General features: G+C 72.7%; 45 protein-coding genes (1 of these 45 running past the window's edge). 15 read left to right on the top strand and 30 right to left on the bottom strand.

Annotation, left to right across the window (positions count from 1 at the left end):
- Positions 1-79: 79 nt before the first annotated feature.
- The 3 genes from BIV01_RS07790 to BIV01_RS07780 all read right to left on the bottom strand — a co-directional run bounded on the left by BIV01_RS07790 (position 80) and on the right by BIV01_RS07780 (position 3,417).
- Positions 80-1,555 carry an amino acid permease gene (locus BIV01_RS07790; RefSeq protein ID WP_071302459.1) on the bottom strand — a complete coding sequence of 492 codons (1,476 nt, stop codon included), beginning with the start codon at positions 1,553-1,555 and terminating at the stop codon, positions 80-82.
- A gap of 144 nt (positions 1,556-1,699) precedes the next feature.
- Entirely contained in the window at positions 1,700-2,581 is an 882-nt protein-coding gene (locus BIV01_RS07785) for a hypothetical protein (protein ID WP_070417634.1), read from the bottom strand.
- Positions 2,582-2,598: 17 nt separating this feature from the next.
- On the bottom strand, positions 2,599-3,417 hold the full coding sequence (locus BIV01_RS07780) for an alpha/beta fold hydrolase (RefSeq protein ID WP_071302458.1): 819 nt from the start codon (positions 3,415-3,417) through the stop codon (positions 2,599-2,601).
- Positions 3,418-3,609: 192 nt separating this feature from the next.
- On the opposite strand from BIV01_RS07780, the gene BIV01_RS07775 reads away from it, so the two are divergent.
- From BIV01_RS07775 to BIV01_RS07765, 3 genes are read left to right on the top strand one after another with little or no spacing between them, the layout of a single operon-like run.
- Positions 3,610-4,500 carry an ABC transporter ATP-binding protein gene (locus BIV01_RS07775; protein WP_175473665.1) on the top strand — a complete coding sequence of 297 codons (891 nt, stop codon included), beginning with the start codon at positions 3,610-3,612 and terminating at the stop codon, positions 4,498-4,500.
- Positions 4,497-6,092 (top strand): ABC transporter permease, encoded by a 1,596-nt coding sequence (locus BIV01_RS07770; protein ID WP_071302457.1) that lies wholly within the window; start codon positions 4,497-4,499, stop codon positions 6,090-6,092. The genes BIV01_RS07775 and BIV01_RS07770 overlap by 4 nt, the downstream gene beginning before the upstream one ends.
- The gene (locus tag BIV01_RS07765; protein ID WP_071302456.1) at positions 6,089-6,526 is read left to right on the top strand and encodes a GbsR/MarR family transcriptional regulator; all 438 of its coding nucleotides are present in this window, start codon (positions 6,089-6,091) and stop codon (positions 6,524-6,526) included. Before BIV01_RS07770 ends, BIV01_RS07765 begins: the two co-directional genes overlap by 4 nt.
- 19 nt (positions 6,527-6,545) lie before the next feature.
- Here BIV01_RS07765 and BIV01_RS07760 read toward each other — a convergent pair whose 3' ends face one another.
- Genes BIV01_RS07760 through BIV01_RS07750 form a run of 3 tightly spaced genes read right to left on the bottom strand, consistent with a single transcriptional unit; the run spans position 6,546 to position 8,927 of the window.
- Positions 6,546-6,809 (bottom strand): type II toxin-antitoxin system RelE family toxin, encoded by a 264-nt coding sequence (locus BIV01_RS07760; protein ID WP_071302455.1) that lies wholly within the window; start codon positions 6,807-6,809, stop codon positions 6,546-6,548.
- A 49-nt stretch (positions 6,810-6,858) separates the two neighbouring features.
- Entirely contained in the window at positions 6,859-7,371 is a 513-nt protein-coding gene (locus BIV01_RS07755) for a methylated-DNA--[protein]-cysteine S-methyltransferase (protein ID WP_070417632.1), read from the bottom strand.
- Positions 7,368-8,927 (bottom strand): AlkA N-terminal domain-containing protein, encoded by a 1,560-nt coding sequence (locus tag BIV01_RS07750; protein ID WP_071302508.1) that lies wholly within the window; start codon positions 8,925-8,927, stop codon positions 7,368-7,370. The genes BIV01_RS07755 and BIV01_RS07750 overlap by 4 nt, the downstream gene beginning before the upstream one ends.
- Positions 8,928-9,037: 110 nt before the next feature.
- Between BIV01_RS07750 and BIV01_RS07745 the strand changes: the two genes are divergently transcribed.
- On the top strand, positions 9,038-9,607 hold the full coding sequence (locus BIV01_RS07745; RefSeq protein WP_254791800.1) for an MOSC domain-containing protein: 570 nt from the start codon (positions 9,038-9,040) through the stop codon (positions 9,605-9,607).
- Between the two features lie 15 nt (positions 9,608-9,622).
- On the opposite strand, the gene BIV01_RS07740 is transcribed toward BIV01_RS07745, so the two are convergent.
- The 5 genes from BIV01_RS07740 to folE all read right to left on the bottom strand — a co-directional run bounded on the left by BIV01_RS07740 (position 9,623) and on the right by folE (position 13,331).
- On the bottom strand, positions 9,623-10,165 hold the full coding sequence (locus BIV01_RS07740) for a type 1 glutamine amidotransferase domain-containing protein (RefSeq protein ID WP_070417631.1): 543 nt from the start codon (positions 10,163-10,165) through the stop codon (positions 9,623-9,625).
- Between the two features lie 100 nt (positions 10,166-10,265).
- Positions 10,266-10,919 (bottom strand): HAD-IA family hydrolase, encoded by a 654-nt coding sequence (locus BIV01_RS07735; protein WP_071302454.1) that lies wholly within the window; start codon positions 10,917-10,919, stop codon positions 10,266-10,268.
- Between the two features lie 89 nt (positions 10,920-11,008).
- The gene (locus BIV01_RS07730) at positions 11,009-11,776 is read right to left on the bottom strand and encodes a pyrimidine reductase family protein (RefSeq protein ID WP_071302453.1); all 768 of its coding nucleotides are present in this window, start codon (positions 11,774-11,776) and stop codon (positions 11,009-11,011) included.
- Positions 11,773-12,711 carry a dihydropteroate synthase gene (folP, locus tag BIV01_RS07725; protein ID WP_071302452.1) on the bottom strand — a complete coding sequence of 313 codons (939 nt, stop codon included), beginning with the start codon at positions 12,709-12,711 and terminating at the stop codon, positions 11,773-11,775. Before folP ends, BIV01_RS07730 begins: the two co-directional genes overlap by 4 nt.
- Entirely contained in the window at positions 12,708-13,331 is a 624-nt protein-coding gene (gene folE / locus BIV01_RS07720; protein ID WP_254791799.1) for a GTP cyclohydrolase I, read from the bottom strand. Before folE ends, folP begins: the two co-directional genes overlap by 4 nt.
- A gap of 145 nt (positions 13,332-13,476) precedes the next feature.
- Here folE and BIV01_RS07715 point away from each other — a divergent pair, with 145 nt between their 5' ends.
- The gene (locus BIV01_RS07715) at positions 13,477-14,949 is read left to right on the top strand and encodes an NCS2 family permease (protein WP_071302451.1); all 1,473 of its coding nucleotides are present in this window, start codon (positions 13,477-13,479) and stop codon (positions 14,947-14,949) included.
- Between the two features lie 141 nt (positions 14,950-15,090).
- Here the strand turns inward: BIV01_RS07715 and BIV01_RS07710 are convergent, their stop codons facing one another.
- On the bottom strand, positions 15,091-15,558 hold the full coding sequence (locus tag BIV01_RS07710) for a hypothetical protein (RefSeq protein WP_070417626.1): 468 nt from the start codon (positions 15,556-15,558) through the stop codon (positions 15,091-15,093).
- Between the two features lie 96 nt (positions 15,559-15,654).
- Here BIV01_RS07710 and BIV01_RS07705 point away from each other — a divergent pair, with 96 nt between their 5' ends.
- On the top strand, positions 15,655-16,170 hold the full coding sequence (locus BIV01_RS07705) for a DUF1697 domain-containing protein (protein ID WP_071302450.1): 516 nt from the start codon (positions 15,655-15,657) through the stop codon (positions 16,168-16,170).
- Positions 16,167-16,553: a VOC family protein gene (locus tag BIV01_RS07700; RefSeq protein ID WP_070417622.1), complete on the top strand. Its 387-nt coding sequence runs from the start codon at positions 16,167-16,169 to the stop codon at positions 16,551-16,553. The genes BIV01_RS07705 and BIV01_RS07700 overlap by 4 nt, the downstream gene beginning before the upstream one ends.
- A 30-nt stretch (positions 16,554-16,583) precedes the next feature.
- Here the strand turns inward: BIV01_RS07700 and BIV01_RS07695 are convergent, their stop codons facing one another.
- The 3 genes from BIV01_RS07695 to BIV01_RS07685 form a co-directional block, all read right to left on the bottom strand.
- Complete coding sequence (locus BIV01_RS07695; RefSeq protein WP_071302449.1) at positions 16,584-17,351, bottom strand: SDR family NAD(P)-dependent oxidoreductase; 768 nt, start codon at positions 17,349-17,351, stop codon at positions 16,584-16,586.
- 105 nt (positions 17,352-17,456) lie between these two features.
- Entirely contained in the window at positions 17,457-19,967 is a 2,511-nt protein-coding gene (locus BIV01_RS07690) for a glycoside hydrolase family 65 protein (protein ID WP_071295176.1), read from the bottom strand.
- A gap of 78 nt (positions 19,968-20,045) precedes the next feature.
- Positions 20,046-20,813, bottom strand: coding sequence for an HAD family hydrolase (locus BIV01_RS07685; RefSeq protein ID WP_071295175.1), 768 nt, complete (start codon positions 20,811-20,813; stop codon positions 20,046-20,048).
- Between the two features lie 178 nt (positions 20,814-20,991).
- On the opposite strand from BIV01_RS07685, the gene BIV01_RS07680 reads away from it, so the two are divergent.
- Positions 20,992-21,435, top strand: a complete 444-nt coding sequence (locus tag BIV01_RS07680) for an NUDIX domain-containing protein (RefSeq protein ID WP_071302448.1) — start codon at positions 20,992-20,994, stop codon at positions 21,433-21,435.
- Here BIV01_RS07680 and BIV01_RS07675 read toward each other — a convergent pair.
- The 4 genes from BIV01_RS07675 to hxlB all read right to left on the bottom strand — a co-directional run bounded on the left by BIV01_RS07675 (position 21,401) and on the right by hxlB (position 24,504).
- Positions 21,401-22,141, bottom strand: a complete 741-nt coding sequence (locus BIV01_RS07675) for an alpha/beta hydrolase (protein WP_071302447.1) — start codon at positions 22,139-22,141, stop codon at positions 21,401-21,403. The genes BIV01_RS07680 and BIV01_RS07675 overlap by 35 nt on opposite strands.
- Positions 22,138-23,226 (bottom strand): bifunctional GNAT family N-acetyltransferase/class I SAM-dependent methyltransferase, encoded by a 1,089-nt coding sequence (locus tag BIV01_RS20075; protein WP_217642541.1) that lies wholly within the window; start codon positions 23,224-23,226, stop codon positions 22,138-22,140. The genes BIV01_RS07675 and BIV01_RS20075 overlap by 4 nt, the downstream gene beginning before the upstream one ends.
- Before the next feature lie 67 nt (positions 23,227-23,293).
- Positions 23,294-23,932, bottom strand: coding sequence for a 3-hexulose-6-phosphate synthase (gene hxlA, locus BIV01_RS07665; protein ID WP_071302446.1), 639 nt, complete (start codon positions 23,930-23,932; stop codon positions 23,294-23,296).
- Between the two features lie 11 nt (positions 23,933-23,943).
- Complete coding sequence (gene hxlB / locus BIV01_RS07660) at positions 23,944-24,504, bottom strand: 6-phospho-3-hexuloisomerase (protein ID WP_070417616.1); 561 nt, start codon at positions 24,502-24,504, stop codon at positions 23,944-23,946.
- A gap of 110 nt (positions 24,505-24,614) precedes the next feature.
- Here hxlB and BIV01_RS07655 point away from each other — a divergent pair, with 110 nt between their 5' ends.
- Positions 24,615-25,487 (top strand): helix-turn-helix transcriptional regulator, encoded by an 873-nt coding sequence (locus BIV01_RS07655; RefSeq protein ID WP_254791798.1) that lies wholly within the window; start codon positions 24,615-24,617, stop codon positions 25,485-25,487.
- On the opposite strand, the gene BIV01_RS07650 is transcribed toward BIV01_RS07655, so the two are convergent.
- From BIV01_RS07650 to BIV01_RS07620, 7 genes are all read right to left on the bottom strand, one after another.
- Positions 25,471-26,178, bottom strand: coding sequence for a response regulator (locus BIV01_RS07650; protein WP_071302445.1), 708 nt, complete (start codon positions 26,176-26,178; stop codon positions 25,471-25,473). The genes BIV01_RS07655 and BIV01_RS07650 overlap by 17 nt on opposite strands.
- Before the next feature lie 13 nt (positions 26,179-26,191).
- A complete protein-coding gene (locus BIV01_RS07645; protein ID WP_071295171.1) occupies positions 26,192-28,684 on the bottom strand; it encodes an ATP-binding protein in 2,493 nt (830 codons plus the stop codon).
- 121 nt (positions 28,685-28,805) lie between these two features.
- Positions 28,806-29,414 (bottom strand): potassium-transporting ATPase subunit KdpC, encoded by a 609-nt coding sequence (gene kdpC, locus BIV01_RS07640; RefSeq protein WP_071302444.1) that lies wholly within the window; start codon positions 29,412-29,414, stop codon positions 28,806-28,808.
- Complete coding sequence (gene kdpB, locus BIV01_RS07635; RefSeq protein WP_139199260.1) at positions 29,411-31,525, bottom strand: potassium-transporting ATPase subunit KdpB; 2,115 nt, start codon at positions 31,523-31,525, stop codon at positions 29,411-29,413. Before kdpB ends, kdpC begins: the two co-directional genes overlap by 4 nt.
- An 11-nt stretch (positions 31,526-31,536) precedes the next feature.
- Entirely contained in the window at positions 31,537-33,222 is a 1,686-nt protein-coding gene (gene kdpA, locus BIV01_RS07630) for a potassium-transporting ATPase subunit KdpA (RefSeq protein ID WP_071302442.1), read from the bottom strand.
- Positions 33,222-33,311 carry a K(+)-transporting ATPase subunit F gene (gene kdpF, locus BIV01_RS07625; protein ID WP_071302441.1) on the bottom strand — a complete coding sequence of 30 codons (90 nt, stop codon included), beginning with the start codon at positions 33,309-33,311 and terminating at the stop codon, positions 33,222-33,224. The genes kdpA and kdpF overlap by 1 nt, the downstream gene beginning before the upstream one ends.
- Positions 33,312-33,537: 226 nt before the next feature.
- Entirely contained in the window at positions 33,538-34,482 is a 945-nt protein-coding gene (locus BIV01_RS07620; RefSeq protein WP_071302440.1) for a helix-turn-helix transcriptional regulator, read from the bottom strand.
- A 61-nt stretch (positions 34,483-34,543) separates the two neighbouring features.
- Here BIV01_RS07620 and BIV01_RS07615 point away from each other — a divergent pair, with 61 nt between their 5' ends.
- Both BIV01_RS07615 and BIV01_RS07610 read left to right on the top strand, forming a co-directional pair.
- On the top strand, positions 34,544-34,963 hold the full coding sequence (locus tag BIV01_RS07615; protein WP_071302439.1) for a VOC family protein: 420 nt from the start codon (positions 34,544-34,546) through the stop codon (positions 34,961-34,963).
- Positions 34,964-35,070: 107 nt separating this feature from the next.
- A complete protein-coding gene (locus tag BIV01_RS07610; RefSeq protein WP_071302438.1) occupies positions 35,071-35,574 on the top strand; it encodes a hypothetical protein in 504 nt (167 codons plus the stop codon).
- Between the two features lie 7 nt (positions 35,575-35,581).
- Here the strand turns inward: BIV01_RS07610 and BIV01_RS07605 are convergent, their stop codons facing one another.
- Entirely contained in the window at positions 35,582-36,391 is an 810-nt protein-coding gene (locus BIV01_RS07605; protein WP_139199259.1) for a putative RNA methyltransferase, read from the bottom strand.
- 35 nt (positions 36,392-36,426) lie between these two features.
- Here BIV01_RS07605 and BIV01_RS07600 point away from each other — a divergent pair, with 35 nt between their 5' ends.
- The 4 genes from BIV01_RS07600 to BIV01_RS07585 all read left to right on the top strand — a co-directional run bounded on the left by BIV01_RS07600 (position 36,427) and on the right by BIV01_RS07585 (position 39,413).
- Positions 36,427-37,182 (top strand): SDR family NAD(P)-dependent oxidoreductase, encoded by a 756-nt coding sequence (locus BIV01_RS07600; RefSeq protein ID WP_071302437.1) that lies wholly within the window; start codon positions 36,427-36,429, stop codon positions 37,180-37,182.
- Between the two features lie 18 nt (positions 37,183-37,200).
- The gene (locus tag BIV01_RS07595; RefSeq protein WP_071302436.1) at positions 37,201-37,812 is read left to right on the top strand and encodes a CG0192-related protein; all 612 of its coding nucleotides are present in this window, start codon (positions 37,201-37,203) and stop codon (positions 37,810-37,812) included.
- Positions 37,813-37,938: 126 nt separating this feature from the next.
- Positions 37,939-38,877 (top strand): aldo/keto reductase, encoded by a 939-nt coding sequence (locus tag BIV01_RS07590; protein ID WP_139199258.1) that lies wholly within the window; start codon positions 37,939-37,941, stop codon positions 38,875-38,877.
- Between the two features lie 23 nt (positions 38,878-38,900).
- Positions 38,901-39,413 (top strand): GNAT family N-acetyltransferase, encoded by a 513-nt coding sequence (locus BIV01_RS07585; RefSeq protein ID WP_071302502.1) that lies wholly within the window; start codon positions 38,901-38,903, stop codon positions 39,411-39,413.
- A 93-nt stretch (positions 39,414-39,506) separates the two neighbouring features.
- Here the strand turns inward: BIV01_RS07585 and BIV01_RS07580 are convergent, their stop codons facing one another.
- The 3 genes in view from BIV01_RS07580 to BIV01_RS07570 are tightly spaced (at most 46 nt apart) and all read right to left on the bottom strand, a layout consistent with a single transcriptional unit that may run on beyond the window.
- Complete coding sequence (locus BIV01_RS07580) at positions 39,507-39,728, bottom strand: hypothetical protein (RefSeq protein ID WP_139199257.1); 222 nt, start codon at positions 39,726-39,728, stop codon at positions 39,507-39,509.
- 46 nt (positions 39,729-39,774) lie between these two features.
- Positions 39,775-40,005, bottom strand: a complete 231-nt coding sequence (locus BIV01_RS07575) for a hypothetical protein (protein WP_071302434.1) — start codon at positions 40,003-40,005, stop codon at positions 39,775-39,777.
- Positions 40,006-40,039: 34 nt separating this feature from the next.
- Positions 40,040-42,132, bottom strand: the 3' portion of a protein-coding gene (locus tag BIV01_RS07570; RefSeq protein WP_254791797.1) for a GH92 family glycosyl hydrolase. Its footprint extends 1,072 nt past the window's final position; only the last 2,093 of its 3,165 coding nucleotides appear in the window; its start codon lies off the right edge, out of view; the stop codon is at positions 40,040-40,042.

Here is a 42,132-nt window from a genome sequence, read left to right as displayed (position 1 = left end):
TCGGTGTCGGAAACGTGGTTCGACCCGCCCGCCAGCGCCAGCGCCCCCGCCAGCGCCAGCGCCAGAGCGCGCGCACGCCCTACTGCAGGCCCTTGCCCACCCGGCTGTTGCGACGGCTGTACCCGAAGTAGATCGCGAACCCGACCACGAGCCAGATGACGAACCGGACCCACGTCTCGACCTCGAGGTTCAACATCAACCAGAAGCACAGCACCGCCGAGACGATCGGCAGCACCGGCGACCACGGCACCCGGAAGGCACGCGGCGCGTCGGGACGCGAACGACGGAGCACGATGATCCCGATCGACACGAGCACGAACGCGGACAGGGTGCCGATGTTGATCATGCCCTCGAGCTTGTCGACCGCGGTGAAGCCGGCGAGCAGCGCGACGACGACACCCGCGACGACCTGCACGCGCACCGGCGTCTGCGTCTTCTCGTTCGTCTTCGAGAACCAGCGCGGCAGCAGGCCGTCACGGCTCATCGCGAAGACGATGCGGGACAGGCCGAGCAGCAGCACCATGACGACCGTGGTCAGACCGATCAGGGAGCCGATCGCGATGATGCCGGCGGCCCACGGCAGTCCGACGATGTCGAAGGCCGATGCCAGCGACGGCGTCTTCTCCTCGGCCAGGCGCTGGTACGACACCATGCCCGTGATGACGACGCTGACGCCGACGTAGAGCAGCGTCACGATGCCGAGGCCGATGAAGATGCCGCGCGGCAGGGTCTTCTGCGGGTTCTCGGTCTCCTCGGCGCTGGTCGCGACGACGTCGAAGCCGATGAACGCGAAGAACACGAGGGAGGCCGCGGCGAGCAGGCCGAAGACGCCGTACTGGGCGGGCTCCGAGCCGGTGAACCAGGACACGAGCGACTGGGTCCAGACACTCCCCTCCGAACCGCGGGCGGGCGACGCCGGCGGGATGAAGGGGGTGAAGTTCGCGGCCTTGACGAAGAACGCACCGGCGACGATGACGAACACGACGATGGCGACCTTGATGACCGTGATGACGGCCGAGACCCGCGACGACAGGCGGGTGCCGAACGCGAGCAGCACCGTGAAGATGCCGACGATCAGGACCGGGCCCCAGGTGAACGGGATCGGCCCGAGCTGGATCGTGCTCGGCAGGTCGACGCCGAACACCTCGAACGCGGTGCTGAGGTAGATGCCCCAGTACTTCGCGATGACGGCGCTGGCGGTGAGGGTCTCGAGGATGAGGTCCCACCCGACGATCCAGGCGAGCAGCTCGCCCATCGTGGCGTAGGTGAACGTGTACGCGGAGCCGGCGACGGGGATCGTCGAGGCGAACTCGGCGTAGCACATGATCGCGAGGCCGCAGGTGACGGCGGCGAGCAGGAACGAGATGATGACGCCTGGTCCGGCGAAGTTCGCGGCGGCGTTCGCTCCGACCGAGAAGATGCCGGCGCCGACGGCGACCGCGATCCCCATCGCGGCGATGTCGAACGTCTTCAGGGAGCGTTTCAGGGACCGGCCCTGCTCCTCGGAGTCGGCCAGTGAGGCCTCGATCGACTTGATGCGGAGCTTCTGTGCCATGGGGTGGATCCCGTCATCGGCTGGCGGCGGACCCCGCGACATTACTGGTGTACCACCCCGACACGCAAACACCGCGGACGGGCGTGGCCCGGCAGCGCGGCCTGCGACTGCGCGTGGTCCGGGGCCCGGGAGGCGCGGCTCGGCTCAGACGGACCGGCGCCAGTCCGACAGGAACCGCGCTCCGGCGTCGTCGTGGATCACGCCGTCGGGTGCCGTGAGCACCGGGTAGGGCGTCGCCGGGACCCCGTCGGACGGGCGGACGTCGACGTGCGCCACCTCGTGGCCGTTCGCGTGCAGCCAGTCCGCCATCGCGTAGTCGCTCCGGGAGTCGCCCATCGTCCGCCACGCCAGGGGCAGCTCGCCGTCCTGCGCGAGGAGCTCGAGCGACCGCTCGGCGCCCATGTCCTTGCCGCTGCGGTCGGACTCGACGTCGGTCGAGATGATCGTCGGGTCGATCCGCCACTGCACGGCACCGTCGGCGTCGGGGCGGACGTCGTCGAGCCGGCGGACCCCGAGCCCGCGGCGCTGGAGCGCGGCCATGGCCTTCGCGTCGAACTCCGGCTGGCGGGCGAGGTAGGTGGCGTTCGGCACCTCGACGCGCTGCTCGATCGAGACCATCGCGCGCTTCGTCTCGTCGAAGAAGACCAGGTCGGCGTACTCGTCGCGGACGAGCTCGCGCATCTCGTCGGCGTAGTCCCGCGGCAGCGCCAGGTCCTCGGCGACGGTCAGCTCGCCCATGCCGCCCTCGTACTGCGGGCCGATCGAGCACCAGACGGCGCCCTTCTCGCACACGGCGTGCACGCGGCCGCCCGCGGCGAGACCGCCGGCGAGCAGGGGTCCGACGACCTCCTGCCGGATGAAGGCGTCGCTCCGCCCCGTGTTGAACACGACGGGGATGCCCTCGGCCGCGAGCGCGACGAGGTCCTCGATGATGCTCGGGATCGCGATGGTGCGCGAGACGGGGCTGGCGATGGGCCCGTCGACGTCGAGCAGGAGTCCGAGGCGAGGTGCGTTCACGACGACCATCCTTGCAGCCCCGGTGGTCAGCGCCGTGCGGCCGTCCGCGCGGTGAAGCGGTCGAGCAGTTGGCCGAGGGCCTCGGGCGCGGGCACGTGTCCCTGCCCCGGCACCTCGGCGTACTCCGACCCCGGGACGGCCTCGACGACCGCCCGGGCCGCCTGCCGCATCCACTCGAGGCCGTCGCCACCGGCCGCGACGAGGACGGGCACGCCCACGGCTGCAGCCACCCGCTCGGGGATCGCGAGACCGTTGAGGACCCGGACGTCACGGCTCAGCACGTGCGCGTCGACCACGAGGGACCGCCACAGCGCACCCTTCAGCCGGAGTGCGGTGATCTGGCCCATGGGGACGCCGAGGACGTGCGCGAGGAACGCCCGGACGGCCTGGGCGCGACGCCCGACCGCGACGTGCTCGTCGAGGACGTCCGCGAAGACGACGTCGTCGGCGTGCGGGTCGACGGTGGCGCGGTAGGGCGGTTCCCAGAGCACGGCGGCGTCGAGTCGGACCCCGCCCGCGAGGCCGTGCAGCACCACGCCCGCGCCCACGCAGAGGCCGACCGCCGTGACGGGACCCTCGACGTCGGCGACGACGGCCGCGAGGTCCTCGACCTCGCGCTCGATCGCCCACGGGTCGGTGTCGCCGCTCGCGCCGCGGCCGCGTCGGTCGTAGGTGATGACCCGGTAGCGGCCCTGCAGGGCCGCGGTCAGGCCGGTGACGAACGGGGTGCCGTGGTGGTCGAACGCCCCGCCGACGACGACGAGCGCGGGGCCGGTCCCGGCGTCGGACACGGCGAGCACCGTGCCGTCCGCGGAGACGACCGTGCGGTCGACGTGCTGGTCCATGGGGTCCTCGAAGGTGGGTCGACCGCGGTGCGCCGCTGGCGCGCGTGGGGTCCTTCGGGTCTGGTCCTTGGCGGGTCGGTTGTGTCGAGCATGACAGCCCCGTGCCCCCGCGTCGACACCCGCAACCAGGGGGAGAACACCGGGTCGATCACACGATTCACAACATCGTGAATCAGGTGTAGCGTTCGCGGCATGGACGACGTGATCGTGGCATCCGGGCTCGTGAAGACCTTCGGACGTGCCCGCGCGCTCGACGGCCTGGACCTCCGGGTCGCCGCCGGCGAGGTGCACGGGTTCCTCGGCCCGAACGGCGCCGGGAAGTCGACGACGGTACGGGTGCTGCTCGGGTTGCTCCGAGCGAGCGGCGGTTCGGTGCGCGTGTTCGGGCACGATCCGTGGCGCGACGCCGTACCCGTGCACGCGGACCTCGCCTCGGTGCCGGGTGACGTCGCACTCTGGCCGAACCTGACCGGCGGCGAGACGATCGACCTGCTCACGGGGCTGCGGGGCGGGGCGGTGCCGGAGCTCCGCGCGCGCCTGGTCCGCGACTTCGACCTCGACACCCGCAAGCACGCCCGGTCCTACTCGAAGGGCAACCGCCAGAAGGTCGCCCTCATCGCCGCGTTCGCCCGTCCGGCGCGGCTGTACGTGCTCGACGAGCCCACGAGCGGCCTCGATCCCGTCATGGAGGAGGTCTTCCGCGGCGAGGTCCGCCGCGTCCGGTCCGAGGGGGCGACCGTGCTGCTGTCGAGCCACATCCTCAGCGAGGTCGAGGCGCTCTGCGACCGGGTGACGATCATCCGTGCCGGGCAGGCCGTCGAGGAGGGCACCCTCGCCCAGATGCGACACCTCACCCAGAGCAGCGTGTCCGTCACCACGGACGCCCGGGCGGACGCGATCCGGGCGCTGCCGGGCGTCCACGACCTGGTCGCCGAGGACGGCACCCTGCGGTTCGGCGCCGAGCCGTCAGCGGTCGCGGGCGTGATCGCGGCGCTCGACGGCCACCGTGTCGAGGCGCTCACGGTGGAGCCGCCCTCGCTCGAGGAACTCTTCCTCCGCCACTACGGCCGGGAGGGACGGTGACCGTCATCGGGACCGCGTTCCGCCGCGAGCGTGTCCGGGTCCCGGTCTGGGCCGTCGTCGCCGGGCTGCTCGCCGCTGCCACCGCGGCCGCTGTGCCACAGGCGTTCGGCGACGCCGCCGAGCGGCGGACGCTGGTCGAGCTCATCACCGCGACCCCGAGCCTCCTGGCCATCCGCGGCGTCCCGGACGGCACCGACGAGGGTGCGTACGCGTTCTTCGAGATCTTCACGTACCTCGGGCTCGTCGCGGGCCTGATGTCGGTCTTCCTGGTGACCCGGCAGACCCGGCAGGACGAGGACTCCGGCCGAGCCGAGCTCCTGCTCGCCGGCCCGGTACACCGCCGGAGCCCGCTCGTCGCGGCCGTGTGGGTGGCCACGGCCGCGAACGTCCTGCTCGGCCTGCTCGCAACGCTCGGCTTCGCGGCCGGTGGCCTGCCGGCGTCGGGGTCCGCCCTCGCCGGCACCGCGGCCACCTGCGTCGGCCTCGCCTACACCGGCGTCGCCGTCGTCGTGGCGCAGGTCGCACCGACCGCCCGGTCGACGAACGCGATCGGCGTCGGGGTCGTCGCCGCCACGTACCTGCTCCGTGCGGCCGGGGACGCCGTCGGGACCCGGAGCACCGACGGCCTCACCGTGACGAGTGCCTGGCCGAGCTGGCTGAGCCCGATCGGGTGGGGCCAGCACGTCTTCCCCTTCACGCGACAGGACTGGGGACCGCTCGTGCCGTGCCTGGTCGTGGCGGTCGTCGGCGTCACGGCAGCCCTGGTGGTGCGCGGCCGGCGGGACCTCGGCGCGAGTCTCCTCCGGGAACGACCGGGTCGCGCGGACGGTCGACTCCGGACGTCGCTCGGGCTCGCCTGGCGGTTGCACCGGACCACCGTGCTCGCCTGGTCCGTCGGTGGGGCGGTCCTCGGAGCGTTCGCCGGGGGACTCGGCACCACGGCGATCGACGCGATCGGTGCCGATTCGTCGGTGACGAGGCTGCTCGAGACCCTGGTGCCCGGCGGCCGCGGAGCCCTGCTGGACGAGTTCGTCGCCGCGGTGGTCGGGATCACCTCGATCCTCGCGGCCGCCGCCGGGATCGGAGCGTTGAACCGGGCCGCCGAGGACGACCGCGCCGGCCGCTCGGAGCTCCTCCTCGCCACGCCGGTCGGACGGGTCCGGCGTCTCGGGGAGTGGCTCGGGATCGGCGTCGGCGCGGCGGTGGCGGTGTCGCTCACGACCGGTGTCGTGGGCGGACTGGCGTTCACCGCGACCGGGACGGACCGGTTCTGGTCGACCGTCGCGGCCGGGCTGGCGCAGATCCCGGCAGCGCTCGTGCTCATCGGCATCGCGGCCGTCGTCGCGGTCGCGCTCCCGAGGATCGCCGGGTGGCTCGTGTGGGTCGCCCTCGGGGTCGCGCTCCTGCTCGGCCAGTTCGGCGGCCTGTTGCGGGTGCCGGACTGGGCTCGGCAGATCAGCCCGTTCACCCACACGCCCGGTGTCCCCGCCGCGCACGTCGACTGGGCCGGGGCGTGGTGGCTGCTCGGTGTCGCGGTGTTCCTCGGTATCGTCGCTCTCGTGCTCGCTCGTCGCCAGGAGACCCGCCCGTGACGCCGGAGGCGAACCGTCTCGTCGAGGCGTTCGCGGACGCCGGGTTCCCCCGGATGCCCGCCGCCGCACTCGTCGCGGTACTGACCAGCGAGTCGTCGGCCCTCACCGCCGCGGAGCTCGCGACGGAGCTCGAGGTCAGCCCCGCAGCCGTGTCCGGAGCAGTCCGCTACCTGCAGACCGTCGGGATGATGACCCGGCAACGCGTCGCGGGCGACCGTCGGTACGTGTACGAGCTGCCCGAGCACGCCTGGTACGCGGCGTCGGTCAACAACCAGGCGCTGTACGAACGGCTCGCATCCGTCGCAGAGACCACGGCGGCGTCGCTCGACGTGCCGGCCGCCCGGGAGCGCGTGCTCGACATGGCCGGGTTCTTCCGGTTCGTCCAGCGCCGCATCCCGGACCTGCTCAACGAGTGGAACGCTCAGCGTTCCTGACCGTCAGCGCCCCCACCCGTCACCGCTCGGGGGAGATCGCTCGGCGGTTGCCGGCGTCGACCACGACCCCCAGCAGCCGGCCGTCGTCGATCGCGTCGATGAGGCGGGAGTCGCCCGAACGGACCCGCCAACCCGGTCGGTTCACGAGCTTCCGCGCGGCTGGGGGACGTGGGTGCTCGGTGAGGATCGTGCGGATGACACGTTGCGCGGACGGGATGACCTCGATGCATTCGTTCTCCGGGATGGCGGTGTCGCGTGAGGGAGACGGGCTCGCGACGGGCATCGTCGATGATCGACGCCAGGCGGGTCCGCGCTCGTGCGTTTCGTACAGGTCAGACCAGGGCCGTCGTGCCCACCGACTCCCGCTCGAGCAGGGACCGCTTCACGTCGAGCCCCCACGCGAAGCCGCCGAGCGTGCCGTCGGTCCGCAGCACGCGGTGGCACGGCACGAAGAGCGCCGGGGCGTTCCGCGCACACACGCTCGCCGCGGCCCGGACGGCGTCGGGTCGCCCCATCGCCGCGGCGAACCCGGTGTAGGTCAACGTCCCGCCGGCGGGGATCAGTCGGAGCTGCCGCCAGCCCTCGGCGAAGAGCTCGGTGCCGAACTGGCGCACCGGCACCTGCATCGCGTGCTCGACCTCGCCCGCGTAGAACGCGTCGACGGCGTCCGCCGAGGCCACCCGCCCGTCGACGACGCGTTCCGGCCGGTGCCGGTCCGCGAGGCGCGCGAGGATGCGCTCGGCATCGTCCGTCCAGCCCGAGGCGAGGACACGGCCCTCGGTGTCCTCGAGCACGGTGAAGGGGCCGTCGGGGGTGTCCAGCGTCTGGATCGTCGCATCGGTCATCGTTCGTCCTTCCGGGCGGCCGGAGCCGCGGTCGTGTGGGTCGCACCGGTCGTCGCCGTCGCGCGGTCGATGATCGGTCGCCAGCAGTGCATCGTGAGGTAGCTCCGCCACGGCGCCACCTGCTCCGACCATAGGGAGAGCTCGCGCGCCGAACCGGGCAGCCCGAGTTCCTGTGCACCGTTGCGCACGGCGAGGTCGCTGTGGAGGAAGACGTCCGGATGGTGGCGGACCCGGAGCGCCACGTAGTCGGCCGTCCAGGGCCCGATGCCCTTCACCGCGAGGAGTCCGGCGCGCAGCTCGTCGAGCGACTGCCCGCCGTCGACCACGAGCGACCCGTCGGCGAGCGCGGCGGCCACCCGGAGGATCGTGTCGACGCGGGCAGCCGGGCCACGGAGCACCTCGTGCCCGCGAGCCGCGATGACGGCGGCGGACGGGAACAGCAGGCCGTCCGGCGCGATCGCGGACGGCACGGGCGCACCGAGCGCCGCGACCAACCGTGTCTGCGCCGTCCGGGCCGCCGCGACGGACACCTGCTGGCCGATGAGGGTCCGGAACACGATCTCGTGCGGGTCCACGGCGCCGGGCAGCCGGATGCCGGGGACCCGGGCGACGGCGTCGGCCAGCTGGGGCACCGCGCCGAGCACGGCGTCGACGGCTTCCGGATCGGCGTCGAGGTCGAAGTACGAGCGCACCCGCGCCACGAGCGTCGGGAGGTCGGAGAGGTCCGTGACCCGCACGCGCAGGTCGATCCCGGTCCCCCGCCCGGCCACCCCGGGGACGGAAGCCGAGGCGCTGAACCAGGCCGCGCCTCCTGGCAGGTCGAGCACCCGTCCGTACGACGTGACCCGCCCGGTGTCGTCGACCTCCACCTGCTCCGTGCCCGCCAGGGCGTGCAGCGCGTGCCAGTCGAGGAGCCCCTGCGCGTCGAACGGCGCGCGCGCCGGCAGGTGCACGTGCAGTGCTCCGTCCGCGACCGGTCGGAGCGTGCGGCGTGCGCGGAGCTCGGTCGGCGTGACCGCGAAGACCTCGCGCACGGTCTCGTTGAACTGGCGGACGCTCGCGAACCCGGCGGCGAACGCGACGTCCGCGACGGGCAGGTCGGACGAGGTGAGCAGCGTCCGCGCGGTCTGCGCGCGGTGCGCCCGGCTGAGCGCCTTGGGCCCGGCACCGAGCTCGGCGGTCATGATGCGGTTGAGCTGCCGCTCGGAGTACCCGACGCGGGCGGCGAGGCCGGGCACGCCGTCGCGTTCGACGACGCCGTCGAGGACGAGGCGCATGGCACGTCCGGCGACGTCCTCGCGGAGGTCCCACTCGGGGCTGCCCGGTGTCGCCTCGGGCAGGCAGCGCTTGCAGGCGCGGAAGCCGGCGAGGTGCGCGGCGGCACTGGTGCGGTAGAAGGTGACGCCGGACTCCCGGGGCGTCCGGGCCGGGCACGAGGGGCGGCAGTAGATACCGGTGGAGTGCACGGCGGTGACGAACTGCCCGTCGAACCGGGCATCGCGGGAGGCGACGACCCGGTAGCGCTCGGCGTGCAGTGCGTCTGGTGCGGTGGACATGCCCACAGCCTGACACGGCTCACCGACATCGACTGGCGGAAATCAGACAGGGCAGCGGACGTCCGTCGTTGCGGGGACGGCGGCCTGGAGGCGCGGCTAGCGTGGGGTGGGTGACCGACGTGGACGACGTGGCCGGCTCCGGCGACCTGCCCTGCCGGACCGACGTCGAGATCGCGCTGCTGCTGGTGTCCCGGCGGCACCGGTACGAGGGGCGACCGGCGGACGGGGCGCTGCCCGCCCTGGACGGCGAGCCGGACGACCTGCGCGAGCGCGTCGAGCTGCGCGCGGGGCTCGGGATCGTCGGCGACCGGTACTTCGCGTCGCGGGCGCACGTGCACGCCTCGGTGACGATGATCGGACTCGAGGGGCTGGACGCCGTCGCCGCCGAACTCGGTGCGGCCGTCGACCCGGTCGCGACCCGGCGGAACGTGTTCCTCCGCGGGGTGGACGTCGAGGCGCTCCAAGGCCAGCCGTTCGCGCTCGACTCCGGTCAGGGGGTGGTCCGCTTCCGCGGGTACCGGCCGGCGAACCCGTGCGCCTGGATGGACCACGAGGTGGCCCCGGGGGCGTTCCGGGCGATGCGTGGGCGGGGCGGTGTGCGGTGCGACCCGGAGTCCGACGGCGTCCTCGCCCTCGGTCCCGCGGTGCTCCGCACGGCCCGCCCCGTCGCGCTCCCCTGACGCGCCGAGGACCAGCTAGGCGGTCAGTGCGGACTCGATGGCGTCGACGAACGCCGGCAGGTCGTCCGGGTTCCGCGAGGTGATGAGCCCGCCGTCGACCTGGACCTCCTGGTCGACCCACTCGGCCCCGGCGTTCCGCACGTCGGTCTGCAGCGACGGGAACGACGTGATCGTCTTCCCCGACACGACACCGGCCTCGATGAGGGTCCACGGCCCGTGGCAGATCGCGGCGACGGGCTTGCCGGCCTCCGCGAACGCCTGCACGAGGGAGACCGCCTGCTGGTCGGTGCGGAGGGTGTCGGCGTTGATCGTGCCCCCGGGGACGACGAGCGCGTCGAACGAGCCGGCGTTGACACCGGCGATGGTGGTGTCCGGATCGACGTGCTGGCCCGGGTCCTTGTCGCCGACGAGGGTCGCGATCGCCCCGGTCTCCTGCGCCGCCACCGTCACCGTCGCGCCGCGCTCGCGGAGCTGGTCGATCGGGACGACGATCTCGTCCTGCTCCACGCCGTAGTTCGTCGCGATGACGAGGATCTTCTTGCCGTCGAGTGCTGCCATGGTCGTTCCTTCCGCGGCCCGGTCGTTCCGGCCGCACGACCAGCGTCGTCGGGGAGCGCTGGAAGCGTCCGCAGGTGGACAGCCGTGGGCGGCGGTCGGGTCAGCCGCGGATGCGGAAGGCCGTTCCCTCGCGCTCCACGGAGATGCCGTCGTAGCCGCCCACCCGGTACAGCCCCGCGGTGACGTCCGCCTCGAGCGTCCCCACGACGACCGTGGTCGCCCCGGAGGCGATCGCGGCCTCGAGCCCGGCGGGTGCGTCCTCGAACGCGACACAGTCGGCGGCGTCGACACCGAGCAGCGCCGCACCGCGCAGGTACCCGTCCGGGTGCGGCTTGCCGTGCTCGACGTCCTCGGAGGCGACGAGCGCCTCGGGCACGTGCACCCCGGCGGCCTGCATCCGCTCCACCGCGAGGTCGCGGGGCGCACTCGTGACGATCGCGACCGGCACCCCGGCGTCGACCAGGCGGGACACGAACGCCCCGGCGCCCGGGACCTCCGAGATGCCCTCGGTGCTCTCGCGCTCCTCGGCGACGAGCCCGGCGGCGATCCGCAGCTGCTCGTCGTGGTCGAGGTCGGGCAGGAAGCGCTGGATCGTGCTGATCGCCTGGCGGCCGTGCGAGAAGGCGAGGATCTCCGCGGGGTCGATGCCGTGCTCGACGCCGAACCGGGTCCAGGTCGCCTCGACCACCGCGGTCGAGTCGACGAGCGTCCCGTCCATGTCGAAGAGGACCCCGGACGCCACGATGTCGATCACGCGCCCGACCCTAGCGTGCCGCCCCGGTCACTCGCCGGGGTCCGGCGCGCGGTGCCGGTCACTCCCCGGGGTCCGGCGCGCGGTGCCGGTCACTCCCCGGGGTCGGGTGCCCGCACGTACCGGGTGAGCAGCACACCGTCACGCCCGAGGAGCACGTGGGCCGGCCGGAAGCGCCGGAGGTCGGGCGAACCGCCGTGGGTGATGCGCGGGCCGGCGCCACCCTCGAGCGACGGGTCGACCGTCAGCGTGAGTTCGTCCACGAGGTCCGCCGCCACGAGCGCCCCGAAGAACGTCGGTCCGCCCTCGCAGTGCACCGTGCCGAGGCCGCGCGACACCAGGGCGCTCCGCAGGGCGACGGGGTCGACCGTGTCCGGGTCGTCGTCGGAACTGCACGGCACGACGTCCGCGACCGCCGCGAGCGCCGCGGCCCGGGGCGACGACGCTGCGGTCGTCGAGGTGAGGACGATCGGACGCACCGGCGCCTCGGTGAACACCCGGGACGCCGGGTCGAGGGACAGCGAGCCCGAGACGATCGCGAACACCGGGTGGTCGGGCAACCCGTGTGCCCGCCGCCAGGCCACGTCGGCGTCGTGCAGCACCATCGGTCCGTAGCCCTCGTCGCGGACGGTCCCGGCGGCGACCAGCACCGCGTCGGCCACCCGGCGCAGCAGGTCGAACACGCGCAGGTCGTCCGGCCCGCCGAGCGAACCCGAGACCCCGTCGCCCGCGGCCGTCGCCGAGCCGTCGAGCGTCGTCACGAAGTTCACGCGCAGCCAGGGTGCGACCGCCCCCGCCGTGTACAGCTCGAGCAGCTCGTCGTCGGACAGGTCGGCGATCGACGGCGGGAGGACGCTCACGTGTTGTGCCGCGCTTCCACCGGTGCCCGCCAGCCGAGCGTCGCCTCGACCATGCGCATCGCGTCCACGCTCTCGGCGACGTCGTGCATCCGGACGATCCGCGCGCCGAGCATCGCGCTCACGGTCGCGACCGCCAACGACCCCGCCAGTCGCTCACCGCGGGGACGCCCGAGCGACTCCCCCACGAAGTCCTTGTTCGAGACCGCCGCGAGCACCGGGTAGCCGAGCGCGACCACCTCGGGCAGGCGTCGGGTGAGCTCGAGCGTGTGCACCGTGTTCTTGTTGAGGTCGTGCCCCGGGTCGACGATGATCCGCGACTCCGGGATGCCTGCCGCGAGGGCCCGGTCGACCCGCTCGCGCAGGAACCCGACGACCTCGGTCGTCACGTCGCCGTACTGCGGCGGGGCCGGCAGCGGACGACGGGGCTCCGCCAGCGAGTGCGTGATCACGATCGTCGCGTCGGAGTCCGCCACGACGGCCGCCATCCGGGGGTCGGACAGCCCGGTCGTGTCGTTCACCACGCTCGCACCGGCCTCGATCGCCGCCGCGGCGACCTCGGGCCGGAAGGTGTCCACGCTGATCGTCACGTCGGACTCCTGCGCGAGCTGCCGGACGACGGGCACGACGCGGTCGATCTCGTCGGCGGCGGGCAGCTCCGGCCCCGGCGCGAACTTCACGCCGCCGATGTCGACCCAGTCCGCTCCCTGCTCGGCCGCGTGCACGGCGGCCTCGACGGCACGGTCGAGTGCGAACGTCGCGCCGCGGTCGTGGAACGAGTCGGGCGTGCGGTTCACGATCGCCATGACGGCGATGCGGTGGTCGAAGTCGACGGTCCGGCGGCCGATGGTGCGCACGGGCTCGCGCAGGTCGGGGACGACCCACCCGGGTGCGGTGGCAGCAGGGCCCTGGCGCGCCCCGTCTCGCTCGGTCGTCACGCGTCCGCCCCGCGGCCGGCTCCGACGTCCGCGCCGGCACCGGCACCGGCACCGATCAGGGCGATCGCCTCGGCCCGTCCGGCGGCCTCGGCCAGGGTGCCGGTCGCCGCCACGGTCACGGTCGTCGACCCGGTCTGCCGCTCCCCACGGGTCGTCACGCACTGGTGCTGCGCGTCGAGGACCACGAGGACGCCGGCGGCCCCGAGCCCCTCGGCGATGGTCGCCGCGACCTGCTCGCCGAGCCGCTCCTGCAGCTGCGGACGGGAGGCCACCGCGTCGAGCACGCGCGACAGCGTGCCGAGGCCGATGAGCCGCTCCCCCGGCGCGTACGCGAGGTGCGCCACACCGAGGAACGGGAGCAGGTGGTGCTCGCACACGGACCGGAACTTCACGTCGCGCACGATGACGAGCTGCCCGCGGTCGCCCGGTTCGGCGTGGACCGTGCCGTCGCGGGCGATCGCCACCGCATCCGTCCCGATGCCGGAGAAGAACTCGGCGTACGACTCGGCCACACGAGCGGGCGTGCGGGCGAGTTCCGCGCGGTCGGGATCCTCGCCGATCGCGAGCAGGAGCTCCCGCACGGCGGACTCGATGCGCGCACGGTCCAGACGTTGGTTCACCCGTCCATCCAACACCAGCCCTGGCCGCAGAACGCGACCGGCCACCGGGCGTGACGTACCCCGTCGATGCGAGCCGCGCCTCCAGGAAATCCCCTGGAAGGAAGCTGTGACGTGCCGGAAACCCAGCGCCCTTTAAGCTTGTTCGGTGAGCGCCCCGCAGACCGACACCACGCCCCGGAACCGCTTCGCGACCGGCCTCGACCGCTTCTTCTCCATCACGCACCGCGGATCGACGATCCCCCGCGAGATCCGGGGCGGCCTCGTCTCCTTCGTGACGATGGCCTACATCGTCATCCTCAACCCGCTCATCCTCGGCGGGTTCAGCCAGGACCAGGCGCCGCAGGACGTCCTCGGCGGCTGGCTGCAGAACGCCCAGGTCGCCGCGGCCACCGGACTCGTCGCCGGGCTCATGACGATCGCGATGGGCCTCATCGCGAACCTGCCGTTCGGCATCGCCGCGGGGCTCGGGATCAACTCGTTCCTCGCCGTCAGCGTCGTGCACCAGGTCACCTGGGCCGAGGCGATGGGCCTCGTCGTCATCAACGGCGTCGTGATCGTGATCCTGGCGTTGACGGGCATCCGGACGATGATCTTCACGGCCGTGCCGGCGCAGCTCAAGGCGGCCATCACCGTCGGCATCGGCCTGTTCATCGCGTTCATCGGCCTGGTCGACTCCGGGTTCGTCCGCACCACGAAGAACGCCTCGCCGCCGCTGCAGCTCGGCGAGGACGGCTCCATCGCAGCACTGCCGACCATCGTCTTCCTGATCGGCCTCGTCATCATCGGCACGCTGATGGCCCGCAAGGTCCGGGGTGCCCTGCTCATCGGCATCGTGGCGACCACGGTCATCGCGATCATCCTGCAGGCGATCTTCACGGTACCGACCTCGGTCGACTCGCCCACCGGCTGGAACCTCAACGCGCCGGGGCTGCCCTCCGCGCTGTTCGCGGTGCCCGACCTGTCGCTCGTCGGCCACGCGGACGTCTTCGGTGCCTTCACCCGCATCGGCCCCATCGCCGCGTCGATGCTCGTCTTCACCCTCGTCTTCACGAACTTCTTCGACGCCATGGGCACGATGACCGGCCTCGCGAAGGCCGCCGGGGTCGCGAACCCCGACGGCACCTTCCCGCGCCTGAAGTCGGCGCTCGTCGTCGAGGGTGCCGGTGCGATCGCCGGTGGTGGCGCCTCGGTGTCGTCGAACACCGTGTTCATCGACTCCGCCGCCGGCATCGGCGAGGGCGCCCGGACCGGCATGGCCTCCGTCGTCACCGGTCTGCTGTTCCTGGCGTCGATGTTCCTCACGCCGCTCACGCAGGTCGTCCCGCTCGAGGTCGCCGCCGCCGGGCTCGTGGTCGTCGGTGCGCTCATGGTGGCGCAGGTGAAGGACATCGACTGGACCGACTTCGGGGCGGCGCTGCCGGCGTTCCTGACGATCGTGATCATGCCGCTGACCTACTCGATCGCGAACGGCATCGGTGCGGGCTTCATCAGCTGGGTGCTCATCAAGCTGCTGTCCGGTCGCGGCCGTCAGGTGTCGTGGCTGCTGTACGTCGTGGCGGCGGGCTTCCTGCTGTACTTCGCGCGGGGGCCGCTCGAGGTGCTGCTCGGCGTCGGCTGAGGCGCGGCGCGCGCTGCGTTCGCGCTTGCATCCGCTCGCTGCGTTCGCGTTTCGCACAACGAAAGTCGCCCCGAACCACGGACAGTCGTGGTTCGGGGCGACTTGCGTTGTGCGCGGGCACCGGGCCCGGGAGGCGCGGCCTCAGTCCGCCAGGTCGGCCGGCGTCGCCTCGTGGTGGCGTCGGCCCCGGGAGCGCCGGTCCTCCTTCATGCCCGCCTCGAACAGGTGCTTGCGTCCCTGCACGAGCTCGTCCCGCGCGGTCCGTTCGAGCTCCTTCGCGAGGGCGTAGTACCCGTCGTCGTAGTCCTCGACGACCTGGAACGTCCACCGGCCGGCGATGACGTTGCGTCCGACGAGCTCCGAGTCGATGCGGTCCGCCAGCTCGGTGTGGCCGGCGTCCCGGAGCTGCTCGACGGCCTCGCCGAGGTTCAGGTCCGCCATCCCGGTCAGCCGGTGGAACCCGTAGAGCAGTCCGCGGGCGTGCTCGATCACTTCGACCGCTGCCGACAGGGTGCCGAGCGCCTCGACCGTGGCGTCCGAGACCCCCTCGGGCACGCGGTGCTGCTCGTCGGGGCCCTGTGCGTCGTCGTGCGGTGCGTCGTTCGTCATGGGTCCCGTCTACCGGACCGCTGCTCCCACCGCTCCGAGGTGCGCTGCGCAGCTCGTCACGGGCCGGGGGTCGGCCGGGGGCGGTACGGTTCGGGCATGACCAGGTGGGTCGCGCTGCTGCGCGGGGTGAACGTCAACGGGATCACGATCAGGAGCGCCGAACTCGCGGCGCTGTTCCGGGAACGCGGCTACCAGGACGTCCGGACCGTCCTCGCCTCCGGGAACGTGGTGTTCGGCTCGGACGGCACGGCCGCCGCCCTGAAGACCGACATCGAGCAGTCGCTCCGGGACCGCTTCGGATACGACGCCTGGATCGTGCTCGTCCCCCACGACGACCTCGCCGCCGTCGTGGACGGCTTCCCGTTCCCCGCCGCCGAGGACCACCACGACTACGTCGTGTTCGGCTCCGACGAGGACGCCCTCGACGACCTGCTGGCCGATCTCGAGGTCGACGAGTCCGTCGAGCGCGTTGCCCGGGGCGCGGGAGTCGTCTACTGGTCGTGCCCGAAGGGGTCGAGCACGGACACGGTGTTCGCCAAGCGGGCCGGTGCCGCACGCTTCAAGCGGACGACGACGACCCGCAACGCGAACACGCTCCGGAAGCTCCTGTGAGCCGGGGTGGTCTGCACCACGTCGAACTGCGCACCGCCGACCTCGACGCGTCCGGTCCCGCGTGGGACTGGCTCCTGACCGAGCTCGGCCACGAGCCCTTCCAGCGGTGGCCCGACGGGCGCAGCTGGCGGCTCGGCGACCTGTACGTCGTGCTCGAGACCGCTCCGCTGCCGGGCGAGCACGATCGACGACGCCCGGGCCTGAGCCACCTCGCGTTCCACGCCGGTGGCACCGACGACGTGGCCCGGATCTGGGCGGCCGCGCCCGCGCACGGATGGCGACGCCTCTACGAGGACCGCCATCCGCACGCCGGCGGGCCGGACCACCACGCGGCGTTCCTCGAAGACGCCGAACGGTTCAAGGTCGAACTCGTCGCCGACTGAGCGGCGACGACCGGCCGCGGACATCCACGGTCAGGACTGCGGCGGCTGCCCGTTGCTCGCGGTGGTGCCACCGTCGACCGGCAGGATCGCCCCGGTGATGAACGACGCCGCGTCACTCGCCAGGAACAGCACGGCCGCCGCGACCTCGTGCGCACGACCCGCGCGGCCGAGGGCGATCCGCTCCTCGAACTTCTCCTGCAGCTCCTCGTCCTCCGCCTGGTCCTGCGTGAGGTCCGTCCACACGAGCCCCGGCGCCACGGCGTTCACGCGGACGCCGAACTGCCCGTTGTCGAGCGCGGCGGCCTTGGTGAAGTTCGAGACCCCGCCCTTCGCCGCGTTGTAGGGGCTCATCCGCCAGTCCGCGTCCTCGCCGGACACCGACGAGGTGTTCACGATCGACCCCTTCGTGGCCCGGAGGAACGGCAGCGCCGCACGGGTGCCGTAGAACACGCTGGAGAGGTCGGTCTCGATCACGCGGTGCCACTCGTCCGGCGTGATGTCCGTGATGTCGCCGGAGCTGAAGGTGCCGGCGTTGTTCACGAGCACGTCGATGCGGTCGAACCGCTCGATGGCCGTGTCGACGACCCGCTGCCAGTCGGCCGGGCTCGCGACGTCCGCGTGGAGCGCCACGACCCGGTCGCTCGGCAGGCTGTCGCCGACCGCTCGCAGCTTCTCGTCGACGCTGTCGGTCAGGACGACGGACGCGCCCTCGTCGACGAACGCCCGCGCCGTCGCCTCGCCGATGCCGGACCCGGCACCCGTGACGATCGCCACCCTGCCCTCGAACCGGTTGCCCATGGTGTCTCCTCTCGTTGCACGATCCGTGCCCGGGGAGACGCCATCGGCCCAGCGGGGCACGGCGAGCCATGGTGCCCGCACCCGCCTGGGCGCGTTCGGAGGGTGTCAGGCGGTCGTGTCGTCCGGCTCCAGGTCGCGGTCGAGCGAGATCGTCGGGATCGACGCCGTGACGACCGATCCGTCGGCACGCAGGGTGCCCTGGATGTCGGCCGTCGTCGGCGCGCGCCCGGACATCCGCGGGCCCTGGTGCGGCAGCGGCACGACGGTCGGCTCGCCGGCGGTGACGTCCCACTGCTGGTTGTGCACCCACGCCGTGAACCCGGAGCCCGACTCGACCGTGAAGGTCATGGCGTCCTGCTCGAGGTCGACGCGCACACGCGATCCGCGCACCGTCAGGCGGTAGGTGATCCGCTCCCAGTCCTTCGGCAGCCGCGGGTTGAAGGTCATCCGGCCGCCGTGGTCCCGCATGCCGCCGAAGCCGTTCACGACCGCGCCCCAGATGCCGCCCGTCGAGGCGATGTGCACCCCGTCGGTCGTGTTGCCGTGCAGGTCGGCGAGGTCGACGTAGAGCGCCGTCTGGAAGTACTGCAACGCGAGGTCGTGGTACCCGACCTCGGCCGCCATGATCGACTGCACGACCGCCGACAGCGTGGAGTCGCCCGTCGTGAGGGCGTCGTAGTAGTCGAAGTCGCGACGCTTCTCGGCAGCGGTGAACTCGTGCCCCTGCAGGAACAGCGCGAGCACGACGTCGGCCTGCTTGAGCACCTGGAACCGGTAGATCACCAGCGGGTGGTAGTGGAGCAGCAGCGGGCGCTTGCTCTCGGGGGTGTTGTCGAGGTCCCAGAGTTCCTTGTCGAGGAACTGGGCGTCCTGCGGGTGGATGCCACGGTGCGGGTCGAACGGGATCTCCATCGACTCGGCCGCGTGCTCCCAGTCGGTGACCTCCTGCGCCTGCAGTCCGGTCCGCCGCACCATGCGCTCGTACTCTTCCGGGTCGTCGGCTGCGAGCTCGCGGCAGGCGTTCACGGCGAACCACAGGTTCGCCCGGGCCATCACGTTCGTGTAGAGGTTGTCGTCGACGACCGTCGTGTACTCGTCGGGACCGGTGACGCCGTCGATGTGGAACTTCTTGTCGCCGTTCGACCGCCAGAACCCGAGGTCCTCCCACAGGCGGGCGGTCTCGACGAGGATGTCGATCGCTCCGCGCTTGAGGAATTCGCGGTCGTCCGAGGCGCGGACGTACTGCATGAGCGCATGCGCGATGTCCGCGTCGATGTGGTACTGCGCGGTGCCGGCGGCGTAGTAGGCGCTGGACTCCTCGCCGTTGATCGTCCGCCAGGGGAACAGCGCGCCGTGCTGGTTCAGCTCGCGGGCGCGGGACCGAGCTGCGTCGAGCATGTTGTAGCGGAACCGCAGGGCGTTCCGGGCGACGATCGGCGCCGTGTACGACAGGAACGGCAGGACGTAGATCTCCATGTCCCAGAAGTAGTGGCCGCCGTACCCGGACCCCGTGACGCCCTTCGCCGCGATGCCGTGCCCGTCGGTCCGGGCCGTGGCCTGCGCGAGCATGAACAGGTTCCACCGGACGGCCTGCTGGAGCGCGGGCTGCCCGACGATCTCGACGTCGCTCCGCGCCCAGAAGTCGTCCATCCACTCGGCCTGCCGCGCGAACGCGGCGTCGACGGACTCGGCACGCGAGCGATCGAGGGTCCGCTCGCAGCGGTCGGCGAGTTCGCGCGCCGGGACCCCGCGGGACGTGTGGTAGACCACGTGCTTCGTCAGGCGGATCGGCTGCCCGGCGCGCGCCTGCACGCGGTAGACGTGCTTCGCCAGGTCGTCCTCGATCGACGAGGACTCGTCCCAGCTGTTCTCGGTCTCGAGGTGGTGCTCGACGCCGACGCAGATCGTCATGCCCGAGCTCGCCGCCTGGTACCCGAGCAGCGAACGGCCGCCGGTGCTGCGCTTGAGCTTCGGCTCGAGCACTCGCTCAGTGAACGCCTCGGCCTTGCGCGGGTCGAACGCGTTCGCCGCCGCACGCATCCCCGCGTGGTACTCGTCCTGCACGTCCTGCCGGTTGAGGATCTGGCTCGACAGCAGGATCGAGGCGTCCGCGTCGAGCACGGTCACCTCGTAGTCGATGACCGCCAGGTGTCGGTCGGTGAACGACACCAGCCGCCGCGACCGGATGAGCACGCGCTTGCCCGAGGGCGTCGACCACTCGGTCTCGCGGAACAGGTACCCGCCCCGGAAGTCGAGCCGCCGGGTGTGCCGGAGGATGTCCGCCTCGGCCAGGACGAGCGGTTCGTCGTCGACGTACAGGCGGATCACCTTGGCGTCGGGCGCGTTGATGATCGTCTGCCCGGTCTTCGCGAAGCCGAAGGCGTCCTCGGCGTGGCGGATCGGCCAGGTCTCGTGGAAACCGTTGATGTACGTGCCGTACTGCACGCCGCCACGACCCTCGTCGAGGTTGCCGCGCAGGCCCAGGTACCCGTTGCCGACGGCGAAGTTCGTCTCGGCGACGCCCTGCTCGTCGGGCGCGTACTCGGTCTCGACGAGGGCCCACTCGTCGATCGGGTAGCGGACGCGGTCCAGCGGGTCGGAGGTGATGGGGTTCATGGTGCTCCGTGGGGAAGGAGGGTGTTCGTGGGGAGGGTCGGGAGGGCCTGGAGGCGCGGATCGCCCCGGCCGCTTCGCCTACGTCGTGCTCGTGGCCGGTTCCGGCAGCTCGTCGACGAGTTCGTCGAGGTCGCCGACCACGACGTCGGCGCCGTGCGCCCGGAGCGCGTCGGCCCCGGCTCCGCGATCGACGCCGATGACGAGCCCGAAGGCACCGTTCCGTCCCGCCTCGACCCCGCTCGTGGCGTCCTCGACCACGACGCACTCGGCAGCGGTCAGGCCGAACCGGCTCGCGGCGTCGAGGTAGGTGTCGGGCGCGGGCTTGCCGGCCAGACCGTCTTCGCGGGCGACGAGGCCGTCGACCACCACGGGGAAGCGCTCGAGGATGCCGGCCGTGCGGAGCACCTGCACGGCGTTGGCGGAGCTCGACACGACGGCGACGGACAACCCGGCGTCGATGGCGGCGACGAGGAACCGGAGCGAACCGGGGTAGGGCTCCACCCCGTGCTCGGTCAGCTCGGCCGTGAACTCGGCGTTCTTCCGGTTGCCGAGCCCGCACACCGTGTCGGCGTCCGGCGGGTCGTCCGGGGTGCCCTGCGGCAGGTCGATGCCGCGGGACTCGAGCAGGGAACGCACCCCGTCGTACCGGGGCTTGCCGTCGACGTACGCGAAGTAGTCCTGTTCCGTGTACGGAGCGACGCCGTGCTGGGCGAGGTAGGGCGTGAACAGCCGGCTCCACGCACGCATGTGGACGTCGGCGGTGGGGGTGAGGACACCGTCCAGGTCGAACAGGAGCGCTCGCTGGTCAGCGAGTCGCGCGGGTGTGCGCCGGTCCGGCGTCGTCATGTGCTGCCCTCCGGGAGACGGGGTCGTCGACGTTGCTTCCGGACGAGTCTAGGACCGCTCCAGGACCGGCGTTCAGGCGCGCCGGGCCCCTGTGGAAAGAGTTCACACACTCGTTCGCTGTGGCGTCCGACCGCTCGGAGGCGCGGATCACCGCAGCGGGTCCGCGTACGGTGGGCGAATGGCGAGTACCGCTCCCCTCCGCGTCCGTGCCGCGGCCGTCGCGATCCGCGACGACGCCGTGCTGCTCGTCCTCCGCGAGCGGGACGGGCACCGGTACGCCGTCCTGCCGGGAGGCGGCGTGGAGGTCGGTGAGACGCCGCAGCAGGCCTGCGTCCGAGAACTCCGTGAGGAGACCGGCCTCGACGGCGAGGTTCTCGCACTGCTGCCGGTCGGGCTCGACCGCGAGGCGCCGACGGTGTACCTGCACGTTGCGGTCGGGGCAGGTTCCCCAGCAGTCGACCCGGCAGCACCCGAAGCAGCGCGCACCACGGACGAGAACCGCTACGACCCGGCCTGGGTGCCGCTCGACGGCCTCGACGACGTCGGGCTCGTGCCGGATCGCGCACTCGCAGCCGTCCGGTCCGCCGTCAGCGCAGGCTCGACCCGGCCGGCAGCGCGCTGACCCAGCGTTCCACCGCGGCGGTGATCTGCGACCGTGCCTCGGCCGGGGTGATCGTCGCCGTCCGGTCGCCGGGCTGCGCACCGTACGCACCGAAGTCGGCGTGGTTCGCGCCCTGCACCTCGACCGTCATCGCGTTCGACGGCAGCAGGTGCCGCGCGGCGTCGACCTTCTCGGGGGTGGAGAGCCCGTCACGCGACCCCGAGACGCTGAGCACGCTGATGTACGACTTGCTGATGTCGTTCGCGCAGTAGCTGCCGAGCAGGAGCAGCCCGTCGGCATCCGGCGCGAGCTGGCACGCGCGCACGCCACCGAGCGAGTGCCCGCCGACCGCCCAGGACCGGACGTCGGGGGCATGGGACTCGAACGTCGACAGCGGGCGGGTGTCGAAGAAGGCGAGGTGCAGCGTCGGCTTCGTGATGACGACGGTCGTCCCGCTGGCGACCACCTGCCGGAACGTCGCCATGTACGCGTACGGGTCGACCTTCGCGCCCGGGATGAACACGATGCCCGCGCCGTTCGCGGTGCCGGTCGGCGTCATCACCACGGCGTCCCCGGCGTCCCGGACGGCCACACGGTCGTCCCGCCAGACCTGCAGCGCCGCGCTCCGGGTGCCCTGCATGACGATGTTCGCCCAGACGAGGAACACCACCGCGATCAGCATGATCACGGCGAAGACCCACGCGGTCCAGCGGAGTGCTCGGTTCATGGTCTCCCTGCTTCCTGCGGGCGTCGGGCGGTGACGGTGAGCCAGCGCTCGTCGGCACCCGGGCGCGTGGTCTCACGGACGTCGACGTCGGTCCAGCCGGAACGGGTGACGACCTCGGCCAGGGGTCCTGGCGTCCAGTAGGTGAAGTGCCGGGCGAGGTCGAGCTTCCGCGTGCTCCACGCGTCGCCGTCGCCGAACTTCACGGTGGCGGCCAGCACACCGCCGGGGTGCACGGCGTCGCGGAGCCGCACGAGGACGCCCTCGAGCTCCGTCCGACCGACGTGCAGCAGCACGGCGTTCGCGAACACGGCGTCGTACGGGCCGCCGAACGCGTCCGAGCGCACGTCGACGAGGCGCGCCTCGTGCCCCGCGGACCGCAGCGCGTCCACGAACGACCGCGCTCCGTCGGTCCGGTCGGCGACGAGTCCGGCCGCCTCGAGCGCGAGGGCGTCACGCCCCGGGCCCGACCCGAGCTCGAGCACCCGCGCCCCGACCGGGACGAGTGCGAGCAGGTCGTCGACGAGCCCGGCACGGTGGTCGTCGGTGCGCTCGGCGTAGCGGTCGGCCGCACGCTCGTAGGCGTCCAGCGTGCGCTCGGCCGCGAGGTCACGACGCATCACGACCTCGTGCCGACCGTCGGGCAGCGGGTCACCGGGCTCGTCGGCCGCGGTGAAGCCACAGCGCTCGTACGTGCGACGGGCCGCGGCGTTGTCCGGCATGACCGACAGCTCGAGGGTGTCGTTCCCGGCGCTCGCGGCCCAGGTCGCGACCGCACGGATGAGCGCGGCCGCGATCCCTCGGCCGCGCTCGGCGGGGTCGACCCACATCGAGATGAGTTCGGCGGTGCCCGGGTCCTCACCCGGGACGCCGCTGGCCATGCCGACGACGGAGTCGTCCTCGGCGTGGGCGAGCAGGTCGAGCGCTCCGGGGATCGAGAGGCGGGTCCGCCACCGGTGCTCGGGCGCGTCGGCCCAGTCGGCCAGCGTGGACCCGAAGGCCTCGGGTGCGTCCGCGAGCGCCGCGAGCCGGACCGGACGCCAGGTCTCCCAGTCGTCTGCCGTCACCCGGCGCAGCGCGATCGTCACGCCCCGACGCTACCGCCCGCGGGTGCGAGCCGACCCTGCCGGGTCGACCCGCGCCTCCTGGACCGGATCAGACCGCCGCAGCCTCCGTGACGGCCGCACGCAGCTCCGCCGCCGCGGCTGCGACGTCGTCCGCGCTGTAGATGGCGCTCCCGGCGACGGCGATGATCGCTCCGGACGCCTGCACGGCCGCGATCGACGACGCGTTCACGCCGCCCGCGATCGAGAAGGGGACGCCGGAGGCCTCGCCGGCCTCGAGCAGGGTGGAGAAGGTGAAGCCCTCCTCGGCCTGCTCGTCGAGCCCCGCGTGCACCTCGACGAACTGCGCGCCGAGGGCGACGACCTCACGGGCCCGTGCGGGCTTGTCCGCGACGCCGATGAGGTCGACGACGACGCCCTTGCCGTGCTTGTCGGCAGCGGCGACGGCGCCCGCGATGGTGGAGTCCCCGGCGACGCCGAGGACGGTGACCAGGTCGGCGCCCGCGGCGAACGCGATGTCCGCCTCGAGCTCGCCGGCGTCCATGGTCTTGAGGTCGGCGAACACGGTCTTGTCCGGGTGAGCCTCCTTCATCGCGGTGATGACGGAGAGCCCGGCGCTCTTGATGAGCGGCGTGCCGAGCTCGAGGACGTCGACGCTCGGGGCGGCCTTCGCGGCGAGGTCGAGCGCGGCCTCGGTGGTGAGGGTGTCGATGGCGAACTGGATCTGCATGGGTGTGCCTTTCACTCGAGGTTGGCGTGGCTGGGCCACAGGTCGTCGGCGGAGCGTCCGCTCCGGGTCCAGAGGGCGTGGAAGAGTGCGTCGCCGAGCAGGACCACGGCCTGCTCGAAGCGGCTGCCCGCGTACTGCTCGGAGGCGCTGCCCGACCGGTCCGTCTTCGTCGCGGCGGGGACGACGAGGGTGACGGCGGCGAGCGCGCCGAGCGGCGAGTCGTCGGTCGTCGACACGGCGAGCACGTCAGCGCCGACGTCGACCGCGGTGCGCGCCGCCTGGACGATGCCGGTGGTCGTGCCGGAGCCGCTCGCGACAAGCAGGACGTCCCCCGTCCGGATGGCCGGGGTCGTCACCTCGCCGACGACGTGCACGTCGAGTCCGAGGTGCATGAGCCGCATGGCCGTCATCCGCAGCGCGAGGCCGGAGCGGCCGGCCCCGTGGACGAACACGCGCTCGGCACCGCTGAGCAGCTCGAGCGCGGCATCGGTGTCGCCCCGGACCGTCTCGGCGAGGTCGGCGGACTCGCGGACGATCAGGGCGAGGGCGTCGGTCACGGTGTCAGCGGGCATGCCGTCGATCGTGGTCGGGACGCGGGTCCGCCGCCGCTACCCGACACGGCGGGGTCCCCGTCCGATCGGGTGGCCCCACCCGCTCGGGTGGGAGTCGTACGGTTGGTCACGTGACCGACAACGTGCGCGACGACGGGACGGCGGCTCCGTCGGCCGTCCAGGAGGCGCGGCGCGACCCCGCAGGACGCCTCGCCGCCGCCGACCACGCGCGCACCGTCGCGGAGCAGGCGGACCGGCACGCACTCACCCTGGAGTCGGTGCTCGCCGTGCTCCGGTCGCCGCGCGTGGGCGACGCGGCCGCCCGTGCCGAGGCCGTCGAGATCGCGTCGGCAGCGCTCGTCGACCTCCGGACCGTGACGGACCGCCAGCGCGGAGCCCTGCTCGAACCGGTCACGGGGGCGTTCTCGCGGCTCCGGGCCGACCTCCGTCCGCTCGTCCGGTTCGGGGACCTCGACGTGCAGTTCGTGGAACCGCCGGCGACCGGTCGAGCACTCCCCGGCGACGTCGCCCACAGCGCCCGGGCGATCGTGCGGACGGCGGTGCTCGCCCTCGTCGACGAGGGCGCTGCGCGGCGCGTCCGGATCCAGTGGGACTGCGACGGCCGGAACCTGCTCATGCAGCTCCGCGACGACGGAGCCGGCACGCTCGACGTGCACGACGACACCGTCCGGCCGATCGCCGAGCGGGTCGCGACCCTCGACGGCGAACTGCACGTGGCGTCCACTGCGGGCTGGGGGTCCGTGCTCGACATCGCGATCCCGCTCGACCCGCCGGCGGGGACGCCGGTGTCGTCGGAGGCGTCCGACCTCACGCCGCGGGAGCAGGACGTGCTGCGGCTCGTCGCCACCGGGATCGGCAACCGGGAGATCGCCGACGGGCTCGGGATCAGCCCGAACACGGTGAAGTACCACGTGGCGAACCTGCTCCGGAAGCTCGGCGCGCGGACCCGGGCGGAGCTCGCCGCGGTCAGCTCCCGGACGTGATCCCGGCGGGGCTGAAGCGGTAGCCCATGCCCGACTCGGTCACCAGGTAGCGCGGGTGTCCCGGGTCCGGCTCGAGCTTCCGCCGCAGCTGCGCCATGTACAGCCGCAGGTACCCGGAGTCGTTGCCGTGCGACGGTCCCCACACGTCGGTGAGGAGCATCTCGCGCGTCATGAGCCGGTCGGGGTTCGTCACGAGGACCTCGAGCAACCGCCACTCGGTCGGGGTCAGTCGGATTGCCGGACCGGACGGCGGCGTGACCTGCTTCGCGACGAGGTCGACGACGAGGTCCCCGATCGACACCGAGGGCGTCGCACCCGCGGCCGACGCTGCCGCGACCTGCCGCCGGCCGAGCGCCCGGAGTCGGGCGAGCAGCTCGTCCATCTGGAAGGGCTTCGTGACGTAGTCGTCCGCGCCGGCGTCGAGCGCGTCGACCTTGTCCGACGAGTCGGTCCGACCGGAGAGCACGAGCACCGGGACCTGCGACCAGGCCCGGATGCCCTCGAGCACCCCGATGCCGTCGAGCCGGGGCATCCCGAGGTCGAGCAGCACGAGGTCGGGCCGCTCGGTGATGACCGCGTCGATCGCGGCCCGGCCGTCCCGGGCGGTGACGACGTCGTACCCGCGGGCGGCCAGCGTCACGGCGAGCGCCCGGACGAGCTGCACGTCGTCGTCGGCGATCAAGACCTTCATCGCGCACGGCCCTTCATCGGATCTCCACTCCCAGGTGTCCGGCGATCGGCAGCCGCACCACGACGGTGAGTCCGCCGCCGGGGGTGTCGTCGACCTCGATCGTGCCGCCCATGCCCTCGGTGAACCCGCGGGCGAGGGCCAGTCCGAGTCCGAGTCCGGTGTCGTTGTCGGTGTCGCCGAGGCGCTGGAACGGCTGGAACACCTCGTCGACGCGGTCCGACGGGATGCCGGGGCCGTGGTCGGCCACCCGGAGCTCGACGCCGCCGCCGAACGCGCTCGCGGCGATGCGGACCCGGGTGTCCTCCGGGGCGTACCGCACGGCGTTGGCGAGGAGGTTCACGACGACGCGCTGCAGCAGCACCGCGTCGGCGAGCACCGGCGGGAGGTCGGCGGGCAGGTCGAGGTCGACGTCGTCCGGACCGAGCTCGAGCTCGTCGAGCGCGGGGGCGACCACCGTCTCGAGGGCGAGCGGCACCGGCGTCACGGCGAGCACCCCGGCCTGCACGCGACTGACGTCCAGCAGGTCCGCCAACAGCACCGCGAGCTGACGCAGGCTCTCGTCGGCGGTGGCGAGCAGCGCCTCCTGGTCGTCCGCCGACAACTCGATGTCCGGCGCCCGAAGCGTCTGCACGGCCGCCGAGGCGGCCGCGATCGGCCGCCGCACGTCGTGGCCGACGGCCGCGAGGATCGCGCTCCGCACCCGGTCCACCGCCGCGATGCGCTCGGCGTCGACGGCCGCGCGGGTGAGGTCGCGGTGCTCGACGGCGGCGTCGAGCTGCTGCTCGACGACGCGCAGCAGTCGTCGTTGGGTCGGGTCGTCGGGGGCGCCCGCGAACTCCAGGACGGCGCCGGACGGGAGGGACGTGGCGGCGTCCGGCGTCTCGCCGAACGTCCCGGACGTGGCCGGCACCTCGTCGCCCTGCCGGATCCGGACGCCGGCGAAGCCGAAGGCCTCGCGCGTCCGGTCGAGCAGCGCCTGCAGGGCGTCGTCGCCGCGGAGCACGCTGCCGGCGATCCCCATGAGGAGGCCCGACTCGGCGGCGGCGCGGCGGGCGGCTCGCGATCGACGGGCCGAGCGGTCCACGACGAAGCTCACGAGCACGGCACTGATGACGTACATGACGAGGGCGACCAGGTGCCACGGCTGCTGCACGGTGACCCGGTGCAGGGGTTGCACGAAGAAGAAGTCGAGGCTCAGCCCGGACAGCACGGCGGCGAAGACGGCCGGCCACATCCCGCCGACGAGCGCCACCACGAGCACGAGCAGCTGGTACGCGAGCACGTCCACGGTGATCGAGTCGGGGTCGGTGCTGAACGACAGCAGCCAGGTGAGCAGTGGACCGGCGACGAGGGAGAGCACGAACGCGGCGACGATCCGGCCGCGGGACAGGCTGCCGCCGAGCCTCGGCAGGGCGAAGCCACCGCCCGCCCGCTCGTGGGTGACGACGTGGACGTCGATGTCGCCGGACTCGCGGATGACGGTGTTGCCGATGCCCGGGCCCGTGATCGCCGCGGCGAGCCGACTGCGGCGGCTCACCCCGATGACGATCTGCGTCGCGTCGATCGACTTCGCGAACCGCACCAGGGTCGTCGGGACGTCGTCGCCGACCACCTGGTGGTACGTTCCGCCGAGCTGTTCGAGCAGGGTGCGCTGCTTCCCGAGCGCCCCCGGGTGGCGCTCGCGGAGGCCGTCGTTCGTCGTGACGTGCACGGCGGCGAGCTCGCCGCCGGCGCTGCGGGCGGCGATCCGGGCGCCGCGGCGCAGCAGGGTCTCGCCCTCGGGACCGCCGGTCAGGGCGACGAGGACGCGTTCCCGGGTCTCCCACCGGTGGTCGATGCCGTGCTCGGCGCGGTAGGCCTTGAGCGCGTCGTCGACCTCGTCGGCGAGCCAGAGCAGGGCGATCTCACGCAGGGCGGTGAGGTTGCCGAGCCGGAAGTAGTTCGACAGCGCCGCGTCGATCCGGGTCGCCGGGTAGACGAGCCCGTCGGACAGCCGCTCGCGCAGCGCCGCCGGGGCGAGGTCGACCACCTCGATCTGGTCCGCCGCGCGCACCACGGCGTCCGGGACGGTCTCGCGCTGGACGGTGCCGGTGATCTCGCGGACGACGTCGCCGAGGGACTGCATGTGCTGCACGTTCACGGTGGAGATGACGTCGATCCCGGCGTCCCGCATCGCCTCGACGTCCTGCCAGCGCTTCTCGTTCGTGCTGCCGGGCGCGTTGGTGTGGGCGAGTTCGTCGACGAGGGCGATGTCGGGCCGGCGGGCCAGCACGGCCTCGAGGTCGAGGTCGTCGAGCTGGACGCCGCGGTGCTCCACGATGCGTCGGGGGACGACCTCGAGCCCGTCGACCAGTGTGGCCGTGGCGGCGCGGCCGTGGGTCTCGACGACGGCGACGACCACGTCGCGGCCCTCGGCGCGCAGTCGGTGCCCCTCTTCGAGCATCGTGAACGTCTTGCCGACACCGGGCGCCGCACCGAGCAGGACCCGCAGCTTCCCGCGCTTCACGTGCTCATCCTCTCGCGTCCGAGGGGTTCGTTCCGCGCCGGATGCGCACTGAACCACGTTCCCGACACCGAACCAGCCGAAGGAGGTGGTTCGATGTCGGGTTCGTGGTTCGACACGAGGGTCACGCCGACGCCTTCGCGAGCGCCAGGTTCAGCTCGAGCACGTTCACCACGGGCTCGCCGAGGAACCCGAGCTGCCGCGCCTCGGTGTGCTGCTCCACGAGCGTGCGCACCGCCGACTCCGACATCCCCCGCGCAGCGGCCACGCGGGACACCTGCTGCAGCGCGTACTCCGGGCTGATGTCCGGGTCGAGGCCGGAGCCCGACGCCGTCACCGCGTCCGCCGGCACCTCGGAGACGGGGACCCCGTCGGCCTTCGCGACCGCCGCACGCCGCTCCTGCACGCTGCGGAGGAGGTCGGGGTTCGACGGCCCGAGGTTCGACCCGCTCGACGCCCCGGCGTCGTAGCCCTTCTCCCCCGCGGCGCTCGGCCGCGACTGGAACCACCGGTCGGCTCCGCGGCCGTCGAACGACTGCCCGATGAGCGACGACCCGACGACGGTGCCGTCCGACGACGTCACCATCGAGCCGTTCGCCTGGTCGTGGAACGCGGCCTGGCCGACGCCCCACACCGCGAGCGGGTAGGCGATGCCGAGCACCACGGTGCTGAGCAGGGTGAGCCGAACGGCCACCCCGAGGGAGCGGAACGAGGAACGAGATGCAGACGTCATGAGGAGAACCCCGGGATGAGACCGACCACGAGGTCGATGAGCTTGATGCCGATGAAGGGGACGATCACGCCGCCGAGCCCGTAGAGGAGCAGGTTCCGGCCGAGGATCGACGATGCCGAGGCGGCGCGGTAGGCGACGCCGCGGAGGGACAGCGGGATGAGCGCCACGATCACGAGCGCGTTGAAGATGACGGCGCTGAGGATCGCGGACGCGGGACTGTGCAGCCCCATGACGTTGAGCGCGGCGAGCCCGGGGAACGCCATCTGGAACATCGCGGGGATGATCGCGAAGTACTTGGCGATGTCGTTCGCGATCGAGAACGTCGTGAGCGCCCCGCGGGTGATGAGCAGCTGCTTGCCGATCCGGACGACGTCGATGAGCTTCGTCGGGTCCGAGTCGAGGTCGACCATGTTGCCGGCCTCCTTCGCTGCGGTCGTCCCGGTGTTCATCGCCACGCCGACGTCCGCCTGCGCCAGGGCCGGGGCGTCGTTCGTGCCGTCACCGGTCATCGCGACGAGGTTGCCGCCCTCCTGTTCCTTGCGGATCAGGGCGAGCTTGTCCTCGGGGGTGGCCTCGGCGAGGAAGTCGTCCACACCGGCCTCGGCGGCGATCGCCTTCGCGGTGCGCGGGTTGTCGCCGGTGATCATCACCGTGCGGATCCCCATCTCGCGCAGCTCGGCGAACCGTGCCGCCATGCCGTCCTTGACGACGTCCTTGAGGTGGACGACCCCGAGCAGCGTGACCGCACCGGAGGGTGCGCGGCGTCCGACGACGAGCGGGGTACCGCCCTGGTCCGATACCTCGACCACCGTGGCGTCGATGGCCTGCGCGACCGCTTCGGGGACACCCGCTGAGCCGGTTGCAGCCCAGGCGAGCACTGCCGACGCGGCACCCTTGCGCACGGAGCTGCCGTCGGGCAGGTCGACGCCGGACATGCGCGTCTGTGCGGTGAAGGGCACCTCGACGGCACCGGCGGGGAGGTCCGGGGCGACGCCCGCTCCCGCGGCGAGGTCGACGATGGACCGCCCCTCGGGGGTCCCGTCCGCAGCGGACGACAGGGCGGCCGCCTCCATCAGGGCCGGCTCCGTGACACCGGGGACCGGCACCACGCGCGACGCCCGACGGTTGCCGTACGTGATCGTCCCGGTCTTGTCGAGCAGCAGGGTCGTGATGTCCCCGGCGGCCTCGACCGCACGGCCGGACATCGCCAGGACGTTGTGCTGCACGAGTCGGTCCATGCCCGCGATGCCGATCGCCGAGAGCAGGGCACCGATCGTCGTCGGGATGAGGCAGACGAGCAGGGCGATGAGCACCGGCACGCTGACGGTCGCCCCGACGAGCCCGGCGATCGGCTGCATCGTCAGGCAGACGATCACGAACACGATCGACAGCGAGGCGAGCAGGATGTTCAGCGCGATCTCGTTCGGCGTCTTCTGCCGGGCGGCACCCTCGACGAGCCGGATCATCCGGTCGATGAAGGTCTCACCGGGGGTCGACGTGATGCGCACGACGATGCGGTCCGAGAGCACCCGGGTGCCGCCGGTGACGGCACTCCGGTCGCCGCCGGACTCGCGGATGACCGGGGCGGACTCACCGGTCACGGCCGACTCGTCGACGGACGCGATGCCGTCCACGACGTCGCCGTCGCCCGGGATCACCTCGCCCGCGACGACGACCACGACGTCGCCCTTGGCGAGGTCGACGGACGCGACCTCCTCGGTCTCGTTGCCGGTCGCCGCCGCGTCGGACCGGTCGTACCGGAGCACCCGACGGGCACTCGTGGTCGAGCGGGTCTTCCGCAGCGTGTCGGCCTGCGCCTTGCCCCGGCCCTCGGCCACCGACTCCGCGAGGTTCGCGAAGACGACGGTGAGCCAGAGCCACACGGCGATGGCGATGGTGAACGCGGACGGCTCGACGACGGCTGCTGCCGTCGTCAGAGCGGCGCCGACCTCGACGATGAACATGACGGGGTTCCGCCACATCAGTCGCGGGTCGAGTTTGCGCAGGGCACCCGGGAGGCCCGCCACGAGTTGACGGGGTCCGAAGGCGGACGAGCGTGTGGCCGGCCTGGAGGCGCTGGTCGCCTCGTGCTCGGAGGTCGCGGTGGTCATGGTCTCGGCTTTCATCGGGCGAGGGCTTCTGCGAGCGGTCCCAGTGCGAGCACCGGGAAGTAGGTGAGTGCGGTCACGACGACGGCGACGCCGCCGAGCAGGACGATGAACAGCGGCCGGTGCGTGGGCAGCGTGCCGACGGTCTCCGGCACCCGGTCCTGGGTCGCGAGGGACCCGGCGAGCGCCAGCACGAACACCATCGGGACGAACCGGCCGAGCAGCATCACGACGCCGAGCGCGGAGTTCATCCACGTCGTGTTCGCCGTCAGGCCGCCGAACGCCGAGCCGTTGTTGTTCGCGCCCGAGGTGAAGGCGTAGAGGAGCTCGGACAGGCCGTGGTTGCCCGGGTTGAAGATCGACGTGCCGACGACCTGCTCGCGGACGCCCGGGAGCACCAGGGACAGGCCGGTGCCGAGGAGCACCAGGGTCGGGGTGACGAGGATGTAGAGCGACGCGAAGGTCATCTCGCGGGCCCGGATCTTCTTGCCGAGGTACTCGGGGGTCCGACCGACGAGCAGCCCGCCGATGAACACGGTGATGACCGCGAGCACGAGCATCCCGTACAGCCCGGAGCCGACGCCGCCGGGGGTGACCTCGCCGAGCATCATGTTGACGAGCGCCATCATCCCGCCGATCGGCGTGAAGCTGTCGAACATGCCGTTCACCGCGCCGGTCGACGTCGCGGTCGAGGTCGTCCCGAAGAGCGTCGTGCCGAGGATGCCGAACCGCACCTCCTTGCCCTCCATGGCGGCCCCGGCGGCGTGGGTCGCGCTGCCGCCGCCGCCGAGCTCGGCGATCGACATCACCGAGAGCGAGACGAGGAAGATCGCGCCCATCACGGCGAGGATCGCGTAGCCCTGACGGTCGTCGTCCACCATGCGGCCGAACGTGCGCGGCAGCGAGAACGGGATGACGAGCATGAGGAAGACCTCGACGAGGTTCGTCCACGCCTGCGGGTTCTCGAACGGGTGCGCCGAGTTCGCGTTGAAGTAGCCGCCACCGTTCGTGCCGAGTTCCTTGATGGCCTCCTGCGAGGCGACGAACCCGTCCGGGATGTGCTGCGTCCCGCCGACCAGGGTCGTGACGTCGGTGCCGCTCCCCCACGACTGGATGACACCACCGGCGACGAGCACGATCGCGAACACGAACGCACCCGGCAGCAGGAGCCGGCCGAGACCGCGGACGACGTCCACCCAGACGTTGCCGAGCGTGCCGGAGCGTCGACGGGCGAAGCCGCGGACGAGCGCCACGGCGACGGCGAGCCCGACCGCCGCGGAGAGGAAGTTCTGCACCGCGAGGCCGGCCATCTGCACCGTGTACCCGACGGTGACCTCCGGCGAGTACGACTGCCAGTTCGTGTTCGCGACGAACGACGCCGCCGTGTTGAACGCGAGCGACGGACCGACGTTCGGCAGCCCGAGGTCGCCGGGCAGCACGACCTGGATGCGCTGCAGGAGGTACACGAGCAGCAGCCCCACGGCACTGAAGAGCAGCACGCCGCGCAGGTACGCGGGCCACGACTGCTCAGCGTCGGGGTCGACGCCGATCACCCGGTAGACCCCGCGCTCGATCCGGCTGTGCCGTGTCGGCGTGAACACCCGCGCCATCCAGTCGCCGAGCGGCCGGTAGGCGACGACGAGCAGCAGCACGAGGGTGGCGACCTGGACGATCCCGGCCGACGTGTCCGCGGTGCTCATCAGAACTTCTCCGGGCGCACGAGGGCCCAGACGAGGTACACGAGCGAGGCGACGCCGAGGACGGCGGCGGCGATGGCGATGACGATCACAGCCGTTCCACCGCCTTGGCGATGAGTGCCACCACGCCGAACACGGCGAGGACACCGGCGACGACGAAGACGTCGAACACGAGGGACTCCAGAGGTTCACGGGGTCCGCGCCGGGCGACGCGGACGGCACCACGTGTGGTGCCGAACCGATGCTGGATCCGCAGCCGCGCCTCCTGGGCCGTCCTGACGGTTCCCTAACGCAGTCCTGACACACGCATGCGCGTCACTAACGTTCGCTCGCTCGCCCCAGCCGCTCGGCGAGCACGGCCGTCGCCGCACGGAGTTCGTCGGGCCCCTCGACGGTGAAGTCCGCGGTGGCACCGGCGAACGCCGCCGCGAGGCCCTCCCACGACCAGGAGCCGCGCGTGAGACGGCACCGGTCCGGGCCGAGCGGCTCGAGCACGGCGTCGTCGGGGAGGTACGGCGCGACGGTCTCGGCCGGCACCTCGAGGACGGCGGTGCCGGTGCAGGGCCAGACGTCCTCGCGGTGGGACCCCTTGAACCGCGCGGCCACGAACGCTGCCGGATCGCCACCGGGCACGGGCCGTGTCGTGAACGGCACGCGCGTCCGCATCCGCGGGGTGATGCGGTCGACGCGGTGGGTGCGCCAGTCTGCGCGGTCGAGGTCCCAGTCGAGCAGGTACCAGCGGCCGTTCCGGGCGACCACCGCGTGCGGCTCGACCCGGTGGGGCGTCTCGTCGGGGCCGTACCCGAAGCGGAGGACCTCGCCGAGGTGGACGGCCTCGCTCACCGCGATGAGGACCTCCGGGTCGACGGGGGTGCGACCGGCCGACGTGACCGCGTCGATCGCGTCCACCCGTGTGCGCAGACGCGCGGGCATCACCTGCCGCACCGTCACGAGCGCCCGGGCGGCCGGTTCGGCGATGTCCGCACCGGACGCGGGTGCCACGGCGAGCGCGATGGCGATCGCGACCGCCTGGTCGTCGTCGAACAGCAGCGGGGGCAGGTCCGCACCCGCTGCCAGCCGGTACCCGCCGGCCGGGCCGCGCAGTGCCTCCACGCGGTAGCCGAGGCCGCGGAGCCGGTCGACGTCGCGGCGGAGCGTGCGCGGGCTGACCTCGAGCCGTCCGGCGAGCTCGTCGCCGGGCCAGTCCCGGTGCACCTGCAGCAGCGAGAGCAGCGCGAGCATGCGCGAGGACGGTCCGGACATGCCTCCAGTATCGGTGGAGAAGCGGACAGGATCTGACCGCAATGCCCGGGATGCTGGTCCCATGAGCATCGAAACGACAACGCACCTCAACTTCGACGGACAGGCCCGCGCGGCCCTCGACTTCTACGCCTCGGTCTTCGGCGGCGAGGTCGCGTCCATGACCTACGGCGCGATGGGCGCCTCGGACGAGCCGGACTGGGCCGACCGCATCGTCTGGGGTCAGGTCGCCACCGACGCCGGGCTGCGCGTGATGGCCTTCGACGTCTGGCCGGGGCAGCCGTACGACCAGGGCACGAACGCCTTCTACGTGTACGTGCACGGTGACGACGCGGCCGAGCTCGAGCGGTACTGGGCGGCGCTGTCCGAGGGGGCCGAGATCCGGCAGCCGCTCGGTCCGTCGGCCTGGGCGCCGCTGGCCGGGCAGCTCCGCGACCGCTTCGGCGTGATCTGGGCGCTCGACGTCGCGGCGCCGACCGAGTAGCGCCGACCGATCAGCGCCGCCGTGCGGCCCGGGCGACCCCCGGGCCGCACGCCGTGACGTTTCCGAGCCACTTCCCCACGAAATCCGACCGCCGGTAGCGTGCCGGCATGCCCGAGTTCCGTCCGATGCCCGGCTACGAGCTCGGCGACGGGTGGGTGGCCGCGCGTCGACGCCGCTCCCGGTTCGGCCGGGTGTGGCGCTGGGCCGGCCCGCCGGTGGCGCTCCTCGCCCTCGTCGCGGCCGTGCTGCTGTTCCGCTGGTACGCGGGCGTGGCCGACCAGGTCCGGTGGGAGTGCGCCGTGTCCACCTGCGGGACGAACGACCCACGGTCCTTCGCGCCGGAGGGGTGCTGGGCGCTCCTGGTGCTGTCCACGCTCGGCGTCGGACGGCTGCCGGGTCGCTGGTGGTGGCGAGCCGGACTGCTGCTGGCGTTCGCGGTCGTCGCCGCGTGGTCGATCGACTGGTGGCGGCTGCCGGGGACGGACCTCGGCCTGTTCGTGACCCCGATCGGCGCGGGTGGTGTCGGCGCCGTGCTCCTGCTCGCCCGGACCGGGATCGCGGTCGATCGTGCACGTGGGCGAGCCCACACCGCCCGGCGACAGGCGCGGTGACGGGCGGTCAGCGCGCGGGACTCCACGTGCTGACCGTCACGGCAGCGGTGACGCTCGTCGGCGCGAACACCTGCCCCGGGTCGACGTGGTGGTGGCTCGGCCCCATGTGCACCACGTCGTGGACGTCCTCGGCGGACAGCTCCATCGTCCACGTGAGGTCCTCGGCCGAACGCTGCGCGAACGCGGGCGTGAGGGAGTCGTGCAGCCGCCGTTCCTTCTCGGGGTCCACCGTGATCGTCGCCTCGGCCAGCTCCGCCAGGTGTCCGGTGCGCGGGGTCACCACCACGAGGAGGCCGTCGGGGTGCAGCACGCGGGCGTACTCCGTCTGGTTGCGTGGCGCGAAGACGTCCAGCACGACCGCGGCTGCGCCGTCGACGACCGGGAGGCGCTCGGTCACGTCCCCGACGACGGCCCCCGCACGCTCGTGGATGCGAGCGGCCCGTCGGATCGCGACCGCGGACAGGTCGAGTGCGACCCCGAGCCGTGAGACGGCCTCGAGCGCGTGCGCGAGGTACGTTCCCGGCCCGGACCCGACGTCGAGGACGACACCGGGCACGTCCACGGACGCGACCGCCCGGGCCACGGCCCGTTCGACCGGCGCGTAGTGCCTGCGCCCCAGGAAGCGCAGCCGGGCGTCGACCATCTCCGGGGTGTCCGCCGTCAGCGCACGACGCTTCGCGGGGAGCAGCGTGAGGTGCCCCTGCTTGGCCTCGTCGAACCGGTGGCCCGTGGCGCAGCCGACCTGGCCGCCGTCGACACGGCCGAGGGGCTCGGCGCAGACGGGGCAGGCGAGCATCGGCAGCAGGTCGTCACGCACCGGCCCAGCGTACGGGGCCTCGCTAGCCTGGCCGGATGTCGCTGCAGCAGCTCTTCGGCCTCGACGGACGCACCGCCCTGGTGACGGGAGGCAGTTCCGGCATCGGGCGAGCGATCGCCACCGCCCTCGCGGACGCCGGCGCGCACGTGCTCGTCGCGGCCCGGACCGCGGCGACCATCGACGCCACCGTCGCTGCGATCCGGCAGGCGGGTGGCTCGGCCGACGGCATCGTCGCGGACCTGTCCTCGCGCGCCGGAGCCCACGCCCTCGCCGACACTGCGGGCGATGTCGACGTGCTCGTCAACTCCGCGGGGATCAACCTGCGGCCGCCCATGGCCGACCTCGACGAGGACACCTGGGACGCCACGATGGCCGTGAACCTCGACGCGCCGTTCGTGCTCGGGCAGCGGCTCGCGCCCGGCATGGCGGCCCGCGGGTACGGCCGCATCATCGGCATCAGCTCCCAGCAGGCACACCGACCCTTCGCCGCCAGCGGGGCGTACGGGGTCTCGAAGGCGGGTCTGGAGGGACTGGCCCGGTCCCAGGCAGAGGCCTGGTCCGGGCACGGGGTCACCTCCAACGTCCTCGTCCCCGGTTTCGTCCGGACCCCGCTCAACGAACGGCTCAGTGCCGACCCCGCGACCGTCGCCGCCCTCGCGGCACGGACCCTGGTCGGGCGGAATGGACTCGCCACGGACTTCGCCGCCGCCGCGGTGTTCCTCGCCGGCCCCGGTTCGGCGTACGTCACGGGGCAGTCGATCGCGGTCGACGGCGGGTTCTCCGTGCACTGACCCCGGTACGGTCGGGGCATGGCCGTCATCCACCGCGCAGAACTCCGCCCGTCGAAGCTCGAGGCGCTCGCCGCCTGGCTGCCGGACCAGCCCTGGAGCGAGGTGTCCGCCGGCGACGACCTCGCGATCGCGGGGAAGTTCCGGTTCGACGACCCCGCGGGCGAGGTCGGCGTCGAGACGGTGCTCGTGCGCACCACGGACGGCCGGGTGCTCCAGGCACCGCTGACCTACCGCGGCGCACCGCTCGACGGTGCCGAGGCCTTCCTCGTGACCGAGATGGACCACTCCGTGCTCGGACGACGCTGGGTCTACGACGCCGTGGGCGACCCGGTGTACGCCGACGTCCTGCGCCGGGCGATCGCCACGGGCGGGCACGAGGCCACCCTCGAGCGCGCCGACGGATCCGGGGCGTGGGACGCCGAGGGGACGGCATCGGGCAGCGGGTCCGACGCCGACTCCCCCGCCGTGACGACCGTGGACGCGCAGACCTCCGGCGCCCTGACCTCCGTCGCGACCGACCACGGGACGCTCGTCGTCGCCCGTGCCGTCGGGGCGGAGCTGCCCGCTGGTCGCCCGCTCACCGGCAGCTGGGCCGACGGGACCGGCGTGCTCGCGGTCCTGGTGCCCTGAACCGGACCACCGGACGGCCGCGACGGCCGCGGCGGGGCCGAGCCGCGCCTCCCTTCCGTCGCTCGCACCGATGCCGGTACGGACAGGGCCTGCCTGCCCGGGCACGCCGATGGCAGGATCGAGGGCGTGAAGACACTGGAGTTGCCACAGACGGACCTCACCGCCTCCGACGTCGTCGTCGGCCTGATGCGGATCAACGACATGAGCGACGATGACATCCGCGCGCTCTACCGCGCCTCGCGCGACGCGGGCGTGACCATGTTCGACCACGCCGCGGTGTACGGCGGGTGGCACGGCTGCGAGGAGCGCTTCGGCTCGGCCGTCACCCTCTCCCCCGCCGAGCGCGCCGAGATCGTGCTGCAGACCAAGGTCGGCATCCGCCCGACCCCGAACGGCGCGTACTTCGACTTCTCGTACGAGCACATCATCGAGTCCGTGCACGAGTCCCTCACGGCACTGCAGACCGACCACATCGACGTCCTCCTGCTGCACCGTCCCGACGCCCTCGTCGAGCCGGAAGAGGTCGCGAAGGCCTTCGACGAGCTGCACGCCGCCGGCAAGGTCCACCACTTCGGCGTCTCGAACCACACGCCGGGGCAGGTCGACCTGCTGCGCCGCTCGGTGCGGCAGCCGCTCGCGTTCAACCAGGTGCAGCTGAGCATCACGCACGCGAACGTCATCGCGCAGGGCGTCACGGCGAACATGGGCGGCCTCGACCAGTCGATCGACCGCGACAACGACATCCTCAACCACTCGCGCAGCAACGACATCACGCTGCAGGCCTGGTCGCCGTTCCAGAAGGGCTTCTTCGACGGCGTCTTCCTCGGCGACCGTGAGCACTACGCCGAGCTGAACGACGTGCTCGAGGAGCTCGCGGCCGCGCACGGGGTCACCCCGACGGGCATCGCCGTGGCGTGGATCACCCGCCACCCGGCGCACTTCCAGGTCGTCCTCGGCACGACGAACCCGCAGCGCGTCCGGGACTCGGCCGCCGGGTCGGACGTCGTGCTCTCGCGCGAGGAGTGGTACCGCGTGTTCACCGCCGCGGGGCACACCGTCCCCTGAGCGGATCGGGCAGGGTGGGACCCGTGCTCCACGACCTCACCCTGCCCGTCCGCCTCGTCGCCCGCTCCGGCCCGGTCACCGTCCGGGACGCCTCGCCCGACGACCTCGACGCCCTGATGGCGCTGCTGTCGGACGACCCGATCAGTGCCGCACGCGGGGACGTCGCCGCGCCGGAGGACGAGCCGCTGTACGCCGCCGCGCTCCGGGCGATCGTCGAGGACCCGGCGAACGCGCTCCTCGTCGTGACGGACGAGCGGGACGTCGTCGTCGGCACGCTGCAGCTCACGCGGATCCCCGGGATGGCCCGGCGTGGATCCGCCCGGCTGCTCGTCGAGGCGGTCCGGGTGAGCAGTGCCGTGCGCTCGGGCGGGATCGGCAGCGCGGTGATGCGGTGGGTGGTCGACGTCGCCGCCCGGGAACTCGGGACGCCGCTCGTGCAGTTGACCTCGGACGCGGACCGGACGGACGCGCACCGGTTCTACGAGCGGCTGGGGTTCACGGGCTCGCACGTCGGGTTCAAGTACCGCGTGCGCTGAGGTTCTTTCCCAGAACGCTCGCGATGCAAGGACGTTTCGCGCATACCTGGTCAGAACTCCTGATCAGGTATGCGCGATTCGACCCGGTACGCCTCAGTCGGCGTCGGCGTCGGCGTCGGCGCGGGTGGGGGCGCTCGGGACCGCCACGTCCACCGGCGACACCCCCGCGGGGTCGGCCGACGCTCCGCCGACGACGTCGAACGTGATGCCGAGCTCGGCGGCCGACTCCTCGTCGAGCTCGAGGCCGTCTTCCTTCACCTGGTCCTCGGGGATGGCACGGCCACCGGACGGGTCCCACGAGTTCGCGATCGACATGCGCCCGAGCATGCCCGGTCCGCTTGGCAATCGCCCTGGAAACGCGTCAGAGATCGTCCGGGTGCAGGCGGTCGCCGGCCTGCGGACGCCGGAACGCCGGGCCGCCGCCGGCCTCGTCCTCGTCGTCGTGACGGACCGGCGAGACGCTCGGGTCGGCGGAGTCCTCGCCGACGTCGGCGCCGCGGTCCTCCTCGATCTGCAGTTCGTCCTCGTCGGAGCCGTCCACGGGGATCGAGCGGCCGTCCTGTTCGGGATCGAAGGGTGTGCTCATCGACATGGGCCGAGCATGCCCCCGCCCGGTGAACGGCGGGTCAACGCTGTCCGTCCGCCGCGATCAGCTCGAGCTGGGTGAGCGGCAGGTCGGAGACGGTCGTGAACGTGAAGGCCGTCCCGGAGCCCTGCAACCGGAACACCCGGGTCTGCCCGGCCCAGTCGAACACCGCGTCCTGCACGGCGACGCGGGTGTCCCCGAGCGCGGCCTCCCACGAGTGGACCCCGGGTTCCGCCGCGGTGACCGTGTAGAGCGAGGTCGGGACGTCGGGGACGTCGAACGACACCGAGGTCCCCGCGGCGAGCGCCGTGACCGTCCGCCCGGTGTCGTCGACGAGCGACGAGGCGGGCGACGGGAGGTCGGCGGACGACAGGCCGACCGGCAGCACGTCGACGGGGGCGTCCCGGTACCCGTGCACGTCGGACGCGGACACCGGGCGGGTGTCCGATGCCCAGCCCTGCGGCTCGGGCGACAGCGTGAACACGATCCGCGACGCCGACACCACCACCGAGTGGGGGATGCTCACCGACGTCCAGGGTGAGCCGTCGACCGTCACCGACGCGACGTACGCGCCCTCGGAGCCGTCGGCGACCTCGATGACGGTGGGCGTGCCTCCCGGCTGCTGCAGCACCGTCCTGCGGACCGACGGCGGCACGAGGACGTAGGTGCCCGTGGACGGCGCCAGCGGGTAGAGGCCGATCGTCGCGAAGACGTACCAGGCGCTCATCTCGCCGTTGTCCTCGTCGCCGGGGTACCCCTGCCCGAGGTCGGACCCGACGAAGAGCCGGTGCAGCGCCTCGCGGACGATGCGGTGCGCCTCGTCGTGCCGCCCGGTGAACATCGGGAAGAACGGGATGTGGTGCGCGGGCTGGTTGGAGAGTCCGAGCATCCCCATCCGCACGTCGCGGGCCTCGGTCATCTCGTGGATCGGGAAGCCGTACGAGCCGGAGCGGACGGTCGCGCCGGTCTCCGGGGTGGTGAAGAACGCGTCGAGCGCGGCGTCGAAGCGGGACGGGCCGCCGTGCAGGTCGACGACGCCGGCGCCGTCGTGCGGAGCGGTGAAGGCGGTCCCCCACGCGTTCGTCTCGGTGTAGTCGTCGCCCCAGTCCCGCGGGTCGAACTCGGTGCCGACCCGCCACGAGCCGTCGGGGTCGCGCCCGATGAAGAAGCCCCGTTCGGAATCGAACACGTTCCGGTACTGCAGGGACCGACGGGCGAACCACTCCGACTCGGCTTCGTAGCGCGCGAGGTCGGCGGGTGTCCGGGCACGCGAGGCGAGCAGGCCCGCCATGACGGCGAGGCCCCAGTCGTTGATGGCCGCGTCGAGGGTCCAGCTCATCCCCTCGTGGGTCGCGGTGTCGACGTGGCCGCGGAAGGCACCCGGGAGGCTCCCCTTGCGTCCGACACGCTCGTCGCGCGGCGGGACGGTCGCGTTCCGCAGTGCGCTGCGGTACGCCTGCGCGAGGTCGAACCCGGTGACGCCCTTCACCGCGAGGTCCGAGAAGACGGTGTCGCTCGTGGTGCCGGTCATGCAGTCCTCGGCGCCGGGGGCACTCCACCGGGGCGTCCACCCACCGTCGTGGTGGTGCTCGACGAAGCCCTGCGCGAGGTCGCCCGCCGTCTCCGGGGTGAGCAGGGCGAGGAGCGGCCAGGCGGTCCGGTAGGTGTCCCAGAAGCCGTTCGTCGTGGTGAACGGCCCGTCGACGACCTCGGGTCCGGGCTCGTCGCGGATCGGCTCGGCCTGCACGGAGCCGTACGGGGAGCGGTGCCGGGGGACCCCGTCGCGCGCGGTCTCGCCGGCACGGTTCGGGTAGAGGAACAGGCGGTAGAGCCCCGAGTACAGGCTCGTCAGCTGGTCGGGGGTCGCGCCCTCGACGGAGAGCGTGGCGAGCTCGTCCGTCCAGAGATGCTCGGCACGGGCGCGCATGGTGTCGAACGGGCCGGCGGCGTCGAGGTTCGCGCGGGCGTCCTCGAACGAGACCGTGGAGATCCCGAGCAGCACGTCGGTGCCCTCGGGCTGGTCGGACAGCGACAACCAGCCGCGGAGCTGCTGCTCGCCGACGGTGGTGTGGTCGGCGGTCACCCTGGGGACCCGGACGTGCACGAAGTGGGGCGGGGTGCCCGGACGGTCGT

Origin of the sequence: Curtobacterium sp. MCBA15_013 (assembly GCF_001865095.1) — a bacterium.
In the GTDB taxonomy this organism is placed as follows: Bacteria; Actinomycetota; Actinomycetes; order Actinomycetales; family Microbacteriaceae; genus Curtobacterium.
Note: the sequence above shows the minus strand (reverse complement) of the source record. Positions and strands in the feature narration are given on the sequence as shown.

Excerpts from the sequence above, each read along its gene's own strand:
- kdpA (WP_071302442.1), bottom strand. The coding sequence starts at position 33,222 with ATGAGCACCGCGGACACGTCGGCCGGGATCGTCCAGGTCGCCACCCTC.
- BIV01_RS07775 (WP_175473665.1), top strand. The coding sequence starts at position 3,610 with ATGGACGACGTGATCGTGGCATCCGGGCTCGTGAAGACCTTCGGACGT.
- BIV01_RS07790 (WP_071302459.1), bottom strand. The coding sequence starts at position 1,555 with ATGGCACAGAAGCTCCGCATCAAGTCGATCGAGGCCTCACTGGCCGAC.
- BIV01_RS07695 (WP_071302449.1), bottom strand. The coding sequence starts at position 17,351 with ATGGGCAACCGGTTCGAGGGCAGGGTGGCGATCGTCACGGGTGCCGGG.
- BIV01_RS07685 (WP_071295175.1), bottom strand. The coding sequence starts at position 20,813 with ATGACGACGCCGGACCGGCGCACACCCGCGCGACTCGCTGACCAGCGA.
- hxlA (WP_071302446.1), bottom strand. The coding sequence starts at position 23,932 with ATGCAGATCCAGTTCGCCATCGACACCCTCACCACCGAGGCCGCGCTC.
- BIV01_RS07785 (WP_070417634.1), bottom strand. The coding sequence starts at position 2,581 with ATGGTCGTCGTGAACGCACCTCGCCTCGGACTCCTGCTCGACGTCGAC.
- BIV01_RS07740 (WP_070417631.1), bottom strand. The coding sequence starts at position 10,165 with ATGGCAGCACTCGACGGCAAGAAGATCCTCGTCATCGCGACGAACTAC.
- BIV01_RS07595 (WP_071302436.1), top strand. The coding sequence starts at position 37,201 with ATGGCCGTCATCCACCGCGCAGAACTCCGCCCGTCGAAGCTCGAGGCG.
- BIV01_RS07760 (WP_071302455.1), bottom strand. The coding sequence starts at position 6,809 with ATGCCCGTCGCGAGCCCGTCTCCCTCACGCGACACCGCCATCCCGGAG.
- BIV01_RS07610 (WP_071302438.1), top strand. The coding sequence starts at position 35,071 with ATGCCCGAGTTCCGTCCGATGCCCGGCTACGAGCTCGGCGACGGGTGG.
- BIV01_RS07755 (WP_070417632.1), bottom strand. The coding sequence starts at position 7,371 with ATGACCGATGCGACGATCCAGACGCTGGACACCCCCGACGGCCCCTTC.
- BIV01_RS07650 (WP_071302445.1), bottom strand. The coding sequence starts at position 26,178 with ATGAAGGTCTTGATCGCCGACGACGACGTGCAGCTCGTCCGGGCGCTC.
- BIV01_RS07575 (WP_071302434.1), bottom strand. The coding sequence starts at position 40,005 with ATGTCGATGAGCACACCCTTCGATCCCGAACAGGACGGCCGCTCGATC.
- BIV01_RS07580 (WP_139199257.1), bottom strand. The coding sequence starts at position 39,728 with ATGTCGATCGCGAACTCGTGGGACCCGTCCGGTGGCCGTGCCATCCCC.
- BIV01_RS07675 (WP_071302447.1), bottom strand. The coding sequence starts at position 22,141 with ATGAACCGAGCACTCCGCTGGACCGCGTGGGTCTTCGCCGTGATCATG.
- BIV01_RS07620 (WP_071302440.1), bottom strand. The coding sequence starts at position 34,482 with ATGTCCGGACCGTCCTCGCGCATGCTCGCGCTGCTCTCGCTGCTGCAG.
- BIV01_RS07615 (WP_071302439.1), top strand. The coding sequence starts at position 34,544 with ATGAGCATCGAAACGACAACGCACCTCAACTTCGACGGACAGGCCCGC.
- BIV01_RS07680 (WP_071302448.1), top strand. The coding sequence starts at position 20,992 with ATGGCGAGTACCGCTCCCCTCCGCGTCCGTGCCGCGGCCGTCGCGATC.
- kdpB (WP_139199260.1), bottom strand. The coding sequence starts at position 31,525 with ATGACCACCGCGACCTCCGAGCACGAGGCGACCAGCGCCTCCAGGCCG.
- BIV01_RS07780 (WP_071302458.1), bottom strand. The coding sequence starts at position 3,417 with ATGGACCAGCACGTCGACCGCACGGTCGTCTCCGCGGACGGCACGGTG.
- BIV01_RS07705 (WP_071302450.1), top strand. The coding sequence starts at position 15,655 with ATGACCAGGTGGGTCGCGCTGCTGCGCGGGGTGAACGTCAACGGGATC.
- BIV01_RS07750 (WP_071302508.1), bottom strand. The coding sequence starts at position 8,927 with ATGTCCACCGCACCAGACGCACTGCACGCCGAGCGCTACCGGGTCGTC.
- kdpC (WP_071302444.1), bottom strand. The coding sequence starts at position 29,414 with ATGACGTCTGCATCTCGTTCCTCGTTCCGCTCCCTCGGGGTGGCCGTT.
- BIV01_RS07600 (WP_071302437.1), top strand. The coding sequence starts at position 36,427 with ATGTCGCTGCAGCAGCTCTTCGGCCTCGACGGACGCACCGCCCTGGTG.
- BIV01_RS07710 (WP_070417626.1), bottom strand. The coding sequence starts at position 15,558 with ATGACGAACGACGCACCGCACGACGACGCACAGGGCCCCGACGAGCAG.
- hxlB (WP_070417616.1), bottom strand. The coding sequence starts at position 24,504 with ATGCCCGCTGACACCGTGACCGACGCCCTCGCCCTGATCGTCCGCGAG.
- BIV01_RS07690 (WP_071295176.1), bottom strand. The coding sequence starts at position 19,967 with ATGAACCCCATCACCTCCGACCCGCTGGACCGCGTCCGCTACCCGATC.